We start from the raw sequence: 49,227 nt of genomic DNA on the forward strand, positions 1-49,227 counted from the left end.
GAAACGCCGTCCTTGGTGATGCGTGGCGCGCCGAACGACTTGTCGATGACGACGTTGCGGCCCTTCGGGCCAAGCGTAACTTTTACCGCATTGGCGAGAACATCGACGCCACGCAGCATGCGTTCACGGGCATCGGTGTTGAATTTGACTTCTTTCGCAGCCATTTGTTCACTCCTTCAATAGGCAGCTTTTTGACTGATGGGCGGCAGCGCGTGATTACGCAGCCTGCTTCCGTTCGGCTTGGGCTTCAACAATGCCCAAGACGTCGCTTTCCTTCATGATCAGCAGGTCTTCACCGTTGATCTTGATTTCGGTGCCTGACCATTTGCCGAACAGGATGCGATCGCCCGCCTTGACGTCGAGCGCCTGGATCTGGCCGGTTTCGTTTCGCGGACCAGGACCGACGGCGACGACTTCGCCCTCGGATGGCTTTTCCTTGGCGGTATCCGGAATGATGATGCCGCCTTTGGTCTTTTCCTGGGATTCGACCCGGCGGACGAGAATGCGATCATGAAGCGGTCGGAACGACATGTTTTCCTCCGTTGAGCAAAAATGATGACGTTGAAGACCCTGGCCGGACCGGGTGACCAATCCGGACGGGTGCGAACCTCAGTCGAGCGCTCGCGGGCAAAATTTATTTTTGAGATATTTCGATTTCAAGAGCGTGAATTGAAAAAATAGCACTCGGCCGTGTCGGCTGCTAACGCACTGCAATCGTTGAGTAAATTCGACAACAATAATGGTTCCATCTTGAAGTCGGTCATAATTTGGGTCACCTTCGCAGTGTCACGAAACGGAGATGAAGCATGCAATTCTCATCGGACCTGGAGCGGCAGCTCAATGGCTACGGCCTTACAACCGCACAAATCCTCTATCGTATCCCGGACTTTGAATTCGCTCTTCAGACCTATGTCTGGCAAGACTACGATCTCGCACCCGATTTCCCCGAGATGCGCAAGTTCCTGGATTTCTGGCAGGCCTCTCTCGATGGGCCTCTGCACTCTGTTCGTTATAGCCACCAGTGCCTGATCGGGCCGAATGAATGGCGGCGCGTCGATGGCGAATTCAAGCTGCAGTGAACCTTGAATTCGATTTCTTGGTCTCCTAGCTGAGCGGCGGCCGAGGCTTGATGAGCTCGGTCGTTTTCCCACGTCTGTATGGAGTCGAGACCGCATGGAACAGAATATCGAGATCATGAAAAACGCGAGCGTTTCCGAAAGAGAAGAAATCATTATCGATTTCGCCCGGTGGCTTGAGACAACGTCCCAGGACGCTCTGGTGTATGGTGAGGGACGTTTCGCCTTGATGTCTGCAAACTTGGCTCAGGCGATCCGTGCCAACGCTGATGACCTTGCGCGCGATACGCCTGAAACGGCTGCGCGCCTGTTGCAGCGGGCATGTGCAATGATATCGCAGTTCAAGGCCACTTATCCCCATCGCGTCCTAAGCCGCTCGATCCACTAATACCGTCGATTTTTTTCGCGACAGATCTTGAATCGCAATATCGGCAAACCAAAATCGAATGTCGCCAGCCGCTGGATAATGGGCTGGCTTTGCCGGGAGCGCCGCTTTTGGCATTCCCGTACCCATGTTGCTTCAAGGAGGATATGGCTATGGCAACATCGTATGATTACGCACCGCTCTACCGTTCGAGCGTCGGCTTCGACCGGATCGTCAATCTTCTCGAAAACGCGCAGCGCGCTCGCTCGTCGAACGACTGGCCTCCCTATGACATCGTCAAAACGGATGACGACACCTACCGTATCTCGATCGCGGTCGCGGGCTTCGCTCAGGACGATCTTAACATCACCTTCCAGTCCAATCTGCTGACAGTCACCGGCAAGAAGCAAGAATCTCCGTCGGAGGGCTATCTGCATCGCGGCGTTGCAGGTCGTCCGTTCGAGCACCGCTTCGAACTGGCTGATCACGTGCGCGTGGATGGGGCCGACTTGAACAACGGTCTTCTGACGATCGAGCTTGTGCGTGAAATCCCAGAGGCTCTGAAACCGCGGAAGATTTCGATCCAGAGCGCACCTACGCTGACCCCTGCCGCTCCAGCACAGATCGAAGCCCAAAAAGCGGCGTGATCCTGAAACTCGTACATTAGGTCAGGGCGCCGTTGCGATGGCGCCCGTCAACATTCCAGGTAGGGAAGGAGAGAATGATGAAACCCGATATGTTCAAAGAACCCGTCACCATTCTTGTCGGCCTGGGGTTCCCGGCGCAAGTTCGCGGGGTGACAGATGCCTACCGAAACCTTGTTGAGTGGCCAAGCTCACTCAGAGACAGGGCTCACGCTGTCGCCCTTAACGCGTGCCAGGCAGCACTGCGTGGCGAGATCGAAGCAGAGACTGCGCGAGGGTTCTTTGTGGCTTTCGCACAAAAGCATGATCTAGTAACGGTCGGGACGCCGGCGGTTGTGGCGGCTCGGTCGCGTAACAACACGGATCCCCATGTGCAGTGAGGGCGTGGTCATGGACGCAACGACTTTTCAACAACTGGCCGACAAAGCTGTTTCCATAGGGCCTGTAGTTTTGATGCAAGGCCTGCAACTCCAGCGGCCTAGCGATGTGGTAGAAACCTCAGCGCTGTCTGTTGATGACAAGCGTACCATATTGGCCGCTTGGGCATCCGATCTCTACTCCTTAGATTCGAGACCGGCACTTCGACAGTTACCAGGTACGCCGGAAGCAGTATCGATTGATGATGTGCGGGACGCACTCATCGAACTCGACCGGCGGTATCTCTCTTGAAGGGTGGCCGGCCTGGACAATTACCACGCCGGATATCCGGGTGGTTAGGGTTCCGTGCCGAGCGACATAGGCTTCGATCCTCCCGGTGGATGGAAGAGATGGAAGACCAAATAACTGGCGCACGAACTTGAGAAACGCGCCGTAAGGCCGCCCAAGCACGAGCATCATCGCCGCTGCGCCGAGTGTGCCTCGGATGAGGCCCCCGCCGGAGGCGCCGCTGAAGGTAATGATGCCGGCATAGATCTGCGCTTGAAAGCTCAAAATCGCGAGGCTGTCCAAAGTAGGCGAGACGCGCGGGTGTTTTTTGCATGGTCCATCATCCAGTCGCGCCAGACACCATAAGGCCGGCCCACTGGCAACATGAGCACGCCGCCCGTTTGGCGTGCCTTTATCACCTCATCCCAAGTCATACCGGCGCTGAAGTATTCATTGAGAACACCGGTTTCTCAAAGCCGAACTGATGTGCCGATTTGTTGCGAATTTCGTCAAAGATTGCAGCGCCCATTTGCCTCATTTTCACCGCCCAAAACCGAGATGAAATGCGGCGAGGTTCTCGCCGAACTACGCAAGGGGCTACGCACCTCTGGCAGCCATTAAAAGGACATCTGTCTCATTTGCGGTAATCACATGATCTTCATTGATGACGGAGACGTCGTCAGGTTCCGGCTCCCATCGCCGCGCGGCGCCATTCTTGTTCGGCGCATCCGCAAGGCATCTATGCTCGCGCGAATTACGGGGTAGGCCGGAGCTGTAGGGCTGGAAGGGCTGATAGTGCAGGGACCATTGTCATTGCTCTAAGCTTTTTTTGAAAGAAACTGGAATATCTCAATGACTTGCTCGTCCGACCTGAATGTATGAGATGTGTCAGGCTCGAGTTGGCTCAAGAGCCCAAAGGGCTCGAGATTTATCTGCTTCGGTTCGAGGACTTTCAGTCCCTATCGATACGGTCCTAAGCTGTAGCTCTCGATGGCATCTGCCAGCGGCTGATGGATCTCTCGCCCCGTTGTGCTGAAGGCTGCCGAGAGCAGACCATTTTCGCAGGGTCGTTGGTCATCCCAACCGGGATGGTTGACGATCGGGTAAAGGCAGATGCCTCCTAACGGCACGCCGGCTTTCATAGCGAGATCAGCCTGAGTTGAGACATATTGGAACCACGCCGCACGCCGCGCGGCCTCGATCCCAGTCTCGGCAATCAGCATGGGCTTCCCGTAACGCGCATAGGTCTCGATCAGGAGCTTGCTGAGTGGCTTGTAAAGCGGATCGCCGATGTCGACCATTGGTCCGCCGTGGATCCACTGGTTGTTGAAGTAGTAGTTGACGCCGACGATGTCGAGATAACGCTCGTTCCCGCCGATCTGCGGCCATATCCGCCCGGCGATCAGGTCCCAGCCTTGGAACTGTGACTGCCGATGTCCTTCCGCAACGCCCGCATCGGACGGTCGCGAGGGATCGGTGATGACATTGATGATGGGGTCGCAATGGACGAAACGGGCGCGTGGATCGACAGCCAGCACGGCATCCATGGCCGCGACCGCGGCGCGGGCGAGCTGCACCTTCAGCTCGAAGCCGCGGCCATGGGCGAATGGATTGAGATAACCCACATCTCCGCCACCCCAGGAAAAGAACGAAATCTCGTTGACGGGACAATAGAAGGGGACGTCGTCGCTTTCCTCCCGAACCACATGGGCGCAGGCGGCGCAATAGCGTGCGAACCGGTCGACGAAACGCGGTGCCCAGATGTCGAGATCGTCCGGCCAGCCGTAATGCAGCAGGTCCCAAATCACCTGGGTCTTGGCATCCTTGGCGGCCCGCAGCATCGGCCGGATACTCGACCAGTCATAGCTGCCCGCCTTTTCGATCAGGTGCCATCGAAATCCGTCACGCACCGTGCGGATACCGAAGCCGGCAAGCTGTCGATAATCCTGTGCGGCATGGGTGTCGTGGCCGATGGCCGCGATCATGTCGAGGCGTCGGCCCTCGGCCCCATTCTCCCCTGGCCGGAGGCGATGGCTCGAACATTCGAACCCGCCCTGAAGAAATGACCGGAAGAGACCGGACGGTTTGGCTGCAATCCGTTCGACAAGCACCTCCTGAAGCAGTTTTTCCCATTGCGGGATGACGACCTCGACCGAATAGGTGGTCTCGACCTTGTGCCGCAATGCGGCGCCGAGATCGTGCCGGCGATCCGGCACTGCGATGAGCAACCGCATCTGCCCGGCAATTGCCGCGGCATCGCCAAAGGGGACGAAGAGGCCGGAGACGCCATCCTCGATCTGCTGCAGCGCGCCGTTGTCGGGCGTCGCGATCACCGGGAGACCGGCCGCGCCCGCTTCGGCGATGACGTGCGGCATTCCCTCGCCACGCGAAAGCCAGGTGAAGATATCGAATGCCGACAGCAGGGAAGGGATGTCCTTCCGGTCGCCCTTAAACTGCAGCACGCCGTCGAGGCCCCGTGCGGTCGCCAGTGTCCTCAGTTTCGCCGCATAATCCGACATGAACGCGTCCGGTCCGCCGACGACGACGAAGCGCGCGCGCGTATCCACGGCATGAACCAGCGCCGCCGCCTCAATGAAGTCCTCAACATTCTTCTTCGGGTCGAGACGGCCCACCCAGCCGATCAGCACCTGATCGTCGCCAATCCCGAGAGCGGTCCGGGCAGCGTATCGATGCAGCGGGTCGAAGGCGGAAAGATCGACCATGGAGGGGATTTCGACGGCATGTTGCTCGCGGCCGGTCATCAGCGACGCTGCGGCATCGCGGATCGAACGACATACGCCGACATAACGGGTGGTGAAATGCTTCGGTCCCGCCAGCGCTTCGGAAACGAGCCCGCCATGCTCGATCAGCGGTGGGCGAAGATGCAGGCGCTCCAGCGCCGGATAGATATCGGCGACGTTCTGGCACGAAATGATGACGTCGTAGCCGGGGATCTTGCCGGCGAGATAGGCGACGGTGTCGTCGAACGACAATTCGTAGGGCGCGGTGTCGATATCGACACCCAGCGACCGCAGCTGTTCATGGGTCTGTTCCGGCATGCCGGGCTTGCGGAAGCAAGCGACGACTTCGATGCGATAGCGCTTGCGGTCCAGGTTTCGTGCAAGCAGACGCACCTCGGTTTCCTCTCCGCCGACGACCAGCCAGGCGAAGACGAACAGGATGCGGAGGGGGTGAAATTCCACGCTCATTCGCCCACCTTAAACACGACCTGGAGAAAGTCCGGCCGGTTCTCGATCAGGTCGGTGAGGAAGGCTGGGGCGTCGTCCATCGCCACGATGTGGGTGATCATATGCTCGCGGATCATCTTGCCCTCCTTCGCCAGCAGATCGAGGGTCGCGCGGGCAAGCCGGCGACGATCCCAGAGCGGCGCGAACCCGCGGGGAACCCGGTTTATCTGCGCACAGCGGATGTTGAGGCCGTTGTGATGAAATTCCTCACCCAGCCGCAAATGATCGGCGCCGCCCTGGTAGAAAGCCAGGTCTATGACCGTGCCTTGCGGCCGCAAGGCCTTGAGCGCCGTTTGTAGGCTGCCGGCATGGGCGCGGGTCTGGAATACGAGATCCGCCCCGCGTCCCATGGCGCCGTCATGCCAGCGTGCCTTGGCATGTTGCCAGGCCTGATCCTCCGTCATGGCGGTAAGGCCCATTGCCTCCGCCTTGCCGCGGCGGAAGTCGGACGGGTCGGTGATGACGACATCCGAGGCGCCGAGTTGCCTCGCAAACAGCGCGGTCATCAGTCCGACGGTGCCGGCACCGATGATAAGGACCGGACGGCCCTTCACGCCGGCGCCGAGCGCGGGAACGTGCATTCCGAACGCTTCCGCATCTGCGTGCAGGATGCCGTTAGCGCAGATAGGGCCCATCTGCGCCACCAGCACACCGAGCACTGGATCGATCCCCTCGGGCAGCGGGATCAGCACGTCATGGGAAGGATCCGCCGTGTGGCCGCTCTTGTGTCCGTAGGCCGAGGCCATGACCGCCCCGTCGCAGAAGTCGCCTGCCCGGGACTGCGATACCCGCGCCACCTCCATGTAGCCAAGGAACGGAACGGGATAAAGCAGGTCGGGCTCGTCCTCGACGAACACGCCGCGGCCGCCATCGAAGCGGGAGCGGAAATACGGGTTGGTGTTTTTCAGGAAAGTGAGCTCGGTTCCGGCCGACAAACCGGTATAGAGCGTTTCGAGACGCACATGGCCATCGGCCGTCGGGCCTTCCTCGTATTCGAAGAAATAAGCCCGGCCGGGCGCCTCGACACCGAGCGAACGCACCTTGCGATGACCGAGCGGTAGGCCCTGCGGCGCCTCCACCCGCGGCTGGAACCGCAGGGGCGAAGGTGGAATGCGCGGCGTATCTGGTACGGCCAGCCGCACGGGTTCGCCGCTGCGCGCCGACGCGACAACCGCCAGCGCCAGCCGGTGGGTGACGAGCGCATCGGCATAGGAACAGCGGATTCGGTTTTCGCCGCCGCTGACGGCATCGATGAAGTCGCGATCCTCGCGCCAGACGGGATCGCCATTGGCGCCACGCATCGGCCGCCCGCGCCCGACATCGACCATGATATCGCGGTCGGTCAGTTCGATGGCCAGGCGATCGGCAAAGATGTGCAGGCCGACGCGATGGTTCCAGCCAAGCAGGCAGGTCGAGGCAAAGTTGGCGACCACGCCGGCCTCGAAGGTGAGGCTTGCGGTGGTGACCGTCGGCACGTCGAGCCCGGGAAATTCCGGCCGCTCCTGGTGGCCGACGCGCCCGTAGACCTCGGTCACCTCGCCGACGAGAAAACGTGCCAGATCGAGAAGATGCGTCGTCTGCTCGATCATCTGGCCGCCGGACTTGTCCTGCTTCCACCACCATTGCGGCGGCGGGGTGGAATCCAGCCAGTAGCCCGAAAGAAGTTGGGCGGGGTTTTCGGCCAGCAGGCCTTTCGCCTCATCGACGATATCGAGATAACGCCAGTGGTATCCGACACTCGTGATCAGCCCGCTGGCCGTCACAGCCTTGGAGATCTCCTCGGCAGTCGGGAGGTCGAGAGAAACGGGTTTTTCGACGAAGAATGGAATGCCGCGCTCGATCAGATCGCGCTCCGGCTCGCCATGGGCAAAGGGCGGAATGCAGACGTATACGGCGTCCGGGCTCACGGCGTCCAGCATGTCGCGATGATGCTGGAAGGATTTCGCGCCGAAGCGCATGGCCGCATGGTCGACGCGGGCGATATCGGGATCAGCAAAACCGGCGAGCTCCACATCGTCGAAGCCTGCCAGAATGTCTAGGTGCCGCTGGGCAATGCCCCCGGCGCCGATGAAGGCGAGACGGGTCTTTTTCATGGAATTGTCCTTTTGCATTTGGCTGGCCGGCCTGCTAACGAAACGGTCGTAGACCGCGCCCGTCTCAACAGCCATTCGGTGAGCGGAAAAACTGGTCTGAAAACGGTCGCTTCCGGCCTGCCCGACTACCGCAAGGCGGTGAGGCTCGGCCAGCGCGTCAGCGATGGCAGTGGCCATCGACTGCGGTTCGCCGGGTTTGGCGAAGAAAGGGTGATTTTCGCCCAGCGCTTCCTCGGTCCCGCCAATTCGCGTCGCAACCACCGGAACCCCAAGCGACATGGCCTCCAGAACCACAAGCGGCAAGCCTTCGAAGCGGGAAGGGAGAATCAAGAGGTCGGCGATCGCCATGATGTCGGCGACGTCCGTCCGCTGCCCGAGGAAGTGGACATGGTCAGCAATATCCAGCGCGGTCGCCAGTACCCTCAGCGTCTCCTGCTCGTTGCCCGAGCCGACCAGTAGCAGGACAACGGAAGGGTAGGATTTGATGATGCCGGGCAGGGCATACAGCAGGGTCGCATGGTCCTTCTGGGGCGTGAAACGCGCGATCGTCAGCAGGACGATCCGACTTTCATATCCCATCTCCCGCCTGATCCGCGACGAAGCGCGTGTCGGCGCAAGGGGAAAGATGCCGTTGCGGATCACCGTCATGCGTGTCGGCTCGATCCGGTCATGGAAGCTTGCAGCCGAGGCGGTGGAGACGACGATGTGGTGGGCGAGGTCCCGCGTCTGCTGTTGGTATCGCTCCTGCTGTTCGGGGTCGGTCAGCATATAGGGGAGATGCTCGGTCCTGATGACCGGGATGCCCGCGGCCAATCCGGCTGCGGCCAAGTCATGCCCCTCCCAGCCGATCCCGGCATGGACATGCAGGAGATCGAGCGAGGCAGTTGCCATCCAACGGCAGAACTCGTGTTGATCTCGCGCAATCCTGACGCCCAGTCCATGGCGAGCGGCGCGGGGCAACAAGCCTGCGCGATCCTCCGAGATCAAGCAGATGCCGACGTCCCATTGCGGGCTCAGTCCACGGGCAAGCGCCAGCATATGCTCGCCCATGCCGGATGGATCCCGACTGTCGGTCGCCAGAAGGATACGCGGCTTTTCAGTCACGCTGGACATCGGCCAAGACCCCGCCGACATCATGTCGTTTCTGCAGGCGCCTGTAGGTGGCGAGCGCTTGCCCGACGACCTGGTCCATGTTGTAATATTTATAGGTGCCCAGCCGCCCAGCGAAGGTCACGTCATCCCGCTCGCGCGCCAGCTCCCCATAGCGTTTGTAGAGCGCCTGGTTCTCCGGGCGGGGGATGGGGTAATAGGGATCCCCCTCCGCGCAGGCATATTCATAACTGATGCTGGTCTTGCGATGAACCTGACCGGTCAGATGCTTGTATTCGGTGACGCGCGTGTGCGGCACGTCCTGCGAAGGGAAGTTGACGACGCCGACCGGCAGTAACCGCCTCGCATCATGCGTCTCGTGACGGAATTTCAGGCTGCGATAGGGCAGGCGTCCGAACCTGTGCCCGAAATATTCGTCGATAGGTCCGGTGAAGATCGTGTGGCTGGCCAAGCCCGCCTGATCGAGTTCCGCAAAATCGGTGTCCAGCATTACTCTAATGTTCTCATGGTCCAGCATCCGCTCGAACATGCGGGTGTAGCCATCAAGCGGCATGGCCTGGAACGTATCGAGGAAATAGCGGTCGTCCTCGTTGGTGCGGGTCGGGATGCGCGCCGTTACCGAACGGTCGAGGTCGGACGGATCGAGGCCCCATTGCTTGCGGGTGTAACCTTCGAAAAACATGCGATAAAGTTCTGATCCAACCTGCGATATCACGACGTCTTTCGACGTCACGATCGGATCACATGGTTCGGCTCGGCCCGCCAGAAACAGGGCCGCGGCCGCTTCCGTGGAGAGATCGAGACCGTAGAGGCCGTTGAGGGTTGTGCGGTTGATCGGGACAGGGAGACGCAGATCGCCGATCTGGGCCAGCACACGATGTTCGTAGGGTCGCCATGCGGTGAAGCGTGACAGGTAAGCAAAGACATCCTCGCTATTGGTATGGAAGATATGCGGCCCGTATTTGTGTACCAGGATGCCGGCCTCGTCGTAATGATCGTAGGCATTGCCGCCGATATGGGGCCGCTTGTCGCAGACCAGGATCTTCTTGTTCGAACCGTCGGCCAGGCGTTCGGCCAGAACCGATCCCGCAAAACCTGCTCCCACGATCAGATAGTCGTATTTTTCCGGTTCGGTACGCCGAGGATTGCGCAGCAACAGTCTTTTGGGCGGAGGAGGCACGGTGGCGCTGCACGAGACTGCCTGCTCGACCAAAGCCGACATGCTGTCGAATGTGGCGTCCCAAGACGACTGCGCAAGAACTTCGTCCACGGCCTGCAGCCAGTTACTGCTCGATCGTGTCATTGCCAGTGCGGCATCGCAGGCTTTCCCGAAATTCTCTACACCGTCGGCCAGGAATACGCCGGGCACGTTGCCATAGGTGCGCACGACGTCGGTGACACGCGTGCCGACGACCGGCCGGCCGGCCGCAAGATATTCGGGTGTCTTGGTTGGGCTGATGAAACGGGTTGCCTCGTTCAGGGCAAATGGCATTAGGGCCACGTCCCAACCTGACAGATAGGCCGGCAGATCGGCATAGGTTTTGCGCCCGAGGTAATGGATGTTGGGCGCCTGGGGCAAATCGTCGGGCGAAATCTTGGCGACAGGTCCGAGAAAGACAAATGAAAAGCCGGACCGCGCTGCCGCCGTGGAGCGGATCAATTCAAGATCCAGCCTTTCATCGATGACGCCGTAGTACCCAAGGCGGGGGTGAGGGATGGCCGCCTGGTCCACCGGCTCAGGCAATCTGCAACGGGACCTGCGGAAGTGATGGGCATCGACGCTCGACGGGAAGGGATGGATATTGTCGTGCCGATGTTTCTTCACCTCGTAAAGGCTGAAACCGCCGGTGAAGACCGCGTCCGCGCGGGTAATCAGAGCGTCTTCCGTTTCCCTAATGTTTGAGGGAGCCAGCTTGAAATTGGCCAGCTCGTCCATGCAGTCATAGATGACGGCCGCGGCTTCGACATGCTTGGCAAAGCCGAACATCATCGGCGTGTAGAACCAGAGGACAGGTTTCCGGCCGCCATGCAATGCCAGCAGATCGTCCAGCAGGCGGGAAAGAGCAGCCTCTCGATCGGCTTCGCTCCACCAATGGGGAACGCGCGGACGGATTGCCTTGACGCTAGTTCCTTCGAATGGGTGGATCTCCAGGTATGGCAGATGATGATCGCTCGGAATGAATTCTTCAAAAAAGAAGACCTGACGCTCCAGTGAGAAACGTTGCATGAGATGCTGTGGTCGCTGCAGTACAAAATCCCACCTTAGGTGAGAAAAGCAGACGAGAGGAGCATTGGCCGGCACGCTCACATTGGACGATTGCGTAAATGCACTCACTAAATTCATTGAACACCCCAAGGTCGCCAGCCCCTCGAACAGAGGATTTGTCCACGAGTTCCAACCGCCGCAAAATATATCCGGCTAAGAACCGTCGATGATCCGCTCGAGTTTTTGTATACTGTGCTGCCAGGCCCAGTTTCGAAGGACGGTATCGCGAGGGTGGAAGCTGTCGTGCACCTCCAGCATGTCGCTTATGCCTTGATGGAACCTATCCTGCGAAGACGTGCGGCCTGTCTCAGACGTGATGTACTGCAGCCCGCAACACAGCTGATCGTTGGCGAGAACGGGGAGACCTGCCAACATGTATTCAGTCAAGATGGCGGGAGCCCCATCATTGACCCCGCAGACCACTCCGACTTTGGCTTGGTTCATCAGTCGATTAACCTCACCAAATGGAACTCCCGGCGGATCGACGAAATCGACGTTGATCGCCAAGCTGCGCGCTTGGTCATGAAGGTCACCTATCATTTCGCCATAACCGCAGACGCATAACGCCTTGATCGACCGGGGCAGCTTTCGCAAAGCTTCGAACAGAATATCGTGCCGCTTGTACGGCTGTGCTGCGGCGACATAGATCACATCATAGGTTTTCGGCAGACCGAGGGGCCTGAAAGTGCTGCCGGAGGCGAACTCTGGTCCTATCGGCATAATGGCTGTCCGCATCCGCGGATGACGTGCGCGTACTGCTTCCGATTGCCACTCCGCCCCAGTAAGGACTAGATCAAAATGGCGGCTGACCTCAATTGGAACGCGCAGCGCGGGCGCGTCAATCGAGTTGTAGATCTTGAAGCTGTCGCGGCAAGCCGATAGGATATCTTCATTAACACCGAGGCCCCAAACGCATAAAATCGTCGGGGCCCCAAATGCTTGCAGGTAACCGAGCATATCATTGGAGCGAAACGGCGCGTCGGGCCCGTTCATCCGGAACGCTCGCCTTCGTAAGATTGGATTTTCCCAACGATCCGACGGAGGGCTCTCTCCTCGCCAATGGGTCCATATTTCGGCAGCGTCGGCCAAGCCGCTTTTGAGAACGGCGAGGGGGAACCGCTCTATATACCCACCGTCCACGTCCACCGGCACTGATGACCGTGACGGATCCGGTGGGTCTCCTCGAGAGCCCTCCATCCATTGCCGGCGAAACAAGCTCGCCGGCGGAACGTCCGCCCTGCAGGGAGGGCCGTCCTGGAAGTCGCTAATGACGATGATATTACGTGGTCTTCCCGCACCGACCATCAGTGGGCGGTCCTCAGCGCTGAAGGCCAGAATTAAAGCCGGTTTTTTTGCAATGTTCAGTGAGATCTGGGTCCAACTCAAAAATCCTACTCGTATCGATCACGATTGCTCCAATGCTCGTATGGTGAAGCCTCCCCAGAATATGCGTCCGGGTGTGAATGACGCCGCCAATGGCGGCGACCTAAAAACTTTGGATATCTTGGTATGCATGAAAATGACCGAAGATTAGCCCTCGGCGTTCTGATTCACCACAGACGTGGCGATTGACGAGAGCGTCAGGTCGGTTTCCTGTTCTTCATCAAGCGTGGTCTGAAGAGTCCCGCAGCTTCGGTGTAACCCAATTCGAGCGTCCAAATGTCGTTGACTGCGTCTCTGTCCGCGTCGGGATTGTCCTTCGCAGTGAGATAGCCACATGGGCGCATTTCTTCCGGGCCCTCCCATCGCGGCGATTGGTCCGTTGTATCCTGCCCACCGGCAGTCCGTATAGCAACGCTCATAACGAAAGCTCCTCTCCTGTGCTGCTAACAAGAGGTGTGGCAGATGGTTCCTTTTTTCCGCGCCCGGATGCGGGATAATTTCGATGACTATGGACGAACGATAATCTTGTCTGTGCTGAAGGAACTATTCGAACTTCCTCTGGTTCGAGCGCCGGTCGCATGACGACCGATCATTCAAGGGAGAGTTTCATGACGGACATAAATCAGGGCTTCAGCTCCGGCCGGACCGCCCCTGGTCCTGACAAGGACAGCCCTTCAAAGGCCGACGGTATCGTCGAGAGAGGCGCTGCGGCGGGCGACATCAAACAGAAACTGTCTGATGATTTTAGTTCGGCGTCCGATTTTGCGCGACAAGAACTGTCTGGTGCGTCCGAAAAAGCCAAGGCCTCGGTCGAGGGCCAGAAAAACTTGATTGCTGGCAAGGTGAGCAGCGTTGCCGCTGCGATCGGCAGGGTGGCACAAGAACTCGAACAAGGTGACGATCGGGATTTGAGCAAGTTTGCTCGCAGCATCGGTACCTCAATGAAGACGTTTTCCGACAACATTCAGGATCGCAGCCTGGCGGAGATCGCTGGAATGGCTGAAGACTTTGGCCGCAAGCAGCCGCTTGCCTTTCTGGGAGTCGCGGCCATTGCTGGCCTGGCCGCCAGCCGGTTTATTACCGCTTCGGCTGCACATGGCCCATCCACAGCCGGCAAAACAAGAGCGGAGCAAAATCCCACCGCTCCTGTATCCATCGGGATCACCCCGTCTGGTGCGGCTTCAACAAGCCAATACAGCAGAGAGGATCGCAGCAATGGCTAACTCAACGGAAGAAAGATCGCTCTCGGAACTCGTAACCGGCCTTGTCGGGGATATTTCCGGGCTGTTTCGCAAGGAGATCAATCTCGCAAAGACTGAAGCCTCCGAAAAAATCGCGCATGCTCTGGTCGGCGTCGAGGCATTCGCCGCCGGTCTGGTCCTCGCAATATGCGCCGTCGGCGTGTTGTTGGCGGCCTTGGTGAATGGACTTGCCGCATTTCTGGTGGCGCAAGGCATGGCAGAACACAACGCTGATGCCCTTTCATCTGTTGTTGTCGGCCTTGTCGCCGCATTGGTTGCGTGGGGCCTCATCACCCGCGGCCTTGCGGCGTTCCAGGGCGGCAACCTCAAGCTCGACCGCACCACCGCCTCGCTTCATCAGGATGCGAAAATCGTGAAGGATAGAACGTGATGGCCTACACTTCAGAAAATCGAAATTCTGCGGAAATCGAGCAAGAAATTGCTGAAGACCGCCGTCGCATCGAAGACCGGCTTGACGCGATCCGGCAACGCATGTCGCCCGGACAGTTGGTAGATGAAATTCTCAATTACGCCAAATCGAGCGGCGGAGGCGAGTACGTGTCCAATCTCGGTGCAGCGGTCAGAAACAACCCTATGCCCATGGCACTGCTGGGCGTCGGACTTGCATGTTTGATGGCGGGTCCGAAGACAAACATTTCATCTTCTGCCAGTCGAGGTAAGGAGGAGTATCCGCTAGCAATCGTCAAAGGGGACCTTCGCCGATCGGGACCAGTCAGGATCGACGGAGATAAGCGCTATAGCCATTTCACGGATGGTGGTGGCAGCCAGTATAAGGCGCTGACAGACGAGACAGGGCGTCGTGCAGGACATTTTGTCGATGAGAGCGGCAAGACCTTTCGAGGCTTCGCCGACGCTACCGGGCGTCAGTACAATGACCTGCGTGACGAAGCGGGGAAGCTGTTTGAAGAGGCGTCCGGTTGGGTCTCAAATACGTGGAGCGATCTGACGCGGTCGGCAGGCAAGACAGGCCAGACACTGTCTGACGCTGGGCACAGTGCAGCCCACACCGGCGCGCAGTTCAATGAGGCCATTCAGAAGCATTTTAAGGATCAACCACTTGTGGGCGGCGCGCTCGCCTTCGCCGTCGGTGCTGCAATCGGCGCCGCTCTTCCCCGGACCCAGATGGAGGATGAAGCGCTTGGCGATGCCGCTGACGGTGTCAAAATGCGTGTATCGGCTGAAGCTTCCAAAACATTTGATAAAGCTGGAAGCATCGCCTCGGAGGCCTATAATAAGGCCGTTTCAGTTGCGGCAGATGTTCACGACGTCGCGCACGATCGCATACGCGAGGAAGCCCAATCGTTCAAAGACGGCGAACGCCCTTCATCGACGAGTTAATGTCCTAGCCCCTTATTCCGGACGGCGATGCTCGGGGCGGCGATCTATTCGCCGTCTCTCAGAGCCCGTGACGGGGCGCGAGAGGAGTAGCTGTTGCCATTCTTGAGTTCCAATGATCGACGACGGTGACGCTTCGATTTTCAAGGACATTAACTCGTCAATCAGATCCTGACTTGCAGTCGACGCTGATTGATGGGCTAAGGCTGTTGCTGGAGCAATGATAATCCTGGTGATGGCGGGCCTAAAATATCCCATGAAACAACAACCTCGTTGTGGAGTTACGCTCAGCATTTGAATGAGGTGGCATGTGCCAGATAGCCCATGGCGACAAGCCTACGGCCGCAGCTCCACACGGGATTCGTGATTACAAGGAGCAATCCGCAGCTGCATTTGAGCGAACGCGTATGCCGCTTGTCCTCACTGATGCCCGCCATCCCGATCACCCGATCATTCTTGCCAACAAGGCGTTTCTCAACCTGACGGGGTATGAGAGTAGAGAGGTACTTGGAGGTAACTGCAGGTTTCTGCAGGGTGAATACGGATCGAGCTGTTGTCGACCAACTTCGATATGCCATAGCCGGTGAGCTTGAGGCTACGGTCGACATTCTGAACTATAAGAAAGACGGAACGGCGTTCTGGAACGAGTTGCATTTCAGCCCGATCAGAGATGACGATCAGCAGCTTGCCTACTACTTCGCCTCTCAGCTGGATGTGACTGATTTCCGGAAGATGAAGGAACTCGAGGCCTCCGAGCGTCGGTTGCTCATGGAGGTTGATCATCGAGCGCGAAATGCCCTCGCGATTGTGGAAAGCATTGTGCGTCTGAGCCGAGCAACTGAGCCGGCGGATTATGCCATTGCGGTGCAGCGCCGCGTTCATGCGATTTCAGCGGCGCACACTCTCCTTTCCGAAGCAGGTTGGGTTGCTGTCGACCTTCGTAGACTGATCCTGGCGCAGTTTCCGGATCCCCAGCAGAATGTCTGTGAATTCAAGGGGCCCGTCCTTTTTATAACGCCGGACGCCGTGCAGCCTCTCTCTCTCGCTTTCCATGAATTGGCAACCAACGCGCTGACGTATGGGGCGGCGGCCGTCGGTAGGGGGTCTGTTGCCGTCGTATGGGACATTCAGCCGGGTGGCAGCGTCGAAATTACTTGGGCAGAGGAAACCCAACCTTTCGGCGGCGATAAACACAATGAAGGGTTCGGCACCAAGATTGTACGAACTCTCGTCGAACGACAACTTCATGGGCAGGTGGCCTGGAACTGGCGTGACAGTGGACTTCGTATCGATATCCACATTCCCCAAGAATTGACCCGCAGCTCGTGAGCCGTTGTCGCAGTCGCTGAAGGGTTGTTGCGATCGACACTTTGACTGTTCAGTAGTCAATAGCCGGCTGAGACGCCTAGCAGCCTATTGTTGTGATTCCGCGATGTGTGTTCAACAGCCGAAACTTCTCGCATCACCTCAAAATAACATGAGCGCTTGTGGAACTATGGCTGCCCGCGGCGGTTCGCACCGCGATGAAAGGTGGACCAATGACCGATAACAAGCCTGACGCGGAAAGCGATGCCGGCAGAACTGGCGAGAACGCTGACGAAAATCGCAAAAAACTCGCAGAGGAGGCGAAGAAGGGCATCGACAAGGCAATGGTCAGAAAGCGACCCTCATCCTCTTAGTATCGAGATGGGTATCAACCGTCCGGCAAAGTTATTTGTCCAAGGCTATGCATACCTGAAACTAACAGCTCTGCTCAAATTTGCCCTCGTGATTGGTGGACAATAAGGTCTCATGGTCGACGAAAGTTCGAAAATGCTGTTGCGTGCTGCCGCGGCCCACATAAGACGGCAAGAGATACTGGCTTTTAGATCAGCACTCTCCGTCCATCTCGCTTCAATCCGGCAAGCGAAGACAAAATACTCCACTGGTGTTGAAGATGACGACTTTTGCGCCGGCCATGCCTAGCCGTCTGCGCAGTTGCGAAACTGCTACGCAAATCGTCGCGGGTATCTGAAACAAATCTTATGATTGGGATCCGAAATGCAGGTCAAGGCGATCCTTTTCGATATCGATGGCACGCTCGTGGACAGCAACGACCTGCACGTGCTTGCCTGGCGCGAGGCATTTGAGAGCATCGGAATGAACTTCTCAGGGCCGGAAATTCATGCTCAGATCGGCAAGGGCGCCGATATGCTGATACCCGCGCTCGTGCCGGACCTTGATGCCGCAACATGTCAGGAACTGGGAAAGTTGCAGGGCGGGATTTTCCGTCGCAAGTATCGCGCGTCTGTCAAACCGTTCCGGCACGCTTTCGAGCTGCTTGCACATTCCAGTGAATGTCAGCAGCAGGTCGTACTGGCCTCTTCGGCTTCGCAGGATGATCTCAGTCACTATATGGACGAACTGAATATCAGGGAGCTCGTGGCCGCCACGACAAGTGGCGGCGAAGTGGAAAACACCAAACCGTCTCCCGATATCTTTTCGACCGCGCTGGCAAAATTGAAGGGTGTTACGGCCGAGGAAGTGATGGTGGTGGGGATTCTCCCTACGACGTCGAGGCGGCCCGCAAAATTGGCATTTCCACAGTGGCGTTGCGGTCCGGAGGGTTTGCGGATGAGCTCCTGCGGAATGCTGGCGCGATTGCCATTTACGATGACGTCGCTGCGTTGTTGTCGGATTACGCCAACTCCCCACTGGGTCATCATATCGAATGACCGCTCTTCCCCTGTGGGACCGCGAGAAGCACGGTGAGTGAACTATCGGAAGACGAGATTGCTGTGCGCCGCATCCGACGAGCCGAGCGCCGTCAAAAACAGCGCGATGCCAATGTCACGCGCGCAGCCAGAATGCACGAACTTCGCATATCGCGGCCCACGCTCGAACCAGTGGCGTCTGACCCGGTATCCGGATACGTCCATATCGGCTGCTCCGGGTGGTATTACTGGCATTGGAAAGGGGCCATGTATCCCTCCGACGTGCCATCAAGCCAATGGTTTTCGATCTACGAGGGCCGTTTCAAAACGGTCGAGCTGAACGCGCCGTTTTATTCCTGGCCGACAGTGGGTGCGGTTAAGACGTGGATCCGCCAGGCCGATCCGGGATTCGTTTACTCGATCAAGGTCTGTGAGCTCATCACCCACATCAAGCGTTTCGATGAAACGGAAACCTTGATCCAGGATTTTGGTTATATCGCGGATATGCTCGGGCCTCAAATGGGGTGTTTCCTGTTCCAGCTCCCGCCGAGCGTCCGATACTCAGCCGAAACTCTTCACTCGATCCTTTCTCAGCTTGATCCGCGGCGTCGCAATGTCGTGGAATTTCGTCATAAAAGCTGGTGGAATGCGACGGTGTACGAAGCCTTCTCGTCCGCGGGTATAATCTTCTGCTCGTGCAGTGGTCCGAAGTTACCGGACGAACTCGTAAAAACCGCCGATGACATCTATGTCCGCTTTCACGGTGTGAGCCAGTGGTATCGTCACGACTACAGTGATCAAGAGCTGCAGGTCTGGGCCGACCGAATTTTGAGCTCGTCTGCGAAAACCGTCTGGGTGTATTTCAATAATGATCGCGACGGTCATTCCATAAGAAACGCGCAACGACTTGCGGAGATGTTAAACGAGAAAGCAGGATAGAGACGTCAGTCATCGCTGATCGAGGGCAGATGGAGTTCGACCTCGCGGCGCTGCTTCTCCTCCATTGGCTCAACCTTGACATCCAGAATTCCGAAGCCTCCTTGGGTTCGTCCTCCCATAGCCGCGTGTTGACGATGTTGTCGTCGACCTTAGCTCGCCGTTTGCCGCCTAGCCGGAGATATTCCTCGGCCAATTTCAGTGATGGAGTCTTTTCCTCCTCCCCGCCGTCCGCAGTTTCTGGCGCTTCGATAGCTGCAAGAGCGGCGGCGAGCCTGTCGTGTTGTGGTCCCCTCGGCTCTTGCGCCAAGAATGAATCGACAGTGCTTCGTGTTTCATGCCCCCCCGACGCAGGATTACCTCGATGGAGAACAAATGCTGCACTGCTCTGCTCGTTACGTCCGAGGAACCATCGGTCACCGTTGGAACTCGTGGCAAATTCTTTCAGATTGTGCATTGCTATCATCCTTTCACGGAACGTTGAGCTTCAGGCGGCGACGCTGTTGGCGCGCCTTTTTGTTGTGCCCGAGCTTCTTTCAAAGAGATTAGTCGCTGTGTCTTCTCGTCCCACAAGACGAGTTTTACGCAGGCAAGGCTATCACGGAGGGTGATCCGGCCCACATTCGCCAGTTCGGGGTAATCCCGAAGAATTTCGGGCAATCTGTAGAAGGGCACTTTGCTCGACAGATGGTGGATATGATGCATTCCGATGTTTCCGGTGATCCATCGCAGTGGCGCGGGGAGATCGTAGTGTGACGCTCCATGCATAGCTGCGTAAGGGAAATTCCATTCCGGCGGCCTCGACCAGTGTGTATCCTCGAACTGATGCTGAACGTAAAAAAGCCAGACACCTGCGGAACTGGCAATCAACACGATTGGGAGATGAACCAAGAGGAAAGGTACAAGTCCCACCGCCCAGATCAGCACGACAGCGAGCGCTGCAACAGCGGCGTTCGTGGCGAGTGTCGACACCCAGGGAAGGGCGCCTGAGCGCATCAGTCCGAAAGGTAATCTTTGTTTGAACAGAAACAGGAATGCTGGGCCGAGACCAAACATTACGGCAGGATGCCGATAGAGCCGATAAGCGACCTTTCCCCGTGTAGGCAGGGAATGATATTCGCGAACAGTGAGGGTCGTAATATCGCCAACCCCGCGTCCGTCGAGATTGCCGGCCGAGGCGTGGTGCTCGGCGTGGGCTCGACGCCAGTAATCGTAGGGTGTCAACGTCAGGACGCCGATCACTCTTCCGGTCCAGTCGTCCCAGCGACGACGACCGAAGAGGGAGCCATGGCCGCAGTCGTGTTGGAGCATGAATAGCCTCAGCAGAAATGCGGCCGCCGGCACGAGTAGAACCAGGCCTGGCCAGAACTCAAAATGGACGGCAAACCAGGTGCCGAACCAAAGCAGCAGGAACGGTACCCCTGTGATTGCAAGCTCATAGACGCTGCGACCAGCATCTGGCTGTCGATATTTTGCGAGGATCTTCAGCCAAGCTTTTTCGTTTGAGCCTGACTGTAGATCTGATGTGCAAGTCGCACTCATTTATGGATTGCCTCAGTTTGTGGATGAAATTCTGTTCGGCGCGCAACACTTTGGTCGGTGCGGAAGGTGGTCCGGTTTAGCCCAACACGATACGCAACGATGTCAGTGTTACATCTCGTTCGTGTTCGAATGCGGCATGCGCGGAGTGCCGTATCGGCTCGCGACGGTATTGTTGGGGAGGGGCGGGTGCTTTCGCTCCCGCCCATGATAACGGCTAGCCGCGAGAATTCTGCTCGTTCGGCTCTGCGGGATCGTAGTTCAGATCGAAATCCTTCTCGGACTTTTTCCCGGGTGGATCTCGATGAACTGTCGCATCTTCCGAACCCGTGATCACGGTAGGTTTTGCGCTGTGAACACCGGTCGCTTTACGGTCTGCCTGCGAGGGCGCGTACTGGCCCTTGGCATCGTCTTCTGGGTTGCTCATATTTCCATCTCCTCGTTAGAGACGTCGAACATCCCATTGGTTCACGAGTTCCGCGGCTTGAGAAAATATCTTTGCCCGATCGCAGGTCGTGAACTCCGGGGGTCGAAAGCGGATGAACCGTGTCTCGATATCTACCTCAACAGTGTACGCGAAGCGCTCATATCGTTTCGAATGGTTGTTGCCGCAATCGCCGCTTGCCCCATCGCGCTGGCTATCTGATCAAGGCCGGGTACCACATCCCCGGCAGCATAAAGCCCCGCAAGGCGCCATGTGCAGAATCATGCTTCGCATCGAAAGCTGTTATTACACGCCTGCGATGTGACGCTTGTCGTCGGTCCTTAAAATGCCCCTCGTGCCGGAAACCCCGCCAAACCATGACGCGGCAGCACCGAGTGCCAAGGCAAGGAAGCCAAGGATTGCGCCTGTTGCTACCGTCGTGGCAGCGAGATCGGCGGCCTCTGCGGCCTGCTTTTTGGCGGATTCAATGTTGTCGTGGTAGGTCTTCTCATACTGTTCGACTTGCAGTCGGGCCTGATCAACAGGGATGCCTTGGGCGCGTGAGACTGCATCGGCAGCGCGTGTCCGGGCGTCCTCAGCCGCTGCTTCATCTCCCGTCATGGCCGCCCGGACAGCAGCAACTGCTGCGTCTTGCAGGGCCTCGGGATCATTTCCTGTCGATCCGCGGACCTGCCGTTCTATTCCGGCCATCGGATCGGTTGCGCTGGAGATCGCCGGGGCACTTGCTGCCACAGCGGTCGTAGCCGTTTGTCCGGCTCCGCTGATAACGCTCGAAAGCCCTGAAAACGCGCCGCCGATCAAAGCGCCAACTGACGTGGTCAACATGAATAAGACGACTAGCGTGGTCACAGCCCAGGTCGTCAGACCATGCAACCCACCAGTCGGCTTGTCGGGTCGCCCCGATAGCCTGCTGGCGATATAGCCACCGATGAAGGCTGAAACGATCCCCGCAAGCACGAACCAAATGCCCCCTGCTATCGAAAAGTTAGACGCTTCCGGGTTATCGGAGGTGGTCGGGTCGAGTACGCCAGCGCCGATACCAACGCCCAGGAGGTTGAGCAAGAACTGCGCGGCGAGAGCGATCGCAACACCAGCGAGAACCGCTCCCCAGGAAATTTTATAGAACGCTGCGCCAGAGGCGAAGCCGCTATCGCTATCACGGGCTGGAATAGGAACTGTCATAGGAATTCTCCTGGATCGCTATCGATATTCGGAGCTCGCTAACATGCAGCTGAGGAAGGAGTTCCACGCCCATGAAATCAAGTTTGATACTGAGCGAACGCGCTTCGGAAAAAAGTGAGGCCTCCTGGCGGCGGCCTCTGATCAGTGAGGTCAGAACAGTATCTAAGCGACTTTGTTGGCGCCCTTGGGATTGGCTGAGGCCTCCCCCAATTGGGTAAGCAGCTCGTCGGTCTGCAATTCTTCCTGCAGATTGGCATCCAGCAGCGGAACGGCGTCCGCCAGCCCCAGCTGACTGGCCCAGCTTTTCAACGTTCCATAGCGCGCGATTTCGTAGTGCTCGACGGCTTGCGCCGATGCGATCAAGCCCGCGTCAAGGGCGGGCGATCCCATGAATTCTTCCATGATCTCCTCGCCTTCAGCAAGAATGCCCTGGATCGCTTCGCAGGTTTTGCCACGCGCCGGCTTGCCGATCAGCTCAAATACCTGCTGGAGGCGTTCGATCTGACCTTCTGTCTGGTCTTTGTGAGTCAGAAAAGCCTGCTTGCCCTCAGGGGATTGGGCGGCACGTGCCATCTTGGGCAATGCCTTCAAGATCTGCTTCTCGGCAAAATAGATATCCTTGAGCGTATCAAGGAACAGATCGTCCAAAGTCTTCTCTGCCATCATAGGCTCCATAATTGCTAGGGTCGAAAATGCGGCCATCGAACACGTAGCCGCGTAATAAGTTCCACCGCTTTGAGCGCGATTATTTGTTATCGGTCAAACCGTGAACCTTGATCGCATGTGTTCTCAACGTCCCAAGCGTTGCTGTCGCAAAGTTTTTGATAGGACCGTCAGGCCCATCCTTGACGTACGAGGTAAACATCGCGACAGCCTCCTCGTGGGCCGCGACCTGGGTTGCGAGATACGCTTGGTCGAAATCCGCATCTGACGCCACTTCGAGGGCGGCGAGCTTGTCGGTGTTTTCCTTCGTCAGCCCTGTTGGAAGTTCGATTTTCTCGGCCTCGACAGCCGATTTCAAATCCGTAGAAGACTTGGTGTGATCCATCACCATGTCGCGGGCAAACTGTTTGGCGGCATCATCCTTGCCACGCGCAATAGCGACTTTGCCCGCTTCGATTTCGAACATGTCGGCCTGCGCAGCCTTTTGAGCGAACGCTGTGCTCGCAGCGTCCTGAGCATAGGCCGGAAGCATGCTAAAGGTTGCGAAGGAGTAGGTGATGGCGAAAGCAGCTATCATTAGTATACGGGGGTAATGCATCATTCAATCCTTATCAGCAGTGACAGTCGGAACCTGGCACGATGGTTAGTTGAAGTCGGGAGACATCGTGCCTCCGCGGTACTCCACGAGGTTGCTCACAAACCCAATCTCCTTCAGAGCGGCGACGATCTCTCATGACGACTTGGGCTGCCATTTCGCGCCCGAGGCGACCCACTGTTCCTCCACCCCAACGCCGAGACGACGAACAGTCCTTGCGGCGGATACGGCAGGTTCCTTATCTGTTAGAATGGGACCTACCCGAGTTCTAGCCGGTACAGCCCCTTGCGAGGGGCATATGGCGCACCCTAGTTCTGGAACTTTTGTAAATGGCCCCTACGAAGTGCGAGGAACTCTTCCTAGTTCATCCGACAAGCCTAAAGACCGTGGCGGTCTACTGAGAGTTCACGCCGAAAACGATGGTTCCGGCGACATAGTTACGACCGTTTGCCACGCTTGACCGTTCCAGCTGTGCTTGCCGTCACTCAACATCTGCCCAGCGGCTCGAAGCGCTTTGGTGCGCATCTTGTCCGAGTTTGTAAGATCAAAGCCGATTTCATCGACGACCGCTTTGCCGTTGAGAACGTGAAAAAAGTACCGCGGCATATGGCTAGGCTCCCGTGCTGTGGCGGGAGCGCATTGTCTCTCTGTCACGAGCTGGCGAACAAGGTGCGGGTGAGGTGATGATTAGATATGCAAACCCCGGCGATCACCAGCACATATGATAGGTTGGGCAATTATGGATCCATATCATGGGGCGCCACCCATTTGCTCCGTGAGCGCTAGTCGAGCCCGGTTCACCCGGCTTTTAACAGTGCCGACTGGGCATCCACATCTCTTAGCCGCAGCCTCGTAACTGTCGCCGTCCACAAGAACCGCATCGAATGCCCCTCGGTGCTCGGGCGAAAGGCTTGCGATAGCCCTGTTGAATTCTTGCATTCGGATTGACCATTCCTGCGCAGGAGGCACGGATGACTGTAGCGAGACACAATCCTCACGACCGGGCGCTTCTCTCACGCTTCGTTGGTAGCGAGTGCAGAACGAGTTGCGAAGGATCGTAAACAGCCACGATCTGAGGCGGGTGCCCGGCTGGAACTTGTCGAGATTGGCGAGGCCGCGCAGGAGTGTTTCCTGAACGAGATCATCGACGTCGTTGGGATTGTCTGAGAAGCGCTTCGCAAATTTCCGGATTTCAGGAATGAGCCTGATCATGTCGGCGCGAATACCATCGTCGGTATCACGATCCATTGGAACTACCTCGAGGTGTTGCGCCATCCTTGACAGGAAGGGATCCGGGCTGTGCTAGAGCGGATGCGTTTGGTGTGCTCGTGCGATGAGCCTCCCGGCCCTCATCGCGACGTTTGCCTACGAGCCTGCACGTCAGTTCGCTGAGGCGATCAGGGTCTACCAGGGCTCGGACGTAGAAATGCAACACCGCCCTGGCAAGAAATACAGGGTCGACATCCGCGCAAATCGGACGAGTCACGGCCACTCGATACGCGGCCGCCATTGCCCGGATATCCGAGGGGAAAAAACCGTTGGAAATACTTTGGGAACTGTCTGCACTGATCGCTCCTCCTGTTCGGCCTCGCGGTCGTTACAACTCAGCGTATCTTCTCCTATTGGCCGCTCAATCACATATGTTAATGCTTTGTCACTTTATGCTGCGTGAGAAGCGCGGCCATGATCGCAGTGATCGCCTCGTGCTCGCGTGACATGCAGAAGCCGCTCGTTTGTGCCTTCCCTGTCTGCGATCCCGCAAAGATGGCCGGGATTCCCAGCCCATCCAGTTGATCAGTCAGGAGGATAAGCGCGTCAATGTCTAGGTCTAGGTCGATTATCGCGCCCACGACTAAGCCAATCGCTACGCGGGAGATCCGACCTATGGATAGAACGGGTCCAATCAGTTCGACTCCTGCTTCCCTCCACGCATAGACCATTTTGCGGTCGACGAATGTGTGCTGGCCAATTGTTAGGATGAGCAATTTTTCCACAAACTCCGCTTTCTTCGTCTCGAATGCGATGGTTTCGCGGATGTGCATTTTCACCGTGGACTCGGGAATCGTGGATATCTTCCCGGTCGACGAGGTGTCGGTGGTTTGACCCATCTTGTCCAAGTCGAAATCTCTGAACAAGAAATTCAGTAAGAGTTCCCGCTAAATACTTCTTAAGCGCTTCTTCTCCGTCTGGAGATGAGACTGGCGACCCCCTGGCGAGCTTTGACTGGATAAGCAGGCGCGCGTTCGCCGATACGCAATGGTTGACCGCCCTTCCTTTTTCTTTTTGACGCTGGGGAACTCGATCCAGGTCGTATTGTTCGTTGGCGTCATCCAACTAAGAAGGAACGGCACATGTTCATGAGAGTAGACCAGCTGCAGGCCAACCTGCCAGCTCCAAAACGCGCAGACCCAAATGCCGCCGCCGCTCTGCAGGAGCTTCTCGGCGGGAAGTACGGAGAAATGTCGACGCTTGGAAACTACATGTTCCAAAGCTTCAATTTCCGCAGCAAGGAAAAGCTCAAGCCATTCTATAGCCTCGTCGCCAGCATTACGGCGGAGGAGCTTGGCCACGTCGAACTCGTTAGCAATGGCGTTGCCATGCTCAATAATGGTCCAGACATTCCGGGCGGTGACGAAGGCGATGGAGGCGATATCTCAGGCGCTCCGTGGGAAGGGATGAAAGATATTCGCCTCGCTGCGGCGTTCCTGTCTGGTGGCGGCGGTGCGATGCCCGTCAATAGCAACGGCGTTTCATGGAATAACGATTTCATCACAACCACGGGCAACGTGGTGGTCGACCTCCTGCACAACTTTCACCTTGAATGCGGCGCGCGCCTTCACAAGCTACGGGTCTACGAAACACTCTCTGATCCGACCGGTCGTGAAGTCTGCGGCTATCTCCTTGTGCGTGGTTCCGTCCACGCGCACGCATACGCACTGGCGCTTGAAAAGATCACCGGCGTCGACGTCAAGAAATTCCTCCCGACACCGAACATTCCTCTCGATAAAGTTCCCGAGTGCCAGAAATATTTGGATGAGGGTTCTCACCGCCGTCTTTATACGTTCAGCCCAGGCGATTATAAAGAGATGTCAGGAATTTGGGGTAATGGCGAAGTTGCATTGCCTACGGATCCACCAGGTGAGCTCGAGGTCGTCGACGGCATGCCTGAAGGCGGAAAAATCCAGCAGCTAATCGGGGTTCCATCGGCGTTTACGCCTGACTATGCCCCGGAAGAAATGTTCGAGATTGCGGAGAAACTTTACAAAGCATCACGCTAAAGACCGGGGGGCTTAGCCCCCCGTTTCCAAAGCCATTAACGGACCTCGTAAGCATCCGGCGAAGGCCGCCCTCTTGGTCACTGATTTCTCGTTGACTAAACTTTTTATCGACGAATGGAGACAACGGGCAAAATGCGATATGGATTAGCTAGAAGAATGGTTTTCTGCTCGCGATGATAGGTGCGCAATAATCTACAGGACTGGCTCTATTGCGAATATCTGCCCGCGATGCGGCGAATCCGCCCTACGATCTCCAAGCAAAAGGGATTTGGTGCGTTCACAGCAAGAATGGATCAGTGAGGTAGAGCAGCGAGACGTGACATTTAGAGATCATGCTGCTTGAGCGTCTGCGCTGCCGTCGTCCAATTCCAAGGTAGCGGTTTCTCCATCTTGGTGATCGGCGTGTCAGCGATGCAGGCAAGAACGTGGAACAGCCACGCCTACCGATCGATATCGTTGAGCTTTGCTGTCATGATCAATGTGGCCACGAGTGCGGCCCGGTCAGTGCCCCGATCTGATCCAGCGAAGAGCCAAGGACTTCCTGCCGAGTGCGAAGCCTCACAAGGCTCGCTCGGCGGCGTTGTTCGTCAGGCAAATCCGGCCGTCGTCTAGGAACGACGTGAAGCCGTCCCATCGCTTGAGCATGTAATCAACGTCCTATCATCAACGTCCTATAACGCGGCCAGCGATGACGGCGGGGCGGAGCGCTGACCTCTCCCGCAGAGGGGTTAAGCCTTGGGCCTGCTGTTTCGGCAGCCCAAATATTTAGGCGGAATTCGGGAGTCGAAGGCTCGCTCGGGTAATATGGCGAGCCCTTGTCTCCATGGCCCAGGTGAGTGATCAGTAACTTGCCCAAACTGGTGTAGTTCCGTGGGTTACGGAAGAAATGTCCAAGGTTAACCGCCCTGATATGGGTGTAACACTCCGCACCTAGTATTCGACGAGGTTACCTGCTTCCTGTGCAGCCAGAATGAAAGCTATGCGTGCTGATGCTGGTTCCACGACATGATCAAGGCAATCGAGGCAAGCCTTCACTGCCTCGTAGAACCGGTCACCCTCATCCCCTGGCCAATCCGTCAAGAGCGCTAGGGCGGCGTCTTCTACGGAACTGACGATGCTGCCGCGGTTACTATTATACTGAGTCAATTGAAGCGGTTGAAAAGCATGTGAAGCCTCATATTCCAAGAGAGTATCCTTTCAACCAACTCTGATTCGGCAACGACCCACTCGATGATCGAGTGGGGGACTCGCTAACAGACCAAAATGGCCAGAGTTCCACTGGTTAAAAAAGAAATGTTTGAAGTCTCAACGCCCTCGAACTCACTCACCACTTGTTCCCGGCTACTAATCGAAGCCGGTGCTGGGCCGCAAGAAGAAAAAGATAGGCTGAAAGCTCTATGGTTTCCTCAAATATCTGGCCGTAACCGAGATAGGCCTCTAGCGAAAGATTCATGTGGTTCTCAGCCGCGGTCATGAGCAGAACCGCTACGCCAGCCATCGCAACCTCAATTACCGGTAATTGCCGAGACTTCGACGCAAGGAGACCTACCGTCCAGAGTTTAAACCGAACAAAGAGCCCGAATGAAAACAAAAGCAGCAACCCCACGAGGGGAGCGACCAGAGCCTTGTAGGGCAAAACGGCGCTAGTGTAGAAAGGCCCGCTGGCAGCGAATTTGATCGGCGGCAAAAAAACAGCTCCCCAACTGAGTTCTCGGCCCAGGCAAATGAACCACACTGGAGCTGCCGCAAACCATAGATAGCGCCACGGCTCTTTCGCTTGGGTACCGTAGGATATCGCTTGAAGGCCGCCGATCAAAAGAACAAGGTTTTGGGCCATCTCAATTGGGCCGTTTTCATAACTAGTCCAATTGGGTAGGTGAAACGACAGTATGTAGGCAGCAAGGAAAGCCGCCAACGCGACGAGCCTAAAAGCGGTGTGTACAAACATTCAGGATTGTCTCTAGTTGAATCGCGTCCCAGTCTTCTGGTCGGCAGAACAAACCCACCGCCCCGTAGTCGGCCAAGTATAAATCAAATGCTTGATGCACCTGGATCAGGTCGTTTGAGGTAAAAAGACGATCCAGAATCCGGCGATCGCGATCAGGAGCAGTATGAGAAGTACGAGCACGACCAAACCGCGCCCGTACCCCTTTTTAGGTGGGAGGTCGCTATCCATCCCTACGTGCCTGTGCTGATGCCATAGACCGCGATACCAATCCAAATGAGAGCGGCGATGACGGCTAGGACCGCAAGAAGTGTCAACGCAGAGCGGCCGAAAACCGCTTTCTGCCGCTGCTTCGCTACCGGCTCGGTATGATTTTGTAGGCTTGGCTCGTCTTGTGGTCGCATGTTGTTCTCCTGTTCGGAGGCTAACACGACGAACGGCGGATGGTTCCTGTACGGCGTGGAACATTACTCCGCATCAGAGGTTCGCTTTGTGTAGGGTATCAAGGAAACAACCAAAATGATGAAAATTCTTGCGGTAACGGCGCTGTCTATTGGTCTGGCAACGTCAGCGATGGCTCAGAGTTCAAGCGGCGGCAACAATGGTAGCGGAGGCAATAACAGCGGAAGCGGCGGCAACAGCAGTGGGACCAGCAGCGACACCAATTCTTCTGGTGCGAACAATTCTGGTGGAATGAGCAATTCCGGCAATGGTGGCAAGGACATGGGTAGCTCGAACACCAATTGTGGTGCTCCCGGTGGTACGCAGGGCGCGGCACAGTCTGAACAGAACAACAACACCAGCACAAATCCCGGCGCTGGTCAGGCAGGAACTTCCTGCTAACAATGAGCGAGGTCTCCAGAGGCCCGCCGAATGAACTGACCCCCGAAAGTTGGACACCCAACTTCGGGGTTTTGCATGTCCAAATACAGCGGCACGTTCAAGCAGGAGGTCGTTTCGTATCACTGCGACGGCACGCACAGCTACCGAGGGGTTGGTTTGCGTTTCGGGCTGACTATTCCATGGTCCGTAGGTGGGTCCACGCGGCCAATTGCGTGGCTGGCTTATCGCGGAAGCAGAGCCATCACGATGCTCAGTTCAGGCTATCGGTCCTCGAACGGATGTGGAAGGATGGCCTGTCCCGTCGGCAGGCGGCAGCGCTGTTCGACATTCGCAGCGTTGGCTGCCTCTCGGTCCGGGAGAGGCAATATGAGCGAGGCGGGCTTGAAGCCTTGGCTCCGCGTCCAAGAGGCGGGTCCCGTTCCATGCCCAAACCACCTGTCGCTCCGCCCCGGTTACGAACACCTGCGGGGATGGACCACCAAGTGATGAAGTCAGAAGCCGCGAGGAGTTGCTGGCTGAACTGGCCTATCTGCGGATGGAGAATGCATACCTAAAAAAACGGGAGGCCTTAACGCAGGCGCGTCGCGCACTGAGCGGACGCAAGCAGTCCAGGCCTTAAGGCCGCTCCATCCCCTTGACGGGCTGCTAGCGCTTTCCGGCGTGGCGCGCAGCACGTTCTATTATCAACTCAAGGTGCTGTCGTCGGGCGAACGGCATAAGGCTTCGAAGTCAACGATCCGCTCGATCTTCGACGAACACAAGTGCCGCTACGGCTATCGCCGGGTGACGGCGGCGATACGTGGGCGTGGAGGCGCGGTCAACCACAAGACCGTCCAGCGGCTGATGGTTGAGATGGGACTGAAGTCGCTGGTCCGACCCAAGGAGTACCGGTCCTACACGGGTCAGGCTGGCTAGGTGGCACCCGACCTGCTGCAACGTCAGTTCTGGGTGAAGCGCATGAACCAGGAGTGGGAGACCGATGTCACCGAGTTCAGTGTCGCCGGCGAAAAGCTGTTCCTGTCGCCGGTCATGGACCTACACAACGGCGAGATCATCGCCTTCGAGACCGCGAGGCGACCCATCTTCAAACTGGTCAAGGATATGCTCGACAAGGCAGTGAGCCGCCTCAATGACGAGGACAGGCCGATCCTGCATTCAGACCAGGGCTGGCAGTATCAGATGCCGGAATGGAGCCGGATGCTCGAAAGCCGCAATATCCCAGCAAGCATGTCACGCAAGAAAAACTGCTACGAAAACGCCGCAATGGAGAGCTTCTTCGCCACGCTCAAGTCCGAGTTCCTCTATCCCAACCGCTTCGACAGCATTGATAGCCTGCGTCAGGGCGTCGGGGACTACATCCACTACTACAACAACGATCGTATCCGGATGTAACTCAAAGGGCTGAGTCCTGTGCAATACAGGACCTAGCCCCAGATCATTTCAGCGATTCAACCGTCCAACTTTATGGGGTCAGTTCATAATCTGGGGCTTTTTCTTTAGTCAATGGGTCGTATCCGGTCGGGCGAGACGTGCTCTCCAAGCACAAGCCTCCATCGGAACCCAGATGTCAGTTTGTTTTGTCGATAGCGTGCGGGGAAGACTGGCGCGACGTGTCACCAGGCGTCCAGAAAGCCGGGTAAAAGCCGACAATCGCGATAGCAGCCATGAAAATCACGGCCACGAAGATTGCCATAGCGATGCGCGGTTTTGCTTCGATGCTCATGAATGGGTTCCGCCGGATGGAAAATCTCCATTATCTGAAAGCGCCCGTTGGGCGTCCTCTAGCAGCTTTTGTCGATCGCTATCCGCCATCTGGGAACCGGTTCGCGAGGCATCGCTTGTGTAATCCTTTTTGTCTTCTGGCATTAGGAGCTCTTCCGCTGTGTCTAGTGATTTTTTTATCCAATGACTCTGGCCAGATTTTTTTGCATCTGTTCCCAAGTATTCCATGATAGGTCGGGTTGTGGTTTTGGAACCTCGATCTCCGTTTGGTAGCTCCCTTGCAGGACAAACCTCACGCCGTCGGCCGCATAGGTCGTCTCACCCTTGCCAGAAAAATACGAGGCGACGATCTGGTTTGTCAGACGAGAACCAAAGCCGGTTCGCGTGGGAGGTTGGACTTGCGGGCCTCCAGCCTCTTGCCAAACAAACTCGAAACCCCGTAACCCGGATGTCTTCCAAGTGATACTTACCGATCCTGTCTCGCTGGAGAGTGCGCCGTATTTCGCGGCGTTGGTGGCAAGTTCGTAAACGGCGAGTGACAGGCCAATGCCCTGCTGTGAAGAAACATGGAGTTTCGGCCCGGTGATCCGGAAACGTTCCGGATTGTCCATGTGGGCTGAGATGCTTTGACGCACGGTGTCCTCAACATCAATGTCGATCGGCACGTCGTTCAAGATGCTCTGTGCCTTGGCAAGAGCGGTAATCCGATGATGGATTGTCTCGCGAGCCTGTTCCAGCGTTTCGGCATGCCGGAGGGTCGCATTCACCACAGCGGTGGTGACAGCCATCGAATTCTTAACGCGATGAACAAGCTCGTGGCGAAGAACCTCCTGGATCTGTAGACTACGGACCACAGCGGTTGTGTCCACAGCGACGTCGATGAGGCCGGCGACATTGTTCTCGTCATCGAAGAGCGGACTGTAGGAGAATGTCCAGAATGTTTCCTCCTGAAATCCATTGCGGTCCATGATGAGACGCATGTTTTCGATGTAGGTTCCTCGTCCAGAGAGAGCGTCCTCGACGAACCCTTGTACGTGCTCCCACACGTCCGACCAAATGACCGAAAAGGGTTTGCCAAGGGCCCCGGGTTCCTTTGCCCCGAGAAAGGGTTTATATGCATCATTATACAGGATGTTGAGGTCGCGCCCCCAGGACAGGCAGATCGCATGACGTTGGTGTAGCATCGTCTGCACGACAGCTTTCAATGCCAATGGCCATTCGTTGATCGAACCAACGCTTGTTTTGGCCCAGGCGTGGTCGCGGATCGCATGAGCCATTGCGCCACCTGCTCGCAGGAATTCACTCATGCCTCGGTCCAATCGATTAATAGAGCACGCAGCGACCTCTACGTCCCCGAAGCCACTTCTGAACTGCAGGATTAGGCGGAAATACAGCCACCGCCTTCACATAGTTAATAGTCCATCGAGTTTTCTGATGTTTTATCCCGACGATACGGACCAGATGAAAGGCAAGCTGTGCCAAACGCATTCATCCGCAAGCTCGGCAGTTTTGAGCCGCTACGCAGTGACGATCGAGAATGGTTGGCGTCTGTCTCAGCTCATACCAGACTGGTTGGCGCGGACCAGGATTTGATTAGGGAAGGCGATAACCCGGAAAACGTTCTGGTGATCGTCGATGGTTTCGCCATGCGCTACAAAATGACGTCCGACGGCAGAAGGCAGATATTTGCTTACCTGATCCCAGGCGATTTCTGCGATCTCCACGTCGCACTTCTACGGAAGATGGATCACACCATCGCAACGCTTAGTCCATGCTGCGTGGCCCAGCTGTCACCTGGCACCATACTAGAGCTTACGGAGCGACGTCCTTCACTCGCGCGAGCGCTTTGGATGTGCTCGCTTGTGGACGGGGCCACGTTACGGGAATGGCTTGTCAACCTGGGGCAAAGATCCGCACCACATCGGATAGCGCATCTGTTCAGCGAACTACATGAAAGAATGAAGGCGGTTGGCCTCACCAATGACGGCACGTTCGAACTGCCGTTGACGCAGGCAGAACTCAGCGACACCATGGGATTATCAGTCGTTCATGTGAACAGAAGTTTGAAAGAGCTGCGTGAAGCCGGCTTGGTGAGCCTGAAAGACGAACGAATTGTGATCTCCGACGTCCAGCGCCTCAAGGACTACTCGGATTTCGATCCTAGTTATCTTCACCTTCGCTGGCCGCAAGACCTTCGGACCTCGGCACAACGAAGCTGATTCAGCATCGATCAGAGACCGTGTCGGTCCACCGAGAAGTTCACTCCGAATACGATAGTGTTATCCGCGTCGGCGACAATCATCTGCCATGCCTGGCCTTTCCAGGCGTGTCGTCCATCACTCAGCATCTGCCCCGCCGAGCGAATGGCTTCTATTCGCACCTGATCCATTCCAGCCAACTCCATACCAACCTCGTCGACAATGACCTTGCCATTCATGATGTGAAAGAAATACCGCGCCATAGATTGCTCCTTCAGTTTGGCGGGAGCGCTGTGTCTCTCTGTCAACAACTGCCGGAAAGGATGCCGATGATGTCTTATGAAAACACGCGACTGCCGAATACGTCTAGCACATATGATAGGGTGGTGATGCTCGGAGTAGCTGAATGATCAATCTCGACAATCTACTCGGCGATGAGCCAGAAGCTGGGATTTACACTTGGGGCCTCAGCAGCGATCGTCTCTACGGAGACACCGCGATTGCGGCTCTGTCGGTCTTGATCCTCTACAGACAATGAAGGGACTGCCAATCTCATCGTATATCGATCGCGTCCATGTGGCCGATCAGGGAATACTTTCCAGCTTGATATCCAAAGCCGTCAGGGTCGGCCTACCCTATACCGCGGAATATCGCGTGGCGAACGCGTCGAAGAAGTGGAAGCTGGTCATGACCGTCGGCCGATGCTTTCGTGACAGCACTGGAAATCCATTGCTTTATTCCAGGATCATCTACCCGGTAATGACCTTTAGCCGTCATTTAATGATGGGGCAGGCACTGCATTATGTCTCTCAGGTCGTCGGTGTGTGTCGACTAAGTCCGAGGTAGGCAAAGACGGTTTCTTCACAGCAAATTTGCGGATTGTATCGCGTAGTTGCACCGCGGATGCGGAACAACGAGAGACGGCGAATGTTCTCCTGACTAACCAGGAGCATGACTTGACCATCATATCAGCCGACCAGAATTATGCCGCGCGGGATGAAGCGATCGCGATAAACTCCTACACGACCGTTCTTCGACGCCCGAGGGTGCCGCACGAGGTTTTTGCGACCTACTGGCGCGACGTCCATGGACCTCTGTGTTCGCGTATCCCAGGTCTCGGTTGGTACGTGCAGAACCATTTCCATCGTGAACAGGACGCGCATCTTTGGCCTGATGTGGAAGGCATCAAGCCTTTCGAGAACTACGTCCTCGACGGTGGTGTGGAGATCGGCTTCCAGTCGAGGGCCGAGCAAGAGGCTTTTAACCAAGCATGCTCGATCCTGTTTGCCGACGAGCAGAACATGTTCGCCGCCACTGTGGCTTATTCTCTTCCCGGAGGATCGCAGACATTTGTCGACCGCGTTGCGGATCCCGTTCCCAACGGGGACGATGGCCTTGACCGAATGCACATTCATTTCGGGTCTCAAACGTCTAATCCAGCCGCATTTGCGGAATTCATGAGAGCATTCTCAAAGACGCTGGCATCTGACACCGCCGTCTTGAAAGTTCGCCTGCACCTGCCTGATCGTTACGATAACGCCAAACCCGCGCCGCCCGCACCTGACGTTGACCATATGGTGACAGAAGAACGGCAACTTATCGCTATTCTCGAACTCGCCTTCGCAAACCCGATTGCGCGCAGGTCATTCTACGGTGGCGACTTGTTCCGCAGCACACTCACCGGGCAGAGCACCAACATTAGCCACTATGCCGCCTTTGCGGTCAGCGGTATCTACACTTATGTCCGGGACAAAAAGCTTACCACCGCGGGACTGCGGGGCAGCAGGCCGGCGCAACTGATCGATGCGCTCGGCGCGACAAATCAAATCGTGGACGACGTTCGGAATCTTCTATTGACGGGCAGGATTTGAGTCCCTGGCCTTGATTGGTCAAATGTTTGAGTCGCTGAGACCACCGCAGAAAGTGAGCGTGCGTGGATATCTACCTTGTTACGCTGACCATACTCGGCTTCGTCGTTCTGCTGACCGCATGGCTGCCGATGATGATGCGGCGCCTACCATTATCGCTGCCCATTGCTTGCCTCGCCATTGGCGCGATGTTGGCATGGTCTCCTTTTCCGCTGTTGCCTCGCTTCAATCCGTTGGAGAACCGCGAGTTCACTGAGCGGATGACGGAGGTCGTCGTCATCGTCGCTCTCATGGGCGCCGGTCTGAAGCTGGACCGCCCGATTGGATGGAAGAGGTGGGAGACGACGTGGCGGCTACTCGGGATCGCCATGCCATTGACCATCGCTACACTCGCATTCTTAGGGTATTGGATCCTTGGGTTGACTGCGGCCTCGGCTCTCTTGCTTGGTGCCTCGCTAGCGCCAACTGATCCTGTCCTCGCCAGCGATATCCAGGTTGGGCCGCCCAAGACAGGCGAGGAGGACGAGGTCCGGTTCGCTCTTACGTCTGAGGCGGGTTTGAACGATGGTCTGAGCTTTCCTTTCGTACACCTGGCGATCGCCATGGCAGTTGGGAGTGCAGGAGCCCGCGAACTGTACCAGCATTGGGCTGTCGTTGACGTAGGCTGGAGGCTGGCAGCCGGAGTGGCTATGGGCTGGACGCTTGGAAAGCTCTTCGGCTTTTTGGCTTTTAAGATGCATGGGAGCAGCCTGGCAAAGACCCAGGACGGCTTCGTTGCGCTGGGAATGACCTTCGCGACATATGGTCTAACCGAACTTACCGGTGGATACGGCTTTGTCTCCGTTTTTCTCGCCGCAGTCGCCTTCCGAGCAAGCGAACGGGAAAGTATTTTCCATGAACAGCTACATGATTTTGCCGAACAGATCGAGCGATTGCTGATGATGGTACTCCTCGTCTGCCTTGGGTCCATTGCAGTAAGTGGCCAGCTTCTCGCTCACATCGATTGGCGGGTGATCGTTGTCGCTGTCCTTGCGCTAGTTCTGGTTCGCCCGTTGTTGGTTTGGATATCCTTGATAGGATCAGGACATCCTCACGGCGAGGCGATCATAATCGCTGTATTCGGCATCCGCGGCCTTGGGTCGATCTATTATCTTGCCTATGCGACTGCGCATGCGGAATTCCAGGCTGCGGAGACCGTCTGGGCGACCGTGCTGTTAATCGTTGTTGTGTCAATTGTCGTTCATGGCATTGCCGTCACGCCGACGATGAAGTGGATCGATGATCGACGGTCAAACAGACAAATCAAGGCATAGCGAATTCGAGGTACGGGTCGAGGGTTCGTTTCTTTTCACATTCAAACGACTTGCCAATGTTGTTACACAGGGCTTTGTCGGCTGGCATATGTCCGTGAAAAATCGCGCTCCCAGCACGACATAGCTCTTGGAACAAGCTCGCGGTCCGCAGCTTTTACTGCTTGGGCTGCAGGACCTAAGCGCATTCATGCGTTTCGCTAATAGGTGCATGCGGATCTGAAGGGGTAGTCCCGTTCGAACGCGCCTCTATTTGGAAAGCGACGGCGAGGTTTGTGACTGACGTGCCGGAGCCATTAGCCAGGAGGTTGAGATGCCAACACCAATCCAATTGGAACTTTCCCGACGAAAACTGCTTGTGTCATCATCCGCAACACTAGCGGTCGCTGGAGCCGCGACGGGTGTCCGTGCGGCAGACACGAGGGGAAAAACCTTGCAAAACATCACAGAAGTCGCCTTTGAGGTCAACGGAGAATCCCAGAGTCTGATCTTGGATAACCGCACAACATTGCTCGATGCCTTGCGTGAGCACCTGCATCTAACAGGAACGAAAAAGGGCTGTGACCATGGCCAGTGCGGCGCTTGCACGGTGATCGTCGATGGCCGCCGCATCAATTCCTGTCTGTCACTCGCTGTCATGCATGAGGGCGACAAGATCACCACCATAGAAGGTCTTGGCCAGCCCGGCAATCTGCACCCGATGCAGGCGGCCTTCGTCAAGCACGACGGCTTCCAGTGCGGCTATTGTACGCCCGGACAGATCTGTTCCTCCGTGGCGGTGCTCGAGGAGATCAAAGCAAACATCCCGAGCCACGTCACCGAAAATCTCACCCAGCAGGCGGCGCTTACCTCGGAAGAAATTCGCGAGCGCATGAGCGGCAATATCTGTCGATGCGGTGCCTATTCCAACATTCTCGATGCGATCAACGAGGTTGCGGGGGTGCGGGCATGAGAGCGTTTACCTACGAACGGGCATCTACAGTTGAAGCTGCGGCAACGGCGGCGGCACAAAATCCTGATGCAAAGTTCATCGCCGGCGGTACAAATCTTCTTGACCTGATGAAGCTTGAGATCGAGAAGCCGTCGCATCTCATTGATGTGAATGGCATTAGCCTCGGCTCGATCGAGAAAACGCAGGATGGCGGCTTGCGTATCGGCGCGCTGGTGCGCAACACTGATCTCGCCGCTGATGAGACGGTACGTCGCGATTACGCCCTTCTGTCCCGCGCGCTGGTGGCCGGCGCATCTGGTCAGCTGCGTAACAAGGCGACAACCGCCGGCAATTTGCTTCAGCGCACGCGCTGTCCCTATTTTTACGATCCTAACCAGCCCTGCAACAAGCGCCAGCCGGGCAGCGGCTGTTCCGCCATTGGTGGCGTCACCCGCCAGCTCGGCGTCGTTGGGGTGAGCGATGCCTGTATCGCCACCCACCCGAGTGACATGGCAGTGGCGATGCGAGCACTGGATGCGATGGTGGAAACCGTCAAGCCGGATGGCGCCAAGCGCGCGATCCCGATCGCCGATTTCCACCGCCTGCCAGGCGATACGCCGCATATCGAAACGGCGCTGGAGCGGGGCGAGTTCATCACCGGCGTCACTCTGCCGGCTCCGGTTGGTGGCAAGCAGATCTATCGCAAGGTCCGTGACCGCGCCTCCTATGCGTTCGCGCTGGTCTCGGTCGCAGCCGTCATCCAGCCCGATGGCAGCGGCAAGGTTGCCGTCGGCGGCGTCGCCCACAAGCCGTGGCGCGTAGAAGCCGCCGAGACCGAACTCCCGAAGGGCGCGCGCGCCATGGCATCCGCCCTTCTGGCGGATGCGCGGCCGACCGAGCAGAACAAGTTCAAGATCAGGCTGACCGAGCGCACGATAGGCGCCGTCCTGTCAGAGGCGAGGGGATAAGCCATGCAGTTCGACAAACCAGCAACGACCAATCCGATCGATCAGCTCAAGGTCGTCGGCAAGCCCATTCACAGGATCGACGGCGAGTTGAAGACCACGGGTCGCGCCATGTACGCCTATGAGTGGCATGATCCGAAACTGCGCTATGCCTATGGTTATCCCGTCGGCTCCGCCATTGCTAAAGGACAGGTCACATCGATCGAGAGTGCCGCCGCAAAGAAGGCGCCCGGCGTTCTTGGCGTTGTCACCGCGCTCGATGTCGGTGATCTACAGAAAGGCAAGCTCAACACCGCCAAACTGTTCGGTGGCAGCGAGATACAACATTATCATCAGGCCATCGCCGTCGTCGTGGCCGAAACCTTCGAGCAGGCGCGTTCGGCAGCAGCTTTGATCCGGGTCGATTACGCGCCGGAAAAGGGTGCCTTCGACCTCAAGGCTGAGATGGCCAATGCCGAGACACCGGATCCTTCCACGGAACCGGACAGTTCGGCTGGTAATTTCCAGGCAGCTTTTGCGGCAGCCCCGGTGACGCTCGAGGCCGAATACGCAACCCCCGACCAGTCGCATGCGATGATGGAGCCGCATGCCTCTATCGCCGCGTGGGACGGCGATGAGGTTACGGTCTGGACGTCTAGCCAGATGATTGATTGGTGGCGTTCGGATTTCGCCATCACGCTCGGCATGGACAAGGAGAAGGTGCATCTGATGTCGCCTTTTATCGGTGGCGGCTTCGGCGGTAAACTGTTTCTGCGCGTCGATGCGGTGTTGGCGGCATTCGCGGCCAAAGCGGTCGGGCGCCCGGTCAAGGTCACGCTGCCGCGGCCGTTGATCCCGAACAACACCACCCATCGTCCAGCCACGATCCAGCGGATCCGCATCGGTGCGGAGCGCGACGGCAAGATCACTGCGATTGCACATGAAAGCTGGTCAGGCGATCTGCCGGGTGGTGGGCCGGAGACGGCGGTGATGCAGACGCGTCTGCTCTATGCCGGTGAAAACCGGATGACCGCCATGAAGCTCGCAACGCTGGATCTGCCGGAAGGCAACGCCATGCGCGCCCCCGGCGAAGCACCGGGTCTGATGGCGCTCGAGATCGCAGTCGACGAGATGGCGGAGAAGCTCGGCATGGATCCGATCGAGTTCCGCATCAAGAACGATACCCAAGTCGATCCAGAAAACCCGGAGAGGCCGTTCTCGCATCGCGATCTCATCGGGTGTCTGAAACTTGGTGCAGAAAAGTTCGGATGGGACAAACGGACACGTCCCGCGACACGACGCGAGGGAAACTGGATGATTGGCGTGGGTGTCGCGGCGGCGTTCCGCAATAATCTGGTCATGCCGTCCGGGGCGCGGGTGAGGCTTGATCAGGAGGGTATTGTCACCGTCGAGACCGATATGACCGATATTGGAACCGGCAGCTACACGATCATCGCCCAGACCGCCGCCGAGATGATGGGCGTCGGTGTGGATAAGGTCGCAGTTCAACTCGGTGATTCCCGGTTTCCTGTCTCTGCGGGATCGGGCGGGCAGTTCGGGGCGAACTCCGCCACTTCGGGCGTCTATGCTGCATGCGTCAAGCTGCGCGACGCGGTGGCCAGCAAGCTGGGATTCAACTCCGCGGATGTCGTGTTCGAGAACGGAGAAGTTCGTTCCGGTAACCGCGCTGTCGCGCTTGCGGAAGCGGCAGGGCACGAGGGTCTTGTCGGCGAGGATATGATCGAGTGGGGCGATCTCACCAAAACGCACCAGCAGTCCACCTTCGGCGGCCACTTTGTCGAGGTTGGTGTCGATATCGCGACCGGTGAGACCCGTATTCGTCGCATGCTTGCCGTCTGCGCGGCGGGCCGCATCCTCAATCCGATCACAGCCCGCAGCCAGGTTATCGGCGCGATGACGATGGGTGCCGGTGGTGCTCTGTTGGAAGAACTGGCGGTCGATACCCGCCGCGGGTTCTTTGTCAACCACGATCTCGCCGGTTACGAGGTGCCCGTGCATGCGGACATTCCGCATCAGGAAGTCATCTTCATGGACGAAACGGATCCATACTCGTCGCCGATGAAGGCGAAGGGCGTGGGCGAGCTCGGGCTGTGCGGCGTCTCAGCGGCGATCGCCAACGCGATCTACAACGCGACCGGCGTGCGTGTGCGGCATTACCCGATCACGCTCGACAAGCTGATTGGCGATTTGCCGGACGTCGCCTGATCAAAGGCGGTGGCCGATCACGGCCACCGCACTCTCCAGAGGACATAAGTTGAGCAACACGGTAATCACGACCATGTCTAACCCGGTGCGGGCAAAGTCGGTAGACAACCCTGCTGATATTCTTTGGTTTGCTATCGAGGCTGCGCAGTACGGCGGCGCAGCCCTTGCAACTCTCGTTGAGATACGGGGCGGTGCGGCACGTGCTCTCGGAGCGCATGTTGCCGTTGCGTCCGACGGGCGGTTTTGCGGTTATGTGTCAGGTGGCTGCGTCGAAGCAGCGGTGGCGGCCGAGGCATTGCAAGCCATTGCCGATGGCCGGGACCGGATGGTGAAATTTGGTGAGGGTTCACCATTCTTCGACATCACGCTGCCCTGCGGCGGCGGCATCACCATAGCCATCCATGTCCTGCGCAATACGGACGTGTTGGACGATGCTTTGAAAGAGTTGGCTTGTCGTAAATCGGTGGCGTTGGCCTACAGCCCGGACCTTCAGAGACTTGCGCCCCTCGATAAAGTTCCCTTGCGATCGGGTTGGTGCGGTGAGGATTTCATCTCGGTCTATCGGCCCAAGACACGCGTGGTTATTTCTGGCCAAACGGGGGAGGCGGAGGCAGTCCGCCGGCTGGCAGAAGCGTCCGGATATGCGGTTGACGTTGTTGGTTCCAAATCAACATCGCAGATTATTGATATAGATGCGTTCACCGCTGTCGCGCTGCTCCATCACGATCTGGATCTGGAGGAAGTTTGGCTCACCAAAGCCCTAGCGTCCTCTGCGTTCTACATAGGAGCTCTTGGTAGCACCCGGACGCACCGTCGACGCATCGATCGCTTGCGATCGACTGGTGTATCTTCAGAAGCATTTGATCGAATAAAAGCTCCAATTGGCTTGTTTGGTCCGACACGAGACTCGGCTTCTTTGGCGCTCTCGGTGCTCGCAGACATTGCCGCTGCAAGACTGGAGAACTTTGGATGACTGCCATGCTACTGGACAGGGTGCTATCCCAAAACCAGCAGGCGCACATGATCGACAGGTTCGGTCGGGCCGTAACCTATCTACGCGTCTCCGTCACAGACCGCTGCGATTTCCGCTGCACTTATTGCATGTCGGAAAACATGAGCTTTCTGCCGAAAAAGGATATTCTGTCGCTGGAGGAACTCGACCGGCTATGTTCCGCCTTTGTGGCCAAGGGTGTCCGAAAACTACGACTGACCGGCGGCGAACCGCTGGTGCGCAAGAACATCATGCATCTGGTGCGCTCGATCGGCCGCCATATCGAAACCGGCCATCTCGACGAACTGACGCTCACCACCAATGGCTCGCAGCTCGCCCGCTTCTCGCAGGAACTGTACGATGCTGGCGTGCGCCGTATCAACGTCTCACTCGATACGCTCGATCCGCAGAAATTCAAGAAAATCACCCGCTGGGGCAATTTCTCCAAGGTCATGGAAGGCATTGACGCTGCCCAGAAAGCTGGCTTGAAGATCAAACTCAACGCCGTTGCCCTCAAGGATTTCAACGAAGACGAAATCCCCGCCATGTTGCTTTTCGCGCATGGTCGCGGCATGGATCTCACCGTTATCGAAACTATGCCGATGGGCGAGATCGAGGAAGATCGTACCGATCGCTACTTGCCGCTATCGGTATTGCGCGAAAATCTCGAGAAACAATTCTCCTTGAGGGACATCCCCTTTAAGACCGGTGGCCCAGCCCGTTATGTCGAAGTGGCCGAGACAGGCGGCCGCATGGGCTTCATCACGCCGATGACCCATAATTTCTGCGAGGGCTGCAATCGCGTCCGTCTCACCTGCACCGGCACGCTTTACATGTGCCTCGGCCAGAACGATGCCGCCGACCTGCGTGAAGTAATTCGCGAAAGCAACGATCCGGCCCATTTGGCTGCGGCCATAGACGAGGCGATCGCGCGCAAGCCACAGGGCCATGATTTTATAATTGACCGGAATAACCGGCCGGCGGTATCGCGGCATATGAGCGTGACAGGCGGCTAAGGAAAATTGAAGATGAAGACCGTCGGCGGTTTACTTTTAGCAGCGGGTCGATCGAGCCGGATGCCGGAAGGTTGTCACAAGCTTCTGGCCGAGTTCGAAGGAGTTCCACTGGTACGAAAATCCGCGGAGACGATGCTGCGTTCTGACCTGAGATCTGTAACTGTCGTGACCGGACACCGATCGTCAGAGATCGAAATGGCCTTGAAGGGATTGCCGCTCTCCACAACGTACAACAAGCATTTCGAAGAAGGGATGGGGGCGTCGCTAGCCTGTGGATTTAGGCATGCCTCCTTTGCGGATTGTGATGGTGTTCTTGTTATGCTCGCCGATATGCCGGAGATCACGACCGCACATATCACCAAACTCTTGATGGCTTTTCGATCAGGCCAAGATGCGCTCGTGCGCGGCGCGGATGGTGATAAGCCAGGGCACCCGGTTGTCGTCCCATCCGCAATTTTTTCGCAGATGCAAAAACTAGATGGCGACAAAGGAGCAAAAGAAGTGCTTCAACGTCAAAAAGTCCCCATCAGGATGATCGATATTGGAAATGCTGCGCTGAAAGACATTGATACCGTTCAGGACCTAGTGGCTGCAGGAGGAGAACTCTGTGGTCGTGGTGAGTAGTTGCAGCCAACCTTTCAGGCAAAGTTGCTAAGGATGCCTCTGCCGTCGGCTCAAAGATTTCAGCGGCTTGCTTGTTTCAAGAGCGTATAGGTCGCGGGTTCGTATACGCTCAAGAGCTTAATTGGCCAACGAAGGCGGTTTACCAAGGCAGGCCCTCGAAAGTGCTCGGAGAAACTCTCTTGGTTGCCGGATCGGGAGCCCGCTCGTACCGCAACAACATGGGTGACCGCCAGCGTCCCGGCCGTGTTCTAAAGTCACCGACGTTCCGGACCCGAAAGAACTCCCATTTTAAAGATTGCTACCAGTCACATTACCAACATTACTTCTGAGGTTGCCGCCCGTTCCGCAAGTAGCTTCTGACCTCTTTTGGCGAGTGATCGAGTGCGGTCTTCTGTCAGGCCTTTCTCTTAAAGAACTGCACGCAGTGCACTCATCAGTTCCGTCTGTTGACGGACAATACGTTCGCGCGCCCGAAACAAGATCGCGCGAGCCTGCTGATCCGATGTCTTGGGAGAGACAAAACGCATCTCGGGCTGCCGAGCTGCAATGATGATTGCTACGGCATCGGCTGCGTCGTTCTTCTGTCGCTTCACGAACGGGCGCACGTATTGCGGAGCAATCAACTTGACTTCATGGCCCAGCTTGACGAGTTCTCGGAATCAATAATGGGCGCTGCCGCAGGCTACTATGACGACAACTGCAGGCACTTGCCCTGCCATGAAACGTAAAAACTCTCCTCGTGCCAGCTTTTTGCGAAATTAACTTCGCCTGTCATCGTCGCCCCGTGAAGCTGGAAAACATTCTTTGCCAAGTCCACCCCGATCATTGTGTCGCCCATCTGCCGTCCTCTCTGCTTTGCGGTTTGCACCATCGGCACCATGCGATGCCGCTAGGGGAGGACGGCAACCACCCCATCTCCCACACATTGCTGATGTGGGGCTTGTCCGGGCCTTTCGGACACTGAATCAATGGTCATGACGCAGTGGATTTGTTTACCGAACCTCAGGGGTCATCAATACTGATCCCATATGTTGGAGTTTCGCGAAATTTGGAAGGTCAAATAAAGTCGCATTGTAATTTTCAATGCGAGCAACGAGAAGAGATGTTTCCGATATATTACTTGCTGTAAGCGGCGTATTATGTATTCTGTATTAGAACTTGGACTCCACATCATGTGGGTGGCTATCCCAGCCGCCAATCCGCTGGGCAACCTGATCTCTCTTTTTCAGCGATCTGCTGAAACGTTGCTCGAGATTTAATCGTCAGGTTTTTCGATGGCCCTGACACATCGCTAATTACTTTTTACCAGCTGCGTGTGGGTGCCCGGTCAATATCGTCGCTCGGTTAACAGCCTCTCACATCTACTTTGGCGACCAAGGAGCGAATTGACGCGGCCTTCGGAGATATTTGGTGAACTATGAGAAGTCAGTTTATGCCCGCCGGCGGCAAAGTGGACGGCTTGAAAACTACCGAAAAGTCGCCACGCGGCCTGGCCGTTGTCCGTTGCGGGGAGAACACTCTCCACCGGACTTGGGTTTCGGGTAGACGAAACTTCGATGTCGGCATCAGCTATTATGGGTCCAACTCAACGCTAGAATTCCCGGAAGCCGACTACGTACATCATTGTAAAGGCGGAAAATGGGATGGGCTATTCAGCTTCTTCAAAAAGTTTCCCGGAGTCCTCGATCGCTATGATTACTTCTGGCTTCCAGATGATGACATCGTTGCAGTTGCGGCAGATATCGACAGCCTCTTCGCGCTCGGCATAGAGAATGAATATCATGTCTACCAGCCGTCCCTGGATGAACATTCCTACTACTCGCATGTCATTACCCTTCAGCACCCGAGCTTCGAGGTCCGGTACACAAACTTCGTTGAAGTGATGGTACCGTTCATAAGCCGCGAGGTACTCATTCGCTCGCTTCCGTTTATCGAGAAGACCGCCAGCGGCTTCGGGCTTGATTTTCTCTGGCCTCAGATGGTGCGCGAGATCAAAGGCGACGCCTACTGTGGCGTCGCAGTCGTAGACACGATCACGGTGCGTCACACCAGACCCGTTGGTGGCAATCTTCATCAGTTCATGCGTGACACCCAAAGACATAGCGCCAGGGACGAGATGGGTGTTACGATGGAATGGGTCAACGATGCCCGTGGGGCACGTATAAACGGTGTCAGCGTCCCCCGCATTCGGATCCTTTCCGGAACCCTCCGTGGTGGACTCCAGCTCAAAGGGCTGCGCCTCGCGCGTCAGGTCTGGTTTGACTTGTTATACCGCTTCACCAACAAGTCCCAGCCCGTCAAATGGTTCGCGGCATCCAAACATGCTGTGAAGGCTGGATTTCTAAGCCAAAATGTCATTTTGCCGGTCGCGGGTATCCTCCAGTCTTTTACGCATATCTGAAAGGATAAGGCTGTGGCCAAACTTCTCGTTGTGGGCGCTGGTTTCGCTGGTGCGGTCTATGCGAGAGAGCTGGCGATTTCCGGTCACGAGGTCGATGTCATAGAAAAGCGCGACCATATCGCCGGGAACTGTTTTGACTATGTGCATGACTGTGGTGTGCGAGTTCACCGGTACGGGCCACATCTCTTTCATACTTCCAACGATCGGGTCGTCGCGTGGCTATCCCAATTCACCGGGTGGCTGCCTTATGAGCACCGAGTTGTGGCGCTTCTCGACAACGACCGCAAGGTACCGCTGCCCGTAAACCTCGATACTATTAATGCCGTCTTCGGTACACAGCTTAATGCACCAGAAGATGTGATGTCATATCTCGCCTCGCTCGCACTTCCTCGATCACCGGTCATAAGCGCCGAAGATCATCTTTATTCCACGATCGGCAAGAAATTGACTGACCTCTTTTTTCGCCCCTATACGAAAAAGATGTGGCAGATGGATCTTTCGGAAATCGATGCGGCAGTCGTTCGTCGTCTGCAGATACGCACAGATCGAGATCCGCGCTATTTTCTTACCGACACATTTCAGGCAATGCCGGCAGAAGGTTATACTAAAGCGTTTGAGAGGATTTTCGATCACGACCGCATTTCGGTGAGCCTAAGCACGTCCTTTTCCAAGGATAAACTCGCTGGCTATGATGCTTGTTTCAACAGCATGCCGATAGACGAATTTTATGAGTTCGACCTCGGCGAACTGCCTTATCGCTCCATTCGCTTTCACCTCAGCGAGCACATCGCCGCAGACGCAGAGGAGGATGCAACGATTAACTACACACACGCTTATCCCTATTCACGCGAAACTTGGTGGCACGTGTTACCCGGACATCACGTGCGTGAGACCTCACACGTGCTGCGAACGATCGAGGAGCCATGCTGCTATCGCGACAACAATTTTGAGCGCTACTACCCAGTCATGGACCGCGATCACATGCACGAAAGTCTTTATGAGCGTTACGCTGCGCGAGCTGCAGGTGATGATCATATGTTCTTTATCGGCAGATGCGGTACCTATAAGTACCTCGATATGCACCAGGTCATTAATCAGTCGCTAGCCCATGTTTCGAAATGGATGGCGAGGACTTAAGATAAAGTTGCTTATCCGGCTTCAAACAAGCCGTGTGGCTTGGGAGTGCCCCAGAACAACGGTTCAACACCGCCCTGTTATCTGAATCGGTCAACTTATTGGATGTTCAGCAACTTAGCGACTCATAAGCGCTGATCTAAGTTCGAGTCCTTTCAAGTGCTTAAGCCGCATCCGATCTTGGTTCGATCGTAAGCGGGAAGCTGAGGCCGTTTAGGCCTGGTAATTTCATGTCATGAGAGCGTCGATCTCGCTGCTGGGCCATCCGTTTGCGAGGCGCTCTAGCGTTTGGGTGAGCCAAGCTTGGGGATCGACAGCCTTCATCTTTGCCGTTTGCAGCAGCGTCGCGACTGTCGCCCACGTCCTGCCGCCACCATCGCTGCCAGCGAAGAGGCTGTTCTTCCTGATGATAGCTTGGGGTCTGATTGCCCGCTCAACAAAGTCGGCGAGTTTAGATTTTCCCGAGACCCGCGGCAGTGTCACCTGCCAAAGTGTGAAGAGGTCACGGACAATAGTCGCCGAACGTTCCTGACGCGCTGCGACACGGGCGTGAGTATTTTGGCCGCGGACGGTTTCCTCAATCTCCCAAAGCTCTGCCATGCGCTCGACCGTTTCTATGGCAACCTTCGAGCTCTTGGCGACATGCAGTTCATAGAACTTCCGGCGGCTATGTGACCAGCAGGCGGCCAGGACAACGAGGCGTTCCAGCTCCTGCTCGACCACCATTGACTCATCATCCGAGGTTGATCTGATGCAACCTGAGATGCCATCCCATCAAGCTCGAAGGCCTTCGCAAAGCGCAATCCCCGCGGCAACCCTATTGATGGCGGAAAGGCAGCAGCTGCTCATACGGCGCTCAAGATTTTAAAGGCTGGACCGGATGCCCTTGTATCACTGCTTTGTCCGCTATCGTGCAGTAAATGTAGACTTGCTTAAGCTACTACATTATAGTTTTGCGACAGCCTTGTTAGGCCGAAGCGCCGCCGATCGAGAGCGAGCTCAATAGACGCCTTAAGAGCCAAGGCCTTTGCAATCATAGTTATCGAACAGACAGAGACCGGAACAACTGCAACAAGGCACGCCTCAACATGGGCTCGATCATTCGCGTGAATTTCTTTGCTCGGTGGTCCCGGCCGGTTTACGTCGGCCTTGGCGATCACCTGGACACTACCATCACAGGCCCGGCTGATGCGATTAGGTACGTGGGGAGCAAGTTTCAAAGCCAGCGAGGAACAAACTATTTTCGGGCTCATGCAATATGCCACCACGCCTTGCTCGGAGAGGTTTGTCCAGACGTGGCTCGACAGCCTTCTCTTGATGCTTGGGTGGATCAAAATTTCCATCTTGCTTCCGAGTGAGGGGTTGAAGAATGAAATGTCGTCGATGTCGCGACACAAAATACGTGTGCTCCACTCATCTCTATAGGCCGGGAATCGGGCTGGTTTAGATGTGATTGCGGCGCTGACGCGATCACCTGTCCTCACTGCCCTGCAAGCACATGGCATGGACCTGCGACGCATGTTCTAACGGTCCTTGTCGATCCGATTATTGCTTTGAAAGCAAGGGCCCGATTGCTTTTAAGTCGGTATCGGATACGCCTGACATTCACTTGCGGAACGTAAGCCAAGATGCGGCCACATCCGAAACAAGAGGGTGGGTAACCGAGTGATATCGAATATCTAGCGCATCGCTGCAACTAACCGTGTGCTCCGTTTGTCCGCTATCGTGCACACAGGCATGGGCGTATTGTCGCCGCCGCCGCCGGGTCTTAAAGGAACCACTATTCGAGTATAAGTTTGCCACATCGTCCGCAGACTTTTTTGGCGCAGACGGCTGGGAGATCCGATTGCTCTTGCCCTTACGAGGAAGAGCAATGTCACCCCTGCACCAACGAGATTTTCAAAATAAACTCCTTCGATTGCTGACTGACGTCGATTTCACGACCCTTGTGGGCTATTTGGAACCTATCGAACTGCCCCGCCACTTTGTCTTTGCCCTAACAAATCGGATCACCGAACATACCTATTTCCTTGAATCCGGGATCTGCTCCGTCGTCGTCCGATCCAGTACTGGGCTGGAAGCCGAAGTCTGTATCATTGGTTCCGATGGGATGGTGCCCCCGACTTCGGTGCTCGGCGCCACTTCTGTACCGTTTGAAATCACAATGCAGACGGAGGGTTTGGGATATCGTATCGAGACGGCCACGCTCATCGCCGCCTACAATGCCAGCGTTTCGTTGAGAGTGCAAATTCCGAGGCAACCCGCCCCCTGATTCCGAAATGATGTCGCCCCCTAATTCCGAGAAATAGTCGCCCCC

The 49,227-nt window shown here is 56.7% G+C and carries 52 protein-coding genes, 6 pseudogenes and 1 other annotated feature; of the genes and pseudogenes, 32 read left to right on the top strand and 26 right to left on the bottom strand.

Translation table 11 applies throughout. The annotated features are described in order from the left end of the window. Both groEL and JZX87_RS27920 read right to left on the bottom strand, forming a co-directional pair. A pseudogene (gene groEL / locus JZX87_RS27915) lies at positions 1-164 on the bottom strand (chaperonin GroEL); the annotation flags it as partial. A 52-nt stretch (positions 165-216) separates the two neighbouring features. Next, the gene (locus JZX87_RS27920) at positions 217-531 is read right to left on the bottom strand and encodes a co-chaperone GroES (RefSeq protein ID WP_148147892.1); all 315 of its coding nucleotides are present in this window, start codon (positions 529-531) and stop codon (positions 217-219) included. Positions 532-806: 275 nt separating this feature from the next. Between JZX87_RS27920 and JZX87_RS27925 the strand changes: the two genes are divergently transcribed. From JZX87_RS27925 to JZX87_RS27945, 5 genes are all read left to right on the top strand, one after another. After that, positions 807-1,079 carry an usg protein gene (locus JZX87_RS27925; RefSeq protein ID WP_183686991.1) on the top strand — a complete coding sequence of 91 codons (273 nt, stop codon included), beginning with the start codon at positions 807-809 and terminating at the stop codon, positions 1,077-1,079. Between the two features lie 94 nt (positions 1,080-1,173). Beyond that, positions 1,174-1,464, top strand: a complete 291-nt coding sequence (locus tag JZX87_RS27930) for a hypothetical protein (protein ID WP_148147890.1) — start codon at positions 1,174-1,176, stop codon at positions 1,462-1,464. Between the two features lie 149 nt (positions 1,465-1,613). Continuing rightward, positions 1,614-2,087 (top strand): Hsp20 family protein, encoded by a 474-nt coding sequence (locus JZX87_RS27935; protein ID WP_206829067.1) that lies wholly within the window; start codon positions 1,614-1,616, stop codon positions 2,085-2,087. A gap of 77 nt (positions 2,088-2,164) precedes the next feature. After that, positions 2,165-2,464: a DUF982 domain-containing protein gene (locus JZX87_RS27940; protein WP_148147934.1), complete on the top strand. Its 300-nt coding sequence runs from the start codon at positions 2,165-2,167 to the stop codon at positions 2,462-2,464. Between the two features lie 10 nt (positions 2,465-2,474). Next, a complete protein-coding gene (locus JZX87_RS27945) occupies positions 2,475-2,753 on the top strand; it encodes a hypothetical protein (protein ID WP_148147888.1) in 279 nt (92 codons plus the stop codon). Here the strand turns inward: JZX87_RS27945 and alaE (JZX87_RS31915) are convergent. The 6 genes and pseudogenes from alaE (JZX87_RS31915) to JZX87_RS27975 form a co-directional block, all read right to left on the bottom strand. Further along, positions 2,673-3,032 carry an L-alanine exporter AlaE gene (gene alaE / locus JZX87_RS31915; RefSeq protein ID WP_353654277.1) on the bottom strand — a complete coding sequence of 120 codons (360 nt, stop codon included), beginning with the start codon at positions 3,030-3,032 and terminating at the stop codon, positions 2,673-2,675. The two genes, JZX87_RS27945 and alaE (JZX87_RS31915), sit on opposite strands and share 81 nt — an antisense overlap. Then, positions 3,011-3,184, bottom strand: a pseudogene (gene alaE, locus JZX87_RS31920) (L-alanine exporter AlaE); the annotation flags it as partial. The pseudogene alaE (JZX87_RS31920) and the gene alaE (JZX87_RS31915), both read right to left, overlap by 22 nt. Positions 3,185-3,688: 504 nt before the next feature. Continuing rightward, the gene (locus JZX87_RS27960) at positions 3,689-5,938 is read right to left on the bottom strand and encodes a glycosyltransferase family 4 protein (RefSeq protein WP_206829070.1); all 2,250 of its coding nucleotides are present in this window, start codon (positions 5,936-5,938) and stop codon (positions 3,689-3,691) included. Beyond that, positions 5,935-9,174: a glycosyltransferase gene (locus JZX87_RS27965; RefSeq protein ID WP_353654280.1), complete on the bottom strand. Its 3,240-nt coding sequence runs from the start codon at positions 9,172-9,174 to the stop codon at positions 5,935-5,937. Before JZX87_RS27965 ends, JZX87_RS27960 begins: the two co-directional genes overlap by 4 nt. Further along, positions 9,167-11,407, bottom strand: coding sequence for a UDP-galactopyranose mutase (glf, locus tag JZX87_RS27970; protein WP_502711346.1), 2,241 nt, complete (start codon positions 11,405-11,407; stop codon positions 9,167-9,169). The genes JZX87_RS27965 and glf overlap by 8 nt, the downstream gene beginning before the upstream one ends. Before the next feature lie 192 nt (positions 11,408-11,599). After that, entirely contained in the window at positions 11,600-12,439 is an 840-nt protein-coding gene (locus JZX87_RS27975; protein WP_404946386.1) for a glycosyltransferase, read from the bottom strand. A 274-nt stretch (positions 12,440-12,713) separates the two neighbouring features. Between JZX87_RS27975 and JZX87_RS27980 the strand changes: the two genes are divergently transcribed. Next, complete coding sequence (locus JZX87_RS27980) at positions 12,714-12,980, top strand: hypothetical protein (RefSeq protein WP_206829101.1); 267 nt, start codon at positions 12,714-12,716, stop codon at positions 12,978-12,980. A 46-nt stretch (positions 12,981-13,026) separates the two neighbouring features. Here JZX87_RS27980 and JZX87_RS31580 read toward each other — a convergent pair whose 3' ends face one another. Continuing rightward, positions 13,027-13,248, bottom strand: coding sequence for a hypothetical protein (locus JZX87_RS31580; RefSeq protein ID WP_286195133.1), 222 nt, complete (start codon positions 13,246-13,248; stop codon positions 13,027-13,029). 189 nt (positions 13,249-13,437) lie between these two features. Here JZX87_RS31580 and JZX87_RS27985 point away from each other — a divergent pair, with 189 nt between their 5' ends. From JZX87_RS27985 to JZX87_RS28015, 8 genes are all read left to right on the top strand, one after another. Continuing rightward, positions 13,438-14,052: a nutrient deprivation-induced protein gene (locus JZX87_RS27985; protein WP_206829072.1), complete on the top strand. Its 615-nt coding sequence runs from the start codon at positions 13,438-13,440 to the stop codon at positions 14,050-14,052. Further along, positions 14,045-14,461, top strand: a complete 417-nt coding sequence (locus JZX87_RS27990; RefSeq protein WP_206829073.1) for a phage holin family protein — start codon at positions 14,045-14,047, stop codon at positions 14,459-14,461. Before JZX87_RS27985 ends, JZX87_RS27990 begins: the two co-directional genes overlap by 8 nt. Next, on the top strand, positions 14,461-15,429 hold the full coding sequence (locus JZX87_RS27995) for a DUF3618 domain-containing protein (protein WP_206829074.1): 969 nt from the start codon (positions 14,461-14,463) through the stop codon (positions 15,427-15,429). The genes JZX87_RS27990 and JZX87_RS27995 overlap by 1 nt, the downstream gene beginning before the upstream one ends. Positions 15,430-15,833: 404 nt before the next feature. Continuing rightward, positions 15,834-16,013, top strand: a complete 180-nt coding sequence (locus JZX87_RS31925; protein WP_353654281.1) for a PAS domain-containing protein — start codon at positions 15,834-15,836, stop codon at positions 16,011-16,013. After that, complete coding sequence (locus JZX87_RS28000) at positions 15,934-16,755, top strand: HWE histidine kinase domain-containing protein (protein ID WP_353654278.1); 822 nt, start codon at positions 15,934-15,936, stop codon at positions 16,753-16,755. The genes JZX87_RS31925 and JZX87_RS28000 overlap by 80 nt, the downstream gene beginning before the upstream one ends. A gap of 209 nt (positions 16,756-16,964) precedes the next feature. Continuing rightward, positions 16,965-17,105: a hypothetical protein gene (locus tag JZX87_RS28005; RefSeq protein WP_206829075.1), complete on the top strand. Its 141-nt coding sequence runs from the start codon at positions 16,965-16,967 to the stop codon at positions 17,103-17,105. Positions 17,106-17,466: 361 nt separating this feature from the next. After that, on the top strand, positions 17,467-18,177 hold the full coding sequence (locus tag JZX87_RS28010; RefSeq protein ID WP_206829076.1) for an HAD family hydrolase: 711 nt from the start codon (positions 17,467-17,469) through the stop codon (positions 18,175-18,177). Continuing rightward, the gene (locus JZX87_RS28015) at positions 18,174-19,058 is read left to right on the top strand and encodes a DUF72 domain-containing protein (protein ID WP_206829077.1); all 885 of its coding nucleotides are present in this window, start codon (positions 18,174-18,176) and stop codon (positions 19,056-19,058) included. Before JZX87_RS28010 ends, JZX87_RS28015 begins: the two co-directional genes overlap by 4 nt. Before the next feature lie 459 nt (positions 19,059-19,517). On the opposite strand, the gene JZX87_RS28020 is transcribed toward JZX87_RS28015, so the two are convergent. The 9 genes and pseudogenes from JZX87_RS28020 to JZX87_RS28050 all read right to left on the bottom strand — a co-directional run bounded on the left by JZX87_RS28020 (position 19,518) and on the right by JZX87_RS28050 (position 25,596). Continuing rightward, positions 19,518-20,597: a fatty acid desaturase gene (locus JZX87_RS28020; RefSeq protein ID WP_206829078.1), complete on the bottom strand. Its 1,080-nt coding sequence runs from the start codon at positions 20,595-20,597 to the stop codon at positions 19,518-19,520. A 214-nt stretch (positions 20,598-20,811) separates the two neighbouring features. Beyond that, complete coding sequence (locus JZX87_RS28025; protein ID WP_206829079.1) at positions 20,812-21,021, bottom strand: hypothetical protein; 210 nt, start codon at positions 21,019-21,021, stop codon at positions 20,812-20,814. A gap of 131 nt (positions 21,022-21,152) precedes the next feature. Further along, a pseudogene (locus JZX87_RS31585) lies at positions 21,153-21,278 on the bottom strand (NAD(P)/FAD-dependent oxidoreductase); the annotation flags it as partial. A gap of 46 nt (positions 21,279-21,324) precedes the next feature. Further along, positions 21,325-22,221, bottom strand: a complete 897-nt coding sequence (locus JZX87_RS28030; protein ID WP_206829080.1) for a PhnA-like protein — start codon at positions 22,219-22,221, stop codon at positions 21,325-21,327. Positions 22,222-22,383: 162 nt separating this feature from the next. Further along, complete coding sequence (locus tag JZX87_RS28035) at positions 22,384-22,884, bottom strand: YciE/YciF ferroxidase family protein (protein ID WP_206829081.1); 501 nt, start codon at positions 22,882-22,884, stop codon at positions 22,384-22,386. An 82-nt stretch (positions 22,885-22,966) separates the two neighbouring features. Next, complete coding sequence (locus tag JZX87_RS28040) at positions 22,967-23,482, bottom strand: DUF4142 domain-containing protein (protein WP_183686997.1); 516 nt, start codon at positions 23,480-23,482, stop codon at positions 22,967-22,969. Positions 23,483-23,884: 402 nt separating this feature from the next. After that, positions 23,885-24,085 carry a DUF6894 family protein gene (locus tag JZX87_RS32105; protein WP_502711347.1) on the bottom strand — a complete coding sequence of 67 codons (201 nt, stop codon included), beginning with the start codon at positions 24,083-24,085 and terminating at the stop codon, positions 23,885-23,887. A gap of 144 nt (positions 24,086-24,229) precedes the next feature. Further along, entirely contained in the window at positions 24,230-24,727 is a 498-nt protein-coding gene (locus JZX87_RS28045) for a sigma-70 family RNA polymerase sigma factor (protein ID WP_148147881.1), read from the bottom strand. Between the two features lie 395 nt (positions 24,728-25,122). Beyond that, entirely contained in the window at positions 25,123-25,596 is a 474-nt protein-coding gene (locus tag JZX87_RS28050; RefSeq protein ID WP_206829082.1) for a hypothetical protein, read from the bottom strand. Positions 25,597-25,830: 234 nt separating this feature from the next. On the opposite strand from JZX87_RS28050, the gene JZX87_RS28055 reads away from it, so the two are divergent. Beyond that, a complete protein-coding gene (locus tag JZX87_RS28055) occupies positions 25,831-26,757 on the top strand; it encodes a manganese catalase family protein (protein WP_206829083.1) in 927 nt (308 codons plus the stop codon). A 323-nt stretch (positions 26,758-27,080) separates the two neighbouring features. On the opposite strand, the pseudogene JZX87_RS28060 reads toward JZX87_RS28055, so the two are convergent. The 3 genes and pseudogenes from JZX87_RS28060 to JZX87_RS28070 all read right to left on the bottom strand — a co-directional run. Beyond that, positions 27,081-27,411 (bottom strand): annotated as a pseudogene (locus JZX87_RS28060) (IS66 family transposase); the annotation flags it as partial. 276 nt (positions 27,412-27,687) lie between these two features. After that, positions 27,688-27,942 carry a DUF982 domain-containing protein gene (locus JZX87_RS28065; protein WP_353654279.1) on the bottom strand — a complete coding sequence of 85 codons (255 nt, stop codon included), beginning with the start codon at positions 27,940-27,942 and terminating at the stop codon, positions 27,688-27,690. 139 nt (positions 27,943-28,081) lie between these two features. Then, complete coding sequence (locus JZX87_RS28070; protein WP_148147878.1) at positions 28,082-28,705, bottom strand: hypothetical protein; 624 nt, start codon at positions 28,703-28,705, stop codon at positions 28,082-28,084. A 516-nt stretch (positions 28,706-29,221) separates the two neighbouring features. Here JZX87_RS28070 and JZX87_RS28075 point away from each other — a divergent pair. Both JZX87_RS28075 and JZX87_RS28080 read left to right on the top strand, forming a co-directional pair. After that, positions 29,222-29,545: an oxidoreductase gene (locus JZX87_RS28075; RefSeq protein ID WP_183687000.1), complete on the top strand. Its 324-nt coding sequence runs from the start codon at positions 29,222-29,224 to the stop codon at positions 29,543-29,545. A gap of 75 nt (positions 29,546-29,620) precedes the next feature. Continuing rightward, a pseudogene (locus tag JZX87_RS28080) lies at positions 29,621-30,937 on the top strand (IS3 family transposase). A 175-nt stretch (positions 30,938-31,112) separates the two neighbouring features. Here JZX87_RS28080 and JZX87_RS28085 read toward each other — a convergent pair. Next, positions 31,113-31,268: a hypothetical protein gene (locus JZX87_RS28085; protein ID WP_206829084.1), complete on the bottom strand. Its 156-nt coding sequence runs from the start codon at positions 31,266-31,268 to the stop codon at positions 31,113-31,115. A 175-nt stretch (positions 31,269-31,443) separates the two neighbouring features. Further along, the gene (locus tag JZX87_RS28090; RefSeq protein ID WP_286195135.1) at positions 31,444-32,574 is read right to left on the bottom strand and encodes a sensor histidine kinase; all 1,131 of its coding nucleotides are present in this window, start codon (positions 32,572-32,574) and stop codon (positions 31,444-31,446) included. Between the two features lie 168 nt (positions 32,575-32,742). Here JZX87_RS28090 and JZX87_RS28095 point away from each other — a divergent pair, with 168 nt between their 5' ends. Further along, entirely contained in the window at positions 32,743-33,486 is a 744-nt protein-coding gene (locus JZX87_RS28095; RefSeq protein WP_206829085.1) for a Crp/Fnr family transcriptional regulator, read from the top strand. Positions 33,487-33,497: 11 nt separating this feature from the next. Here JZX87_RS28095 and JZX87_RS28100 read toward each other — a convergent pair whose 3' ends face one another. Beyond that, positions 33,498-33,728 carry a DUF6894 family protein gene (locus JZX87_RS28100; protein ID WP_206829086.1) on the bottom strand — a complete coding sequence of 77 codons (231 nt, stop codon included), beginning with the start codon at positions 33,726-33,728 and terminating at the stop codon, positions 33,498-33,500. 143 nt (positions 33,729-33,871) lie between these two features. Between JZX87_RS28100 and JZX87_RS31590 the strand changes: the two genes are divergently transcribed. From JZX87_RS31590 to JZX87_RS28145, 10 genes are all read left to right on the top strand, one after another. Beyond that, entirely contained in the window at positions 33,872-34,003 is a 132-nt protein-coding gene (locus tag JZX87_RS31590; protein WP_286195136.1) for a hypothetical protein, read from the top strand. Then, positions 34,000-34,311 carry a PAS domain-containing protein gene (locus JZX87_RS31930; RefSeq protein WP_206829087.1) on the top strand — a complete coding sequence of 104 codons (312 nt, stop codon included), beginning with the start codon at positions 34,000-34,002 and terminating at the stop codon, positions 34,309-34,311. The genes JZX87_RS31590 and JZX87_RS31930 overlap by 4 nt, the downstream gene beginning before the upstream one ends. A gap of 110 nt (positions 34,312-34,421) precedes the next feature. Next, positions 34,422-35,336, top strand: a complete 915-nt coding sequence (locus tag JZX87_RS28110) for an EthD domain-containing protein (RefSeq protein WP_206829088.1) — start codon at positions 34,422-34,424, stop codon at positions 35,334-35,336. A 62-nt stretch (positions 35,337-35,398) separates the two neighbouring features. Next, the gene (locus tag JZX87_RS28115; protein ID WP_206829089.1) at positions 35,399-36,646 is read left to right on the top strand and encodes a cation:proton antiporter; all 1,248 of its coding nucleotides are present in this window, start codon (positions 35,399-35,401) and stop codon (positions 36,644-36,646) included. 310 nt (positions 36,647-36,956) lie between these two features. Then, entirely contained in the window at positions 36,957-37,595 is a 639-nt protein-coding gene (gene paoA, locus JZX87_RS28120) for an aldehyde dehydrogenase iron-sulfur subunit PaoA (protein WP_148147872.1), read from the top strand. Continuing rightward, positions 37,592-38,542 (top strand): FAD binding domain-containing protein, encoded by a 951-nt coding sequence (locus JZX87_RS28125; protein ID WP_206829090.1) that lies wholly within the window; start codon positions 37,592-37,594, stop codon positions 38,540-38,542. Before paoA ends, JZX87_RS28125 begins: the two co-directional genes overlap by 4 nt. A 3-nt stretch (positions 38,543-38,545) precedes the next feature. Next, the gene (gene paoC, locus JZX87_RS28130) at positions 38,546-40,744 is read left to right on the top strand and encodes an aldehyde oxidoreductase molybdenum-binding subunit PaoC (protein ID WP_206829091.1); all 2,199 of its coding nucleotides are present in this window, start codon (positions 38,546-38,548) and stop codon (positions 40,742-40,744) included. Positions 40,745-40,817: 73 nt separating this feature from the next. Beyond that, positions 40,818-41,717, top strand: a complete 900-nt coding sequence (locus JZX87_RS28135) for an XdhC family protein (RefSeq protein WP_206829100.1) — start codon at positions 40,818-40,820, stop codon at positions 41,715-41,717. Next, entirely contained in the window at positions 41,714-42,751 is a 1,038-nt protein-coding gene (moaA, locus tag JZX87_RS28140) for a GTP 3',8-cyclase MoaA (RefSeq protein ID WP_148147869.1), read from the top strand. The genes JZX87_RS28135 and moaA overlap by 4 nt, the downstream gene beginning before the upstream one ends. A gap of 12 nt (positions 42,752-42,763) precedes the next feature. Beyond that, positions 42,764-43,375 carry a nucleotidyltransferase family protein gene (locus tag JZX87_RS28145; RefSeq protein WP_206829092.1) on the top strand — a complete coding sequence of 204 codons (612 nt, stop codon included), beginning with the start codon at positions 42,764-42,766 and terminating at the stop codon, positions 43,373-43,375. A gap of 407 nt (positions 43,376-43,782) precedes the next feature. Here JZX87_RS28145 and JZX87_RS31595 read toward each other — a convergent pair whose 3' ends face one another. Further along, positions 43,783-43,980 (bottom strand): hypothetical protein, encoded by a 198-nt coding sequence (locus JZX87_RS31595; protein WP_353654282.1) that lies wholly within the window; start codon positions 43,978-43,980, stop codon positions 43,783-43,785. A gap of 552 nt (positions 43,981-44,532) precedes the next feature. Beyond that, positions 44,533-44,587: a sequence feature (sul1 is cis-regulatory element that is thought to sense ions involved in sulfur or methionine metabolism; They are found in Alphaproteobacteria), on the top strand. Between the two features lie 205 nt (positions 44,588-44,792). Between JZX87_RS31595 and JZX87_RS28155 the strand changes: the two genes are divergently transcribed. Both JZX87_RS28155 and JZX87_RS28160 read left to right on the top strand, forming a co-directional pair. After that, positions 44,793-45,776, top strand: a complete 984-nt coding sequence (locus JZX87_RS28155) for a DUF707 domain-containing protein (protein WP_206829093.1) — start codon at positions 44,793-44,795, stop codon at positions 45,774-45,776. Positions 45,777-45,788: 12 nt separating this feature from the next. After that, positions 45,789-46,913, top strand: a complete 1,125-nt coding sequence (locus JZX87_RS28160) for a UDP-galactopyranose mutase (protein ID WP_206829094.1) — start codon at positions 45,789-45,791, stop codon at positions 46,911-46,913. 225 nt (positions 46,914-47,138) lie between these two features. On the opposite strand, the pseudogene JZX87_RS28165 reads toward JZX87_RS28160, so the two are convergent. After that, positions 47,139-47,603 (bottom strand): annotated as a pseudogene (locus JZX87_RS28165) (IS66 family transposase); the annotation flags it as partial. A gap of 395 nt (positions 47,604-47,998) precedes the next feature. Here JZX87_RS28165 and JZX87_RS31935 point away from each other — a divergent pair. After that, positions 47,999-48,268 carry a DUF982 domain-containing protein gene (locus JZX87_RS31935; RefSeq protein WP_206829095.1) on the top strand — a complete coding sequence of 90 codons (270 nt, stop codon included), beginning with the start codon at positions 47,999-48,001 and terminating at the stop codon, positions 48,266-48,268. A 515-nt stretch (positions 48,269-48,783) separates the two neighbouring features. Beyond that, positions 48,784-49,182, top strand: a complete 399-nt coding sequence (locus tag JZX87_RS28175; protein ID WP_206829102.1) for a cyclic nucleotide-binding domain-containing protein — start codon at positions 48,784-48,786, stop codon at positions 49,180-49,182. Positions 49,183-49,227 lie beyond the last annotated feature (45 nt).

Origin of the sequence: Agrobacterium sp. Ap1 (assembly GCF_017313375.1) — a bacterium.
Classification (GTDB): Bacteria; Pseudomonadota; Alphaproteobacteria; order Rhizobiales; family Rhizobiaceae; genus Neorhizobium; species Neorhizobium cellulosilyticum.

What these genes read in the sequence shown, in the direction of transcription:
- JZX87_RS27940 (WP_148147934.1), top strand. Translation starts at nt 2,165, where the DNA reads ATGAAACCCGATATGTTCAAAGAACCCGTCACCATTCTTGTCGGCCTG.
- JZX87_RS28075 (WP_183687000.1), top strand. Translation starts at nt 29,222, where the DNA reads ATGATGAAAATTCTTGCGGTAACGGCGCTGTCTATTGGTCTGGCAACG.
- JZX87_RS27990 (WP_206829073.1), top strand. Translation starts at nt 14,045, where the DNA reads ATGGCTAACTCAACGGAAGAAAGATCGCTCTCGGAACTCGTAACCGGC.
- JZX87_RS27960 (WP_206829070.1), bottom strand. Translation starts at nt 5,938, where the DNA reads ATGAGCGTGGAATTTCACCCCCTCCGCATCCTGTTCGTCTTCGCCTGG.
- JZX87_RS27985 (WP_206829072.1), top strand. Translation starts at nt 13,438, where the DNA reads ATGACGGACATAAATCAGGGCTTCAGCTCCGGCCGGACCGCCCCTGGT.
- JZX87_RS28145 (WP_206829092.1), top strand. Translation starts at nt 42,764, where the DNA reads ATGAAGACCGTCGGCGGTTTACTTTTAGCAGCGGGTCGATCGAGCCGG.
- moaA (WP_148147869.1), top strand. Translation starts at nt 41,714, where the DNA reads ATGACTGCCATGCTACTGGACAGGGTGCTATCCCAAAACCAGCAGGCG.
- JZX87_RS28040 (WP_183686997.1), bottom strand. Translation starts at nt 23,482, where the DNA reads ATGCATTACCCCCGTATACTAATGATAGCTGCTTTCGCCATCACCTAC.
- JZX87_RS28025 (WP_206829079.1), bottom strand. Translation starts at nt 21,021, where the DNA reads ATGAGCAACCCAGAAGACGATGCCAAGGGCCAGTACGCGCCCTCGCAG.
- JZX87_RS28085 (WP_206829084.1), bottom strand. Translation starts at nt 31,268, where the DNA reads ATGAGCATCGAAGCAAAACCGCGCATCGCTATGGCAATCTTCGTGGCC.
- JZX87_RS27920 (WP_148147892.1), bottom strand. Translation starts at nt 531, where the DNA reads ATGTCGTTCCGACCGCTTCATGATCGCATTCTCGTCCGCCGGGTCGAA.
- JZX87_RS28135 (WP_206829100.1), top strand. Translation starts at nt 40,818, where the DNA reads ATGTCTAACCCGGTGCGGGCAAAGTCGGTAGACAACCCTGCTGATATT.
- JZX87_RS28090 (WP_286195135.1), bottom strand. Translation starts at nt 32,574, where the DNA reads ATGAGTGAATTCCTGCGAGCAGGTGGCGCAATGGCTCATGCGATCCGC.
- JZX87_RS28035 (WP_206829081.1), bottom strand. Translation starts at nt 22,884, where the DNA reads ATGGCAGAGAAGACTTTGGACGATCTGTTCCTTGATACGCTCAAGGAT.
- JZX87_RS28030 (WP_206829080.1), bottom strand. Translation starts at nt 22,221, where the DNA reads ATGACAGTTCCTATTCCAGCCCGTGATAGCGATAGCGGCTTCGCCTCT.
- paoC (WP_206829091.1), top strand. Translation starts at nt 38,546, where the DNA reads ATGCAGTTCGACAAACCAGCAACGACCAATCCGATCGATCAGCTCAAG.
- JZX87_RS28055 (WP_206829083.1), top strand. Translation starts at nt 25,831, where the DNA reads ATGTTCATGAGAGTAGACCAGCTGCAGGCCAACCTGCCAGCTCCAAAA.
- JZX87_RS28010 (WP_206829076.1), top strand. Translation starts at nt 17,467, where the DNA reads ATGCAGGTCAAGGCGATCCTTTTCGATATCGATGGCACGCTCGTGGAC.
- JZX87_RS28020 (WP_206829078.1), bottom strand. Translation starts at nt 20,597, where the DNA reads ATGAGTGCGACTTGCACATCAGATCTACAGTCAGGCTCAAACGAAAAA.
- JZX87_RS31935 (WP_206829095.1), top strand. Translation starts at nt 47,999, where the DNA reads ATGGGCTCGATCATTCGCGTGAATTTCTTTGCTCGGTGGTCCCGGCCG.
- paoA (WP_148147872.1), top strand. Translation starts at nt 36,957, where the DNA reads ATGCCAACACCAATCCAATTGGAACTTTCCCGACGAAAACTGCTTGTG.
- JZX87_RS31925 (WP_353654281.1), top strand. Translation starts at nt 15,834, where the DNA reads ATGCCGCTTGTCCTCACTGATGCCCGCCATCCCGATCACCCGATCATT.
- JZX87_RS28045 (WP_148147881.1), bottom strand. Translation starts at nt 24,727, where the DNA reads ATGGATCGTGATACCGACGATGGTATTCGCGCCGACATGATCAGGCTC.
- JZX87_RS27945 (WP_148147888.1), top strand. Translation starts at nt 2,475, where the DNA reads ATGGACGCAACGACTTTTCAACAACTGGCCGACAAAGCTGTTTCCATA.
- JZX87_RS27925 (WP_183686991.1), top strand. Translation starts at nt 807, where the DNA reads ATGCAATTCTCATCGGACCTGGAGCGGCAGCTCAATGGCTACGGCCTT.
- JZX87_RS27935 (WP_206829067.1), top strand. Translation starts at nt 1,614, where the DNA reads ATGGCAACATCGTATGATTACGCACCGCTCTACCGTTCGAGCGTCGGC.
- JZX87_RS28155 (WP_206829093.1), top strand. Translation starts at nt 44,793, where the DNA reads ATGAGAAGTCAGTTTATGCCCGCCGGCGGCAAAGTGGACGGCTTGAAA.
- JZX87_RS32105 (WP_502711347.1), bottom strand. Translation starts at nt 24,085, where the DNA reads ATGCCGCGGTACTTTTTTCACGTTCTCAACGGCAAAGCGGTCGTCGAT.
- JZX87_RS31580 (WP_286195133.1), bottom strand. Translation starts at nt 13,248, where the DNA reads ATGAGCGTTGCTATACGGACTGCCGGTGGGCAGGATACAACGGACCAA.
- JZX87_RS31590 (WP_286195136.1), top strand. Translation starts at nt 33,872, where the DNA reads ATGATCAATCTCGACAATCTACTCGGCGATGAGCCAGAAGCTGGGATT.
- JZX87_RS27930 (WP_148147890.1), top strand. Translation starts at nt 1,174, where the DNA reads ATGGAACAGAATATCGAGATCATGAAAAACGCGAGCGTTTCCGAAAGA.
- JZX87_RS27975 (WP_404946386.1), bottom strand. Translation starts at nt 12,439, where the DNA reads ATGAACGGGCCCGACGCGCCGTTTCGCTCCAATGATATGCTCGGTTAC.
- JZX87_RS28070 (WP_148147878.1), bottom strand. Translation starts at nt 28,705, where the DNA reads ATGTTTGTACACACCGCTTTTAGGCTCGTCGCGTTGGCGGCTTTCCTT.
- JZX87_RS28005 (WP_206829075.1), top strand. Translation starts at nt 16,965, where the DNA reads ATGACCGATAACAAGCCTGACGCGGAAAGCGATGCCGGCAGAACTGGC.
- JZX87_RS28125 (WP_206829090.1), top strand. Translation starts at nt 37,592, where the DNA reads ATGAGAGCGTTTACCTACGAACGGGCATCTACAGTTGAAGCTGCGGCA.
- JZX87_RS31930 (WP_206829087.1), top strand. Translation starts at nt 34,000, where the DNA reads ATGAAGGGACTGCCAATCTCATCGTATATCGATCGCGTCCATGTGGCC.
- glf (WP_502711346.1), bottom strand. Translation starts at nt 11,407, where the DNA reads ATGCAACGTTTCTCACTGGAGCGTCAGGTCTTCTTTTTTGAAGAATTC.
- JZX87_RS27995 (WP_206829074.1), top strand. Translation starts at nt 14,461, where the DNA reads ATGGCCTACACTTCAGAAAATCGAAATTCTGCGGAAATCGAGCAAGAA.
- JZX87_RS28175 (WP_206829102.1), top strand. Translation starts at nt 48,784, where the DNA reads ATGTCACCCCTGCACCAACGAGATTTTCAAAATAAACTCCTTCGATTG.
- JZX87_RS28100 (WP_206829086.1), bottom strand. Translation starts at nt 33,728, where the DNA reads ATGGCGCGGTATTTCTTTCACATCATGAATGGCAAGGTCATTGTCGAC.
- JZX87_RS27980 (WP_206829101.1), top strand. Translation starts at nt 12,714, where the DNA reads ATGACGATGATATTACGTGGTCTTCCCGCACCGACCATCAGTGGGCGG.